This is a genomic window from Candidatus Pseudomonas phytovorans (genome assembly GCA_029202525.1).
Lineage (GTDB): Bacteria > Pseudomonadota > Gammaproteobacteria > Pseudomonadales > Pseudomonadaceae > Aquipseudomonas > Aquipseudomonas phytovorans.
In genome coordinates this window covers 3,115,783-3,173,453 of the sequence record CP119325.1, presented here as the reverse complement: position 1 = coordinate 3,173,453, position 57,671 = coordinate 3,115,783, and the positions used below count along the sequence as shown (strand labels likewise).

41 protein-coding genes and 3 pseudogenes (2 of these 44 only partly in view) are annotated in these 57,671 nt (G+C 62.8%); 18 read left to right on the top strand and 26 right to left on the bottom strand.

Annotated features, from left to right (window positions below):
- On the top strand, positions 1-731 hold the 3' portion of the coding sequence (locus P0Y58_14205; protein ID WEK33333.1) for an MFS transporter. 496 nt of this gene lie to the left of the window's left edge; 731 of the gene's 1,227 nt are visible here — the last part of the coding sequence; the start codon falls outside the window, past its left edge; its stop codon occupies positions 729-731.
- A gap of 32 nt (positions 732-763) precedes the next feature.
- Here P0Y58_14205 and mgtA read toward each other — a convergent pair whose 3' ends face one another.
- The 3 genes from mgtA to P0Y58_14190 all read right to left on the bottom strand — a co-directional run bounded on the left by mgtA (position 764) and on the right by P0Y58_14190 (position 6,905).
- Complete coding sequence (gene mgtA / locus P0Y58_14200) at positions 764-3,478, bottom strand: magnesium-translocating P-type ATPase (GenBank protein WEK28064.1); 2,715 nt, start codon at positions 3,476-3,478, stop codon at positions 764-766.
- Positions 3,479-4,232: 754 nt separating this feature from the next.
- Positions 4,233-5,858: a methyl-accepting chemotaxis protein gene (locus P0Y58_14195; protein WEK28063.1), complete on the bottom strand. Its 1,626-nt coding sequence runs from the start codon at positions 5,856-5,858 to the stop codon at positions 4,233-4,235.
- Between the two features lie 156 nt (positions 5,859-6,014).
- On the bottom strand, positions 6,015-6,905 hold the full coding sequence (locus P0Y58_14190) for an alpha/beta hydrolase (protein ID WEK28062.1): 891 nt from the start codon (positions 6,903-6,905) through the stop codon (positions 6,015-6,017).
- Between the two features lie 227 nt (positions 6,906-7,132).
- Here P0Y58_14190 and P0Y58_14185 point away from each other — a divergent pair, with 227 nt between their 5' ends.
- A complete protein-coding gene (locus tag P0Y58_14185; protein WEK28061.1) occupies positions 7,133-8,377 on the top strand; it encodes a DUF1835 domain-containing protein in 1,245 nt (414 codons plus the stop codon).
- A gap of 126 nt (positions 8,378-8,503) precedes the next feature.
- Here P0Y58_14185 and P0Y58_14180 read toward each other — a convergent pair whose 3' ends face one another.
- The gene (locus tag P0Y58_14180) at positions 8,504-10,000 is read right to left on the bottom strand and encodes a PLP-dependent aminotransferase family protein (protein ID WEK28060.1); all 1,497 of its coding nucleotides are present in this window, start codon (positions 9,998-10,000) and stop codon (positions 8,504-8,506) included.
- On the opposite strand from P0Y58_14180, the gene P0Y58_14175 reads away from it, so the two are divergent.
- The gene (locus P0Y58_14175; GenBank protein WEK28059.1) at positions 10,001-11,767 is read left to right on the top strand and encodes an NAD(P)H dependent flavin oxidoreductase family protein; all 1,767 of its coding nucleotides are present in this window, start codon (positions 10,001-10,003) and stop codon (positions 11,765-11,767) included.
- Between the two features lie 30 nt (positions 11,768-11,797).
- On the opposite strand, the gene P0Y58_14170 is transcribed toward P0Y58_14175, so the two are convergent.
- Positions 11,798-12,736, bottom strand: a complete 939-nt coding sequence (locus P0Y58_14170) for a LysR substrate-binding domain-containing protein (protein ID WEK28058.1) — start codon at positions 12,734-12,736, stop codon at positions 11,798-11,800.
- Positions 12,737-12,870: 134 nt separating this feature from the next.
- On the opposite strand from P0Y58_14170, the gene P0Y58_14165 reads away from it, so the two are divergent.
- Both P0Y58_14165 and P0Y58_14160 read left to right on the top strand, forming a co-directional pair.
- A complete protein-coding gene (locus P0Y58_14165) occupies positions 12,871-14,172 on the top strand; it encodes an FAD-binding oxidoreductase (GenBank protein ID WEK28057.1) in 1,302 nt (433 codons plus the stop codon).
- Positions 14,173-14,213: 41 nt separating this feature from the next.
- Positions 14,214-15,302: a polyamine ABC transporter substrate-binding protein gene (locus tag P0Y58_14160; protein WEK28056.1), complete on the top strand. Its 1,089-nt coding sequence runs from the start codon at positions 14,214-14,216 to the stop codon at positions 15,300-15,302.
- A 48-nt stretch (positions 15,303-15,350) separates the two neighbouring features.
- Here P0Y58_14160 and P0Y58_14155 read toward each other — a convergent pair whose 3' ends face one another.
- The gene (locus P0Y58_14155; protein ID WEK28055.1) at positions 15,351-16,289 is read right to left on the bottom strand and encodes a sensor domain-containing diguanylate cyclase; all 939 of its coding nucleotides are present in this window, start codon (positions 16,287-16,289) and stop codon (positions 15,351-15,353) included.
- Positions 16,290-16,408: 119 nt separating this feature from the next.
- On the opposite strand from P0Y58_14155, the gene P0Y58_14150 reads away from it, so the two are divergent.
- The 3 genes from P0Y58_14150 (at position 16,409) to P0Y58_14140 (ending at position 20,464) form a co-directional block, all read left to right on the top strand.
- Positions 16,409-16,921 (top strand): sigma-70 family RNA polymerase sigma factor, encoded by a 513-nt coding sequence (locus P0Y58_14150; protein ID WEK28054.1) that lies wholly within the window; start codon positions 16,409-16,411, stop codon positions 16,919-16,921.
- Entirely contained in the window at positions 16,897-17,865 is a 969-nt protein-coding gene (locus P0Y58_14145) for a FecR domain-containing protein (protein WEK28053.1), read from the top strand. The genes P0Y58_14150 and P0Y58_14145 overlap by 25 nt, the downstream gene beginning before the upstream one ends.
- Positions 17,866-17,977: 112 nt before the next feature.
- Positions 17,978-20,464, top strand: coding sequence for a TonB-dependent siderophore receptor (locus P0Y58_14140; protein WEK28052.1), 2,487 nt, complete (start codon positions 17,978-17,980; stop codon positions 20,462-20,464).
- A gap of 166 nt (positions 20,465-20,630) precedes the next feature.
- On the opposite strand, the gene bcsC is transcribed toward P0Y58_14140, so the two are convergent.
- The 9 genes from bcsC to P0Y58_14095 are packed head-to-tail and all read right to left on the bottom strand — an operon-like array spanning position 20,631 to position 34,334.
- On the bottom strand, positions 20,631-24,149 hold the full coding sequence (gene bcsC / locus P0Y58_14135; GenBank protein ID WEK28051.1) for a cellulose synthase complex outer membrane protein BcsC: 3,519 nt from the start codon (positions 24,147-24,149) through the stop codon (positions 20,631-20,633).
- Positions 24,137-25,252 carry a cellulose synthase complex periplasmic endoglucanase BcsZ gene (bcsZ, locus tag P0Y58_14130; GenBank protein ID WEK28050.1) on the bottom strand — a complete coding sequence of 372 codons (1,116 nt, stop codon included), beginning with the start codon at positions 25,250-25,252 and terminating at the stop codon, positions 24,137-24,139. Before bcsZ ends, bcsC begins: the two co-directional genes overlap by 13 nt.
- Positions 25,252-27,534, bottom strand: coding sequence for a cellulose biosynthesis cyclic di-GMP-binding regulatory protein BcsB (gene bcsB / locus P0Y58_14125; protein WEK28049.1), 2,283 nt, complete (start codon positions 27,532-27,534; stop codon positions 25,252-25,254). Before bcsB ends, bcsZ begins: the two co-directional genes overlap by 1 nt.
- The gene (bcsA, locus tag P0Y58_14120) at positions 27,531-30,140 is read right to left on the bottom strand and encodes a UDP-forming cellulose synthase catalytic subunit (GenBank protein WEK28048.1); all 2,610 of its coding nucleotides are present in this window, start codon (positions 30,138-30,140) and stop codon (positions 27,531-27,533) included. Before bcsA ends, bcsB begins: the two co-directional genes overlap by 4 nt.
- The gene (bcsQ, locus tag P0Y58_14115) at positions 30,137-30,844 is read right to left on the bottom strand and encodes a cellulose biosynthesis protein BcsQ (protein ID WEK28047.1); all 708 of its coding nucleotides are present in this window, start codon (positions 30,842-30,844) and stop codon (positions 30,137-30,139) included. Before bcsQ ends, bcsA begins: the two co-directional genes overlap by 4 nt.
- The gene (bcsR, locus tag P0Y58_14110; GenBank protein ID WEK28046.1) at positions 30,841-31,059 is read right to left on the bottom strand and encodes a cellulose biosynthesis protein BcsR; all 219 of its coding nucleotides are present in this window, start codon (positions 31,057-31,059) and stop codon (positions 30,841-30,843) included. The genes bcsQ and bcsR overlap by 4 nt, the downstream gene beginning before the upstream one ends.
- On the bottom strand, positions 31,056-32,675 hold the full coding sequence (bcsG, locus tag P0Y58_14105; GenBank protein ID WEK28045.1) for a cellulose biosynthesis protein BcsG: 1,620 nt from the start codon (positions 32,673-32,675) through the stop codon (positions 31,056-31,058). The genes bcsR and bcsG overlap by 4 nt, the downstream gene beginning before the upstream one ends.
- Positions 32,668-32,853, bottom strand: a complete 186-nt coding sequence (gene bcsF / locus P0Y58_14100) for a cellulose biosynthesis protein BcsF (protein ID WEK28044.1) — start codon at positions 32,851-32,853, stop codon at positions 32,668-32,670. The genes bcsG and bcsF overlap by 8 nt, the downstream gene beginning before the upstream one ends.
- On the bottom strand, positions 32,850-34,334 hold the full coding sequence (locus P0Y58_14095; GenBank protein WEK28043.1) for a BcsE family c-di-GMP-binding protein: 1,485 nt from the start codon (positions 34,332-34,334) through the stop codon (positions 32,850-32,852). The genes bcsF and P0Y58_14095 overlap by 4 nt, the downstream gene beginning before the upstream one ends.
- A 316-nt stretch (positions 34,335-34,650) precedes the next feature.
- Here P0Y58_14095 and P0Y58_14090 point away from each other — a divergent pair, with 316 nt between their 5' ends.
- Entirely contained in the window at positions 34,651-36,504 is a 1,854-nt protein-coding gene (locus P0Y58_14090; protein ID WEK28042.1) for an ABC transporter ATP-binding protein, read from the top strand.
- A 226-nt stretch (positions 36,505-36,730) separates the two neighbouring features.
- Here the strand turns inward: P0Y58_14090 and P0Y58_14085 are convergent, their stop codons facing one another.
- Entirely contained in the window at positions 36,731-37,501 is a 771-nt protein-coding gene (locus P0Y58_14085; protein ID WEK28041.1) for an IclR family transcriptional regulator C-terminal domain-containing protein, read from the bottom strand.
- A gap of 152 nt (positions 37,502-37,653) precedes the next feature.
- Between P0Y58_14085 and P0Y58_14080 the strand changes: the two genes are divergently transcribed.
- The 4 genes from P0Y58_14080 to P0Y58_14065 are packed head-to-tail and all read left to right on the top strand — an operon-like array spanning position 37,654 to position 42,222.
- Entirely contained in the window at positions 37,654-38,463 is an 810-nt protein-coding gene (locus P0Y58_14080) for a shikimate dehydrogenase (protein ID WEK28040.1), read from the top strand.
- Positions 38,464-38,467: 4 nt separating this feature from the next.
- Positions 38,468-40,201 carry an FAD-dependent oxidoreductase gene (locus P0Y58_14075; GenBank protein ID WEK28039.1) on the top strand — a complete coding sequence of 578 codons (1,734 nt, stop codon included), beginning with the start codon at positions 38,468-38,470 and terminating at the stop codon, positions 40,199-40,201.
- Positions 40,186-40,506 carry an NIPSNAP family protein gene (locus tag P0Y58_14070; GenBank protein WEK28038.1) on the top strand — a complete coding sequence of 107 codons (321 nt, stop codon included), beginning with the start codon at positions 40,186-40,188 and terminating at the stop codon, positions 40,504-40,506. Before P0Y58_14075 ends, P0Y58_14070 begins: the two co-directional genes overlap by 16 nt.
- Positions 40,507-40,548: 42 nt before the next feature.
- Entirely contained in the window at positions 40,549-42,222 is a 1,674-nt protein-coding gene (locus P0Y58_14065) for an FAD-dependent oxidoreductase (protein WEK28037.1), read from the top strand.
- Between the two features lie 22 nt (positions 42,223-42,244).
- Here P0Y58_14065 and P0Y58_14060 read toward each other — a convergent pair whose 3' ends face one another.
- The 10 genes and pseudogenes from P0Y58_14060 to vasI form a co-directional block, all read right to left on the bottom strand.
- On the bottom strand, positions 42,245-43,381 hold the full coding sequence (locus P0Y58_14060) for an OmpA family protein (protein ID WEK28036.1): 1,137 nt from the start codon (positions 43,379-43,381) through the stop codon (positions 42,245-42,247).
- A 21-nt stretch (positions 43,382-43,402) separates the two neighbouring features.
- Positions 43,403-43,843, bottom strand: a complete 441-nt coding sequence (gene tssE / locus P0Y58_14055; protein ID WEK28035.1) for a type VI secretion system baseplate subunit TssE — start codon at positions 43,841-43,843, stop codon at positions 43,403-43,405.
- Positions 43,844-43,847: 4 nt separating this feature from the next.
- Positions 43,848-44,384 carry a type VI secretion system lipoprotein TssJ gene (gene tssJ, locus P0Y58_14050; GenBank protein WEK28034.1) on the bottom strand — a complete coding sequence of 179 codons (537 nt, stop codon included), beginning with the start codon at positions 44,382-44,384 and terminating at the stop codon, positions 43,848-43,850.
- A complete protein-coding gene (gene tssG, locus P0Y58_14045; protein WEK28033.1) occupies positions 44,365-45,462 on the bottom strand; it encodes a type VI secretion system baseplate subunit TssG in 1,098 nt (365 codons plus the stop codon). Before tssG (P0Y58_14045) ends, tssJ begins: the two co-directional genes overlap by 20 nt.
- Entirely contained in the window at positions 45,426-47,195 is a 1,770-nt protein-coding gene (gene tssF, locus P0Y58_14040; protein ID WEK28032.1) for a type VI secretion system baseplate subunit TssF, read from the bottom strand. Before tssF ends, tssG (P0Y58_14045) begins: the two co-directional genes overlap by 37 nt.
- A gap of 23 nt (positions 47,196-47,218) precedes the next feature.
- Positions 47,219-48,805, bottom strand: coding sequence for a type VI secretion system protein TssA (gene tssA, locus P0Y58_14035; protein WEK28031.1), 1,587 nt, complete (start codon positions 48,803-48,805; stop codon positions 47,219-47,221).
- Positions 48,802-51,291, bottom strand: a pseudogene (locus P0Y58_14030) (ImcF-related family protein). Before P0Y58_14030 ends, tssA begins: the two are co-directional and overlap by 4 nt.
- Positions 51,287-51,748 carry a contractile injection system protein, VgrG/Pvc8 family gene (locus P0Y58_14025; protein WEK33332.1) on the bottom strand — a complete coding sequence of 154 codons (462 nt, stop codon included), beginning with the start codon at positions 51,746-51,748 and terminating at the stop codon, positions 51,287-51,289. The pseudogene P0Y58_14030 and the gene P0Y58_14025 overlap by 5 nt, the downstream one beginning before the upstream one ends.
- A 2-nt stretch (positions 51,749-51,750) precedes the next feature.
- Positions 51,751-53,166 (bottom strand): annotated as a pseudogene (locus tag P0Y58_14020) (AAA family ATPase).
- A 29-nt stretch (positions 53,167-53,195) separates the two neighbouring features.
- Positions 53,196-53,846 carry a type VI secretion system-associated protein VasI gene (vasI, locus tag P0Y58_14015; GenBank protein WEK28030.1) on the bottom strand — a complete coding sequence of 217 codons (651 nt, stop codon included), beginning with the start codon at positions 53,844-53,846 and terminating at the stop codon, positions 53,196-53,198.
- A 326-nt stretch (positions 53,847-54,172) separates the two neighbouring features.
- Here vasI and tssB point away from each other — a divergent pair, with 326 nt between their 5' ends.
- The 5 genes and pseudogenes from tssB to tssG (P0Y58_13990) form a co-directional block, all read left to right on the top strand.
- Positions 54,173-54,676: a type VI secretion system contractile sheath small subunit gene (tssB, locus tag P0Y58_14010; GenBank protein WEK28029.1), complete on the top strand. Its 504-nt coding sequence runs from the start codon at positions 54,173-54,175 to the stop codon at positions 54,674-54,676.
- Between the two features lie 17 nt (positions 54,677-54,693).
- A complete protein-coding gene (tssC, locus tag P0Y58_14005) occupies positions 54,694-56,184 on the top strand; it encodes a type VI secretion system contractile sheath large subunit (GenBank protein WEK28028.1) in 1,491 nt (496 codons plus the stop codon).
- A complete protein-coding gene (gene tssE, locus P0Y58_14000; GenBank protein WEK28027.1) occupies positions 56,181-56,591 on the top strand; it encodes a type VI secretion system baseplate subunit TssE in 411 nt (136 codons plus the stop codon). Before tssC ends, tssE (P0Y58_14000) begins: the two co-directional genes overlap by 4 nt.
- A 3-nt stretch (positions 56,592-56,594) precedes the next feature.
- Positions 56,595-57,555 (top strand): annotated as a pseudogene (locus P0Y58_13995) (type VI secretion system baseplate subunit TssF).
- On the top strand, positions 57,519-57,671 hold the beginning of the coding sequence (tssG, locus tag P0Y58_13990; GenBank protein WEK28026.1) for a type VI secretion system baseplate subunit TssG. Its footprint extends 864 nt past the window's final position; only the first 153 of its 1,017 coding nucleotides appear in the window; it begins with the start codon at positions 57,519-57,521; its stop codon lies beyond the right edge, outside the window. Before P0Y58_13995 ends, tssG (P0Y58_13990) begins: the two are co-directional and overlap by 37 nt.

The window sequence follows — 57,671 nt, the reverse complement described above, 5'->3', positions numbered from 1 at the left end:
TGCCCGTGGGCACCTGGCTGAGCGGCCTGATGGGCTGGCGCATGACCTTCCTGGTCACCGCACTGGTAGGCATACCGGTGCTGCTGGCGCAGGTGTTCCTGCTGCCGCGGCTGATGCCGGAAAAGGCCATTCGCATCAGCGACCTGCCGGCATTGTTCATTAATCCGCAAGCGCGGGTCGGCTTGATCGCCGTGCTGCTGATCGGCTTGGCGCACTTTGCCGCATACACCTATGTTGCCCCGTTCTTCAAACAGAATGCCGGCTTCGACGGGCCTACGATTGGCTCGCTGTTGCTGCTGTACGGCGTTGCCGGCTTCATGGGCAACATTTTCGCTGGCTACGCGGCCAACCGCAGCGTGCGGCATACGCTGATGCTGGTCGCACTCATGATTGCGGTCAGCACCGCCCTGTTCCCGCATTTCGCCACCGGCATGACCGGCGCTGCGATGCTGATCGCGCTGTGGGGCTTCGCCTTCGGCGCGTTCCCGGCCTGCGCCAACATCTGGATGTTTGTGGTCGCACCCAAGGATGTCGAACGTGGCATGCCGCTGTTCGTGGCCATGTTCCAGGTGATCATTGCCGTGGGCTCGTTTTTCGGCGGGCAGGTGGTCGACCATATGGGCACCGCAGTACTGCTGAGCCTGGCCACGGCGCTGGTGGGCTGCGGCTTTGTCACTGTGCTGGTGCTGGGGCGCAACGTCAGCAATAGCCTGGCGTCGCAGCCAGGCTGAACTCAAGCCGGTACCATGCCCCGGGCGGTGGCTCAGAACCACTGCCCGAAGCGGCGGATGTAAAGGGTCTTCATGGCCTGGGCGACCACGCAATAGCCCAGCAGGGTGGCGACCAGCCAAGGGAAGTATTCCCATGGCAGCGGCACCAGGCCCACCATCGCGCCCACCGGCGAGAACGGGATGTAGATTCCCAATGCCATCACCAGCCCCGTCGCCAGCACCACCGGCAGTGCAGCCGTGCTCTGGAAGAACGGCACCTTACGGGTGCGCAGCATGTGCACCACCAAGGTTTGTGACAGCAACCCTTCGATGAACCAGCCAGACTGGAACAGCGCCTGCATCCCGACGCTGTTGGCAGCGAACACGTACCACATCAGGGCAAAGGTGGTGATGTCGAAAATCGACGAAGTCGGGCCAATCCACAGCATGAAGCGACCGATGTTGCGGGCATCCCATTTGCGTGGCTCACTGAGAAATTCCTTGTCCATACGGTCCCACGGCAGCGACAGCTGGGAAAAGTCGTACATCAGGTTCTGCAGCAGCAGGTGGATCGCCAGCATCGGCAGAAAGGGAATGAACGCACTGGCCACCAGCACCGAGAACACGTTGCCGAAGTTGGAACTGGCAGTCATGCACAGGTACTTCATGATGTTGCCAAAGGTTTCGCGGCCTTTGAGCACGCCCTCCTCCAGCACCATCAGGCTCTTTTCCAGCAGAATGATATCGGCCGACTCCTTGGCAATGTCGGTGCCGCTGTCCACCGAGATACCGACATCAGCATCGCGCAACGCTGCAGCGTCGTTGATGCCGTCGCCGAGGAAGCCCACCGTGTGACCATTGGCCTGCAGGGCCTTGAGCACGCGTGATTTCTGCAGCGGGGTGAGCTTGGCGAAGACAGTGCGCTGCTCGACCTGAAGCTTAAGGGTGGCGTCGTCCAGGCACTCGATATCCTGGCCGAGCAGTGGCAGGCCGGGCTCCAGCCCAACCTCACGGCAGACCTTGCAAGTGACTATCGGGTTGTCGCCGGTCAGCACTTTGACCCGCACACCCATTTCGCTCAGTGCTGCAATGGCCGGGCCGGCAGTTTCCTTGGGTGGGTCGAGGAACGTCAGGAAGCCCTGAATCACCAGGTCACGCTCATCGTCGGTGTGATACTGCGCCTTGCCTTCAGCCGAAGGGATCTCGCGGGTGGCGACCACCAGCACGCGGAAGCCGTCCTGGTTATAGGCGTCGGCGCTGGCCAGCAGTTGCTGGCGGCGAACCGGATCCAGGGTAACGACACTGTCGCCTTCCCGCACATGGTTGGCGATGGCAAGCATTTCCTCGACCGCCCCCTTGCTGACCAGCAGGTGATCGCCCAGGGTGTTCTTCACCACCACAGACAGGCGACGGCGGATAAAGTCGAAGGGCAGTTCGTCGACTTTCGCGTAGGCGAAGGGCGCTTGGAACGCGCGGTCCTGGCCAGCGAAATGCAGCACGGCCTGGTCCATCAGGTTGCGGATGCCGCTTTGGTGGTGGCTGTTGAGCCAGGCCAGTTCAAGGACGTGCCTGTCGCGCTGGCCGTCGAAGCGCACGTGGTGTTCGAGGATGATCCGGTCCTGGGTAAGTGTGCCGGTCTTGTCGGTGCACAGGACATCCATGGAACCCAGGTTCTGGATGGCATTCAGGCGCTTGACGACCACCTTGCGCCGGGCCATGGCCACGGCGCCCTTGGCCAGGTTGGCACTGACAATCATCGGCAGCATTTCCGGGGTCAGGCCCACCGCCACGGCAAGCGCGAAGAGGAAAGCATCACCCCAGTCGCCCTTGACCACACCGTTGATCATGAACACCACCGGCACCATCACCAGCATGAAGCGGATCAGCAGGCTGCTGACGCTGTTCACGCCGCGGTCGAAGGCGGTCTGGCTGCGCGAACCGGCAATCGACTTGGCCAGCGAGCCGAAATAGGTGCGTCGGCCGGTGGCAACCACCACGGCGCGGGCGCGACCGCTGACTACGTTGGTGCCCATGAAGCAGATGTTAGGCAGTTCGAGCAGGTTGTCGTGGTTGGCGCCATGCCCGGTGGCGGACTTCTGCGCGACATTGCCCAGGGTGTCGTACTTTTCGACCGGCAGTGCTTCGCCGGTGAGCACCGCCTGGCTGATGAACAGGTCGCGCGATTCAAGCAGGCGAATATCGGCGGGGATCATGTCGCCTGCCGAAAGCTGCACGATGTCGCCGGCCACCAGTTCATCCATGGGCACTTCGCGCAGGCGCGGGGCTTGCCCGACCTGCTCACGGCGCAGCACGGTGGCGGTGGTACGCACCATTGCCTTGAGCGCGTCGGCGGCCTTGTTCGAGCGGTATTCCTGCCAGAAGCGAAGCAGGCTGCTGAGGCTGACCATAGTCATGATGATGATGACCTTGGTCAGGTCGGCGTCGCCTGTTTCGCCTGCTCTGACCGGCAGCCAGTAGTCGGTGATGAAGCTGATCCCGGCCAGGGTCAGCAGTACATAAATGAAGGGGTTGTGCAGGGCCTTGAGCAATTGCACCAGAGCGTTGGGTTGCGGGTTCTGGGCAACCTGGTTGGCGCCGTCGCGCGCCAGACGCTTGGCGGCTTCTTGCTCGGTCAGGCCTTGTTCGCTGGCATCGAGGTTGGCGAGGGTCACGGCCAGGCCATTGCGCGCTTCACGGGCGGCGCGAGTAGACAGGCGGGTTTCGCGCTCGGCCTTGGCCGATGAGGTGTTGCGGTTTTTGACAGTCATGTTGCTGTGCTCCTGCCGCTGCGGCGGCACGACACACAGACGTTTCACTCAGGTGGTGAACGAAGGCATGCCGGGTCGCAGAAAAATGCTGGTTCTTTCCGACAGTTGTCTGTCCGCTGCCGAGGGTCGGAAGTTGTTTCGGCAGCGAACTTCCTACTCGCGCAGTCCATGGTTTGATTCCTTTTCATAAACAGGGGGCAATAGTTTCCCGAGAACTTTTAAAATCAAAAGTTCGACAGTAGAGATACCGTTGAATCTCTTTTTCAGCGAGAAGTCCGGGGGCTCAAACGCGCATGAATACGCGCCAGCGGCCCGCATCTACTCGGCGGTTCCCGGCGGTCGTCAGGGTAGCCGTGCAGGCGGGGCGGCCAGCCGCGAGCCTGCTCTTGCGCAAGGCACGCGAGCAGGCGATGTGAAACGAATGAATTGAGGTTCATGAGCTTGCCTCCAACCGGCGGACACCGGTGGCGGCAAGTCACGGCGGAGCATCAGGCTCTGGCGCTGCTTGCCCGACCAGGGTGTCGGGACCAGTGATCCGGTTCAAGTGCCTGACCGGGCCATACGACGGTGGTCAGGCAGCGACGAGATGCTATGTCCATTGAATTCTTCAGTGACTGGAAAAAGGCCCTTTCTCGGGGCGATCGAACTTTATGCAAGCGTAGTATCGAAGTCAACCAACCGGGCAAACCTTAAATAAGTTTCACCCTTTCTTAATGCGACAACGATCAGGTACAAGTTTCACGCCCGTCGAACTTCAAACCCTGAACCGCCCCACCAGTGTCTTCATCTCCCCGACCAAACCCGACAGCGCCTTGCTCGCTTCGCTGGTCTGCTGCGCGCCGGTCGCCGAATTGTTCGACAGCTCTCGGATGTTCAGCAGGTTGCGATCCACTTCCCGGGCCACTTGGGCCTGTTCTTCGGCCGCACTGGCAATGACCAGGTTGCGCTCGTTGATTTCGCCGATGGCACTGTAGATACCCTCCAGCACCTGTCCGGACGCCAGGGTCACGTCCAGTGTCGACTGGGCGCGGTGGGTGCTGGCTTGCATCGACGCCACCGCAGCTTCGGTTCCCGCCTGCACGCGGCCAATCATCTGCTCGATTTCCAGGGTCGATTGTTGGGTGCGATAGGCCAGCGTGCGCACCTCATCCGCCACCACCGCAAAGCCGCGCCCGGCTTCACCTGCGCGGGCCGCTTCGATGGCGGCATTGAGCGCCAGCAGGTTGGTTTGCTCGGACACCGAGCGGATCACCTCCAGCACCTTGCCGATATCCCGCACCTGCCCGACCAGTTGCTCCAGGTGCGCACTGCTGGTCTGTATCTCGCGGGTCATGGCCTCGGTGCCGTCGATGTTGTCGCTGACTTGCCGGCGGCTTTGCGCGGCGAGCTGGTTGGACTCACTGGTGGTTTGCGAGGTGGTGATGGCGTTGCGCGCAACCTCTTCCACGGCCGTGGTCATTTCGGTCACAGCGGTAGCTGCCTGCTCCAGCTCCTGCCCTTGCTGGCGAAGGTTGTTGGCGCTTTGCTCGGTGACCGCGTTCAGCGCCGTGGCGGCTGCATCCAGCTGCCGGGCACAGTCGTTGATCTGCCCCAGGGTGTCACGCTGGCTCTGCTGCATGCGCTGCAGTTCATGGAACAACTGGCCGATCTCATTGGTGCCCTGCCCTTGCACCGGCACGCTCAGGTCGCCGCCGGCAATGCGCTGGAAATGCCCACCGGCTTGACGCAGCGGGTGCAGCACACGCTGGGCAATGAAGGCCCAGCACAGCGCCGCCAGCACCAAGGTCACCGCCAGCAACCCCAGGCTCAACAGTTGGGCGCGGGCCAGGCGCCGGTCAGACTCCAGCATGATCTGCTGGCCACGCTCGCTCAATGCGCCAACCAGCTGCTGGCGCTGCGCTTGCAGCCGGCCCATGGCGTTGCCAGCGTCGCTGTTGACCTTGAAGTACTGCTCCAGCGAGCGCTGGCGGGTGGCCTCACGCTGCCCCGCTACTGCCTTGGCGTATTCGGCAAAGGTAGCCTGCAGCTCTGTTGCCAACGTGCGAAGGGCTGGCTCGCGGGCATTTTCGACAAATTCGTCCACCAGCTTCTGGCTCTTGTCGTTCAGCTCGACCGACAGCGCCATACGCTTGCCAGCGCTCTCGTCATGGCCACCCAGCTGCTCGATGAAGCCCGATGACACATTGGCACTGGCACGAATGGCCATCAACAACGCATTGTTCAACCGGTCCGACTGGTGCGCGGTCTGATCCAGCTCGGTGATCTGCTGGTCACTGCCCACCGCTGCCCGCCAGGCACTGACGGTAGAAAACAGCAGGGTCAGGCTGAACAACGACAGCACCCAGAACATTCCGGTACGTATCTTCAGGTTGGCAAACATGCGGGCAGTACTCCTTTGTTGGCACCACTTCTGGTCGAGATTCGACGGTGGGTGTGCTGCTATCGGAGGTGCCTGCGCAGGCTTGAGGCGCCGAAAGGCGGTTATGGGCGGTAACCGAACAGATGTTGACGGGCGCGGGCTGCGCCCCGGCCTGCCTCAGCGGCCGAGGAAGTCGACGACCGCCTCAGTGAACGCCTGTGGTTGGTCCGCCATGACGAAGTGGAAGCTGCCATCTATGCGCTTGAAGCTGATATGCAGCGTGCCGGTATAGGCGTTGGCGAACATTGCATCAACGCCGGCAGCAGGTATGCCAAACAAGGGGTCATAGGCGTACACGACCTCGACCGGCGCCTGGATACGGGCGAGCTCCGGGCGCAGGTCGGTAGTCATCAATTCATAGGTGGCATCGGCTACAGTCTTGCGGTCCGAGCGCAGCGCGGCTTCGACCAGTGCAGGCCTGGCCTCAGCCTTCCTGGCCAACCGCTCGATGGCTGTGCGCTGCATCGCTTCGGCCTGCGCTGGCGGAGCCGCAAGCATCGCATCACGGAATGCCGCAGCCTGCGGTGCAGCCGCTTCGGCGGTCGCCATGGGATTGATCAATAACGTGTAGAACGGCAGCGCATCGACAACCATCAGCCGCCCTACCTGCCCGGGGTGGCGTGCGCCAAGCATCAGCGCCACCTCACCGCCCAGCGAATGGCCAATGATGGCCGGCGCCTCAAGGTGCTGGCTGCGGATATAGTCTGCGACCGCTTCGGCCACGGGAGCGGCCACGCGCCCGTCCACGGTGGGCACGGCAGGCGAACCGGCAAAGCCTGCCACCTGTACCAGGTGCAGACGATGCTGCTGGCGCAGTGTGCTGGCGAGCCCCGACCAAACCTCACGGGATGAGGCCAGCCCTGGGATCAGGATGACGTCCGGCCCGCTGCCCTCGACCTTCACCGAAATACGCTCGCCAGCCACAGGCACTGGCTGGCTGGGCGCGGCCAATGCCGAGCCCAGCGACAAACTGGTGCCGATTGCTGCAAGCAGGGTGCGTATGCGCATGGTCGCCATTCCTTTGACTTCAACCGAGAAAAGCCCGCCACTATAAGGGTTCACCGCAGCACATGGGCAAACTATCGTTTGCAACCCACTGCCCCGCACCGTTAAAGTCGGGGCCTGGGCGCCGGCTGCGCCTGCGGTCCGCGCGAAGGGGTTACCCGAGCCATGCGTCACTCCATTCTCATACCAGCTCCCGGCTTGTCGGCGGACCGAGCCCCAAAGGAGTTGGCATGCCCGCCATCAATGCTTCCCGCCACCACGGCTTGCTCGACCTGCGCGCTTTGCGCAAACGCGCCAAGCGCTTGCTGACCGAACTGAAAAACCACCAAGCCGACGACGCCCGCGAGCAACTGCGCACGCTTGGCCTGCCCGGCCACGACTACCGGCTTGCCGATACCCAATGGCTGGTGGCCCGCGAGGCCGGCTTTGCCAGCTGGCCCAGGCTCAAGGCCCATGCCGATGCCGTGGCTTTCGCCGCGCGCCACCCCGACTTTTCCGCCGATGACGAGGCCAGCGTGCAGCATTGGCGCTGCGGCAACGACATTGCCCACAGCTTGCGCACCGCCGGGTTTGCCGGGGCCTTCCAGATGTTCGACGACCCCATGGTCATGGGCCCCGTGCCGGCATTGCCCGAGGACCAGTACTGGCAAGTGCGCAGCGCCTATGTGCAACAGGCGTTCAAGCTGAGCACCCAGGATCTTGAACAGCGCCAGGCGGGGCAGCGTAGCGCATTGGCCGGGCTGAACCGCGATAGCGAGATTGTGCTGTGGTGCGAAGCCGATGCTTACGACCAGTTGTTTCTGGTTCGCGTACTCGCCAGCCTGCCAGGTATGCCGCGTCGGCTGGAGCTGATCGAAATTGACCAGGTGCCCGGTATCGAGCGTTTCATCGGCATCGGGCAACTGGCCCCCGACCTGCTGGCCTGGCTGTGGCCGCAACGCCGCGCTCTGGGTGAGGATGCACTGGCACTGGCCCGCGAAGCATGGGCGGCCTACACCGCACCGGCGCCACAGGCCTGGGCAAGCCTCGCTGGCCGCCAGCACTCGGTCTTGCCGTTGCTGGGCCGGGCACTGGCGCGCCAGCTACAGGAGTTGCCAGGGGAGCAGGACGGTTTGAGCCTTACTGAACGCCTGCTGCTGCGCGTGCTGGCTTCACGCGGCGAGCTAGCGGCCGGCCGCGTGTTTGGCCAGCTGATGATGCAGGATGAGCCCCTGCCGTACCTGGGTGACATGATGTTCCATGTGCTGCTGCAGCCGTTGATCCATGCTCTACAGCCGCTACTGCTGGAAGGCCCCGGCGAGGCCTGGGCACAGCGACCGCTGCGGCTGACGCCGCTTGCCGAGCAGATACTTGCAGGAAAGGCGCACTGGCTTGATCACCACCCTGCACAGCGCTGGGTTGGCGGGGTACTGGTGGATGCGGCAAACAGGCCTTGGGTAGTGACCGAACAAGGCGAGGTGTGGCAGCGCATCTAGAACCAACGCGGTCCCTGTAGGAGCGGCCTTGCGTCGCGATAGGGCCGCAACGCGGCCCCGGCAATTTTGTCGTGAGGCAAAGATCCCGGGGGCGCTCCGCACCCCTATCGCGACGCAAGGCCGCTCCTACAGGGACCGCGTTTTGCCTATCGCTTTCCACGCCTGCGCCAGGCGTTGCGTAGCCTGCCGGATCTCCTCCACATCCAGCGAAGCAAACCCCAGGCGCAAGGCATTCTCGGCATGGCCAAACGGCGAGAACTGGCGACCGCTGCGTACCACCAGGTCCAGTGCCAGCGCCCTTTCTACCAACTGATCCACGTTGATCGCGTCGGCAAACCGCACCCACAAAGCCAGCCCGCCTTCCGGCTCCTGCACGGTAATCTGCTCGCCAAACGCATCGTGCAGGCAAGCCAGCAGGGTCTCCCGGCGCCGACGGTACTCGCGGTTGACGCGGCGCAGGTGCTTCTTCAACTCGCCGTCGTTGATCAGGTCCGCCAGCATCCGCTGCATCACCGCATCGCCTTGCCCCAGGGTCAGCGTCGCCCTGCGCTCCAGCACGGCTGTTACCTCCACCGGCGCGACGATATAGCTGCAACGGAACGTGCTGCCCAAAGGCTTGGACAGTGTGCCGATGTAAATCACATGCCGCTGTTGGCGGTCGCTGGCCAAAGGCAAATAGGGCCGCCCGGAAAAATGGTACTCGTAGTCATAGTCTTCCTCGACCACGCAGAAGTCGTGCAGCCGCGCCAGCTCCAGCAACTGCTGCCGGCGCCCGGCCGGCAAGCTGACCGTGGTCGGAAACTGGTGATGGGGCGTGATGTACATCATCCGCACCTTGTGCTGCCGGCACAGGGCATCGATCTGATCGACCCGGCAGCCCTCGTGGTCCAGGTCCACGGTCACCAGCCGGGCACCCAGCTGACGGAAGATCTCCCACGCCGGTGGATAACTCAGGCGCTCGACCAGCACGGCATCCCCCGGTTTGAGCAACATGCTGGCCACCAGGTGCAGCGACATCTGCACCCCTTGGGTCAGGCAGATATGTTCTGCGCCAACGTTCAGGCTGCGATTATGCCTAAGCATGTCGGCCAGGGCGGCGCGCAGGTACAGGCCGCTGCAGTCGCTGCCGTGGCGCACGCTGTTGCTGGCAAAGCTGTTGCGCAAGGCGTTGCGGTAATAGCGATGCAGAACGGCCTGGGGTAGCAGGCGGTGGTCACAGGCGCCGTTGTCGAAGAACAAGGCCCCTGGCCTCCCCTGCTGCGCTGCTGCCCGCTCGTTCGCCTCGAAGTAGGCAACGGCGGGCTCTTCTGGCAGCGCCAGGGCAAAGGAGCGCGTGGCAGCGGGCTCGTTGATGGTGCCGGGCGCCAGCTGCTGGCTGACGAAGGTGCCGCGGCGCTGCACGCTCTGCAGCCAGCCTTTGGTTTCGGCTTCTTCATAGGCCAGGATCACCGTCTTGCGGTTGACGTTCAGCAGTTGCGCCATCTCCCGCGTGCCCGGCAACGGCGTGCCAGGGCGCAGGCGGCCCTCGCTGATTGCAGCCACCAGCCCCTCGACGATCTGCCGGTATGAACACTGCACCCCATCAAGCTTGAGCAGCGGCTGCCATTTGCGAAGCTGGACCATATGAATTATCCAAAACTGGAGGTTCTGCTGGTCCTGAACTATAGCAACAATCGTACCTCCCATTGCCCCGAGGTGTTCATGCAAAGCCGCCACGTCATCGAATTGTCGCCCTCGGGCAAAACCTTCGACGCCAGCCACGAGCTGCTGCTCGATGCCATGCTCGCCAGCGGCCTGCCGGTACCGTTCTCTTGCCGCCGTGGGGCCTGCGGGTCGTGCAAGGTCAAGGTGGTGTCGGGGCAGTATCAGGACAAGCAGCGAGAGGCGGACACCCCCGCACCCTCGTACCCCCTGGCCGCCGACGAGATGCTGCTGTGCCAGAGCCACGCCTGCAGCGACATGCGCCTGGAGATCCCTGGCTGGTCTCTGGACACCCCGACACTGGCGTTCCAGGCACAGGTTCACAGCAATCGCGAGCTGAGTTCAGATATCGTCGAACTGGTGCTGCAGCCTGCCCAGCCGCTGGAAGTGCGGGCTGGTCAATACGTAAGGTTCCAACTGGACAACGGTGACAGCCGCTGTTTCTCCATCGCCAACCTGCCCGCTCAGGATCAAGGGCAACTGGTGTTTCACATCCGCAAGGTCAGCGGCGGCGTGTTCACCGAAGGCCTGTTGCCGACCCTGCAAACGGGTGCCGCACTGAACCTTGAGGGGCCGGTGGGTGCCTGTACCTGGCAGCATGAAGACCAACGCCCACTGGTGCTGTTTGCCACCGGCACAGGTTACGCCGGCATCAAGCCCTTGTTGCTGACAGCCCTTGCTCGTACTACAGAGGTGACGCTGTACTGGGGCGGCTCATCGACTGCGGACTTCTATGACCGTGCGTTTCTCGACCAGGCCAGCCGTGATTATCCCCACTTCCGCTGGCACCCGGTGCTTTCGGCCCAGGCGCGCGTGCAGCAAGTGGCGCTGGGCCAGGCGCACCCGTGGGCCGACATCCAGGTCTATGCCTGCGGCAATGCGGCAATGATCAGCCAGGCCCGCGAACTGTGCCTTGCCGCAGGCGTGCAACCCCACCGTTTTGTCGCGGAGGCATTTGTCGCCAGCGGTGCATTGGCACCCCAGGCTTCAACAGCCAACACACTGCACCCAGAGCTGGAGAAGGTCGGCCCACGTTACTCGCTGGATGGCATGCTCGCTGCCCGCGAGCAGTCAGTACGGGCCGTGGCTGCCATCGCCAGCCAACTGCACGTCGGCATGACCACCGCCCAGGCACTGGAGATGGCTGCGCAAACCTTGCAGGCAATGGGCGCGTCCCACACCTGGCACCCCACCTACATCCGCTTCGGCGACGACACGGTGCGTACACCGCGCAAAGGCATCGACCTGCAGCGTGTATTACGGCCCACGGACATTGTCGTGGTCGACGTCGGCCCGGTCTGGGACGGCTACGAAGGCGACTATGGCGACACCTTTGTGTTTGGCGAGCGCGACCTGCACCACGCCTGCGTCAAGGCATTGCACGAGGTGTTCGACGAAACCCGCCAGGCCTGGGGCCGTGGGCTGACCGGGCGCGAGCTGTATGACTTCGCCGAGCGCAGTGCCCAGGCCAAAGGCTGGCAACTGGAACGTAACCTGGCCGGGCATCGCATCGCCGACTTCCCGCATGTGCTGTATGGGCAAGACAAGCTGGCCGAGGTGGAAATCGTCCCGAGCGAGGTGGTGTGGGTGCTGGAAATACAGCTGTGCCACCCCACCGAACCGGTAGGGGCATTTTTCGAAGACATCCTGATTGGTGAAGGCAAGCCGACCGTGGCAAGGGCCGCCTGACCGCACCTGCGATGATTACAGGCACGGTTTTCAGTTGCGCGGCGGATGCTGCGGGGGGCGCTTCACCGGCAGAACGGTCTGTTCCACTTGCTCCTCGAACCACTTCAACACGGCTTGGCACGCGGGGTGGGCAACGCCGCTGTCCCGCAGCCACAGGGCGTATACGCCGCCTGTTTTCAGCGCCTCGCCGAAGGGCACCACCAGGTCGCCGCGCACCAGAGCATCGTGGGCCAGCATTCGGTCGGTCATGGCGATGCCCATGCCTCGGGCAGCCGCGTCCAGTGCCAGGTCGTCAAGGTTGAACAACAGGTCCTGGTACTTGTGCTCGGCCGGGGCCTGTTGGGCCTTGAGCCACAGGGTCCATTCGTAGCGCGAGGTGGAGCCGTGGATCAGCGCATGCCCGGCGAGCTCCGCAGCACACTGCGGAGGGGCGCGGCCGTCGCCCAGCACGGGGGCGCAAACAGGGATCAGGTACTCGTCGAACAGCGGCGTCAGCGGGCGCTCGTCAAGGCCGCCCGGCAGGTACAGCACGTACGCGTCGCAGTCGCCGCCGGTGTCTACCAAATCGCCGCCGACCGTTTCGATAGAAAGGGTCAGGCCTGGGTTAAGTGCGTAGAACGAGGTCAGCCGGGGCAGCAGCCAGCGTACTGCCAGCGATACGAACATGCGCACGCGAAACGGGCGGTCCCGTGGCGTTGGCGCCAGCTTTTCCTCCAGCGTGCGCAGGGTTTGCAACATCCCCTTTGCCACCCCATACACCTCGTGCCCATGGGCGGTCAGCGCGACCTTGCGGCTGGTGCGGTCGAACAACGTGGTCTGGAAATGCTCCTCCAGTTGCTGGATCTGCCGGCTGATGGCGCTCTGGGTCAGGTGCAACTGGCGCGCAGCCTCGGTGAAGTTGCTGGTGTCAGCTACCCGGACCAGGGCCTGCAGCGCCTGCAATGACGGTACGCGAAGGTTCTTATCCATGCAAATTCCGAATGGATGAATGAATTATTAGCGTTAGAAATTGCGCTTTTACCCCTTTAAATTGGAGGCAAGACGCGGTTTCGCGGGCAGTAGCCAATAACGCCTGTGCATCGATACTGAAGGAGTAGCACGCAATGAACAACCACTGTGGCTGGATTGCGCTGGCCGGTGAATCACCGCAGCGGCCGCGCCTGCAAGGCACGCACAAGGCCGATTGGCTGATCATCGGCGGGGGCATTACCGGCCTGTCAGCAGCCCACGCCCTGGCGCGGCGTTTTCCGTCGCAGCGGATCGTGCTGCTGGAGCGCCAGCGGGTCGCCCAGGGCGCTTCGGCACGCAACTCAGGCTTTGTGGTCAGCCATGAGCTGCCCAGTGCTGGCGAACTGATCGGTACCCCAGGTTTTTCCGGTTATCAGGTCGCCTCGCGCATCGGTGTCGCAGCGGGTAATGAAGTGCGCCAGCGAATCGCGGAGCTGGCAATCGACTGCGAGCTCAGCGACAACGGCTACCACTTCGCGGTGCACGAGCCTGCACACTTGCAGCACGCCGAGCAGGCGCTGGAAACGCTGTGCGCCGTGGGCGCCCAGGCAAGCTACCACGAGGGGGGCGCGCTGCAACGGCGCCTCGGTACCGCGTTCTATTCACGCGCGATCCATTGTGCTGGCGGCAACGGCCTGATGCAGCCGGCGCGCTACGTCAAAGGGCTGGCCGACAGCCTGCCAGCGCAGGTGGACGTCTTCGAGCAAAGCGCTGTGACCGACCTGCGCCGTCGCCCGGGCAAGGGCTGGACTGCCCGCACCGAGGGTGGCGAGGTCGAGGCCCGGCAGGTACTGGCCTGTGTCGGTGCGTTCCTGCCCAGGGTCGGGCTCAAGCGCAGCGGCACTTTCCCACTGGAGTTGAGTGCAAGCATCACCCGCCCGCTGACCTATGCGCATTGGCAGCAACTGTTCGACGAACAGGGCTGGGGCGTGCTGTCTACCTTACCGGGCGGCTGCACCCTGCGCCTGCTGCCCGGGCGACGCCTGCTGATTCGCAACACCGTGGAGTATCGTCAGCACGACATCGACCGACATGGCCTGGCAGTGCGCCAAGGTGCACACCTGCTGGGTTTGCAGAAGCGCTTCCCCGGCATCACCGCGCAAGACCTCGAATACACCTGGACCGGCCACCTCAGCGGCACCCGTACAGGTGAGCCGTATTTCGCCCGGGTCGCGGACGGCCTGCATGCCGTGGCGGGCTGCAATGGATCCGGCGTTGCCCGCGGCACCTTGTGGGGCCGGCTGCTGGTCGAAATGGCTCTCGGTGTCGACTCGCCCTTGCTCGGCGATGTGCTGGCCCAGGCCAGCCCTGGCTACCTGCCTCCCAGACCGTTCTTCGACCTGGGCGCCAAGGTGCGCATGGCCTGGGAAGTACGCCGTGCACGGCTGGAACGCTGACACTTCAATTTCCTCGCAAACAACAACAAGAGCGCTATTCCATGATCAAGCACACTTGCGTGGCCCTGTTGTCCTCGGCGTTACTGGCTGCGGCAGTGCAGGCCGAAGAACGGGTCAACATTGCCAACTGGAGCGGCTACATTGCCGACGACACCCTGGCCGAGTTCACCCGGCGCACAGGCGTTCAGACTACCTACGACCTGATCGACAGCAATGAGACCACCGAAGCCAAGCTGATGACCGGCAACAGTGGCTACGACCTGGTGAGCCCGTCCAACCATTTCCTGCCGCGGCTGATCAAGGCGGGTGCCATCGAGGAGCTGGACCGCAGCAAGCTGCCTGGCTGGCACAACCTCGACCCCAAGCTGATGAAGATCCTGGAGGCGAGCGACCCGGGCAACCGCTATGCGATCCCGTATATGTGGGTCACCACCGGCATCGGCTACAACGCCGACAAGATCAAGGCCATTTTCGGCAGCACAGAGGTGACGCAGTCCTGGAGCCTGCTGTTCAAACCGGAAAACATCCAGAAGCTGAGCCAGTGCGGCGTGGCGTTCCTCGACAACCCGACGCAGATCATCTCGATCACCCTCAAAACCCTGGGCCTGGACCCGCACAGCGAGAACCCAGAGGACCTGAAAAAGGCCGAGGCAGCCTTGCTGGCGGTGCGGCCCTACATCAGCTATTTCCACCAGTCCAAATACGTCAGCGACCTGGCCAATGGCAACATCTGCGTCGCGATCGGTTTCAGCGGCGATGTGCTGCAGGCCATGGGCAGCGCGCAGCAGGCAGGCAACGGTGTGAACGTGGGCTACAGCATTCCGCGCGAGGGGTCGACAGTGGCGGTGGACATGGTGGTGATGCCCAAGGGAGCGCCGCACCGGGAAAATGGCTATGCGTACCTGAACTACCTGCTGGAGCCAAAGGTTATCGCCAACATCAGCAATACGGTGAAGTACCCCAACGGCAATGCGGCGTCGCTTGCGTACATCACGCCTGAGCTGCGCGACAATCCGGCGGTCTACCCACCCGAATCGGTGCTCGATACGCTGTTCCCGATCAAGACCTTGTCGCCGGCGGGGATGCGCGCGAGTACCCGGCTGTGGACCCGGGTGACCAGCGGGAAGTGACGCTTGTTTGTGTGCCCTTTCAACTGCAGACCAGCAAACTAACCCCGCCTACTGCACATATTCAGTGCGGTGCCGCCCATTTTTTTTGGCTGCGTATAGCTGCTGGTCGACGGCTTTGATGAACTCTGTAGGCTTCTCGCGATCACCGGGCAGAATCGAACCTGCTCCTATGCTGACAGTGACGCGGTGGCCATGTGGCGAAAGCGCATGCACGATGGACTGCTTTTGAATCAACCGCTGGCAGCGTTCAGCAACTTTACGCGCCGTCTCGGCATCGGCCCCTGGGAGCAGCACGACAAACTCTTCGCCTCCATAGCGAGCCACAAGATCACGGGGGCCGTCCAATGCCAGACTCAGCGTCTGGGCAATCGCAACCAAACATTTGTCGCCTTGGATATGGCCGTACAAATCGTTGTACTGCTTGAAAAAATCAACGTCAAACATCAGCAGTGACAGTGGCCTGCGCTCGCGGCGCGCACGTTCCCACTCCAGCTCGAAAGCGCTATCGAAGCGGCGGCGGTTGGCGATATTCGTCAACCCGTCCTTGAACGAAAGAGCCTCTAGCTCTTTCTGCAAGCTCAACAGTTGATCCTCGGTTTTCTTGCGTTCGCTGATGTCAAACATGAAGCCGACCAGCGCATCAACCTCGCCCCTGTTATTGCGCATCACGTGCACAACGTCGCGAATCCACACATAGCCATTGTCCTTGGTCAGCGCTCGGTAGTCTGCCTCATGGTCCGCACCAGCCTGGGATTGTGTCACGCAGAAATTCACTACATATTCGCGGTCTTCTGGATGCATGCGCATCGCCCAGTCCTCCACGCTCACCCAACTTTCAGGACTCCAGCCCAGCAACGCCTCGATCTGAGGGCCGATATAGGCAAATTTCATTGTGCCCCAGTCAATCTTCCAGGGAATGGCCTTGGTCGACTCCAGCAAGGTTCTGTACACCTCACTGTCATTAACAAACTCGCTTGCATCGGACATACGCACTAACTCCCGGATCCATACCAATAAGACACTGTAGCTGGAAGCAGATCACCGATTGTCATAACCCGCGACATCGTCAATAATGAGACATATTATCGTTTGCAGCGATTGATTGTATGGGCGCAGGGATCAGCACGTCATCACCAGTGAATATCGAACATCTTTACGGACAGCACCACGGCTGGCTGAAAAGCTGGTTACGTACCCGCACCGGCAACAGCGCCGATGCAGCGGATCTCGCTCAGGATACGTTCATGCGCATGCTCTCCTTGCGCCAACTGCCGGTGCTGCGCGAACCCCGCCATTTCCTGGCAACCATTGCCCGTGGCTTGCTGATCGACAAGGCCCGACGACAAACCCTCGAACGTGCCTATCTGGAAGCCTTGGCGGCCCGCCCGGAGCCGTTGCAGTTATCCCCGGAAACGCATCATCTGATCATCGAATCCCTGATGGCCATCGATACCCTGCTCGACGGCCTCGGCGCCCGCACCCGACAGATCTTCCTCCTGGTGCAACTCGAAGGCCTCAGCTACGTGCAGGTCGGCAAACAGCTGGGGCTGTCGGTGACAACGGTCAAAAATCACTTGGGTAAGGCGCTGATGCAATGCATCCTGTTGATGGACGATTGAACAGGCTGGCGGAGCGCCCGCCGCTCAAGGTCCATCTGCAAGCGGCGGTGGGGTGGTACCTGGCCCTCAACGACGCCGAAGTCAGCCCCGAGCAACAGCTGGCCTGGCGAAACTGGCTGGCGGCCGACCCCGAACATGCCAAAGCCTGGGGCCGGATTGAAAAGCTCCAGCAGCAACTGCGCGGCATGCCCAGCGACGTAGCATTGCCGGTGCTGACCGAAGCCGGCGTACAGCGCCGGCACGGCCTCAAGTTACTGATGCTGCTGGCCACGGGTGCGACGCTGTTCGGCGGCTATCGAATATCGCCCTACAGTGCCGACTTCGCAACCCGCACCGGGGAACGTCGCCAGGTCACCCTGCCAGACGGCAGCCGCCTGCAACTGAACACCAACACTCGCGTCGATATCGCCTACAGCGCCGAGCAGCGACTGATCCTGCTGCGTCAGGGCGAGGTGCTGATCACAACCGCCGCCGACCGCCCTCCCACTCGCCCGTTGTCGGTAGAAACGCCGCACGGTCGCGTGCTCGCCCTAGGCACCCAATTCGACGTGCGCCTGCATGCCGGCTTCAGCACCGTAGAGGTGCAGCGTCATGCCGTGGAGGTTCGCCCGCATGATGCGCCCCATCAGGTGCAACGGGTGGAGGAAGGCCAGGCCTTGACCTTCGGCTCGACGCAACTCGGCAACCTGCGCCTGCTTTCAGTCGAGGGCAGTGCCTGGGCTCAAGGGGTGCTGGTGGCCATCGACTGGCGCCTGGGCGACTTTGTTCATGAACTGGCCCGTTATCGGCCCGGCTACCTGGGCTGCGCCGACAGGGTAGCGGACCTGCGCATTTCCGGGGCGTTCAACCTGGAAGACAGCGACGGCATCCTCGCCAACCTGCAGGTGTCGCTGCCAGTGCGGGTGCGCCGTTTCTCACGGTATTGGGTGCGCGTAGAAGCGTAATCGGCAGCGCCGTGGCCAGATCGAAAATCATCTTGCCGATTCCTTTTTTCGTTCGGCTCATCAGTAGAGCGGTCTGTCAGCCGCCTTTACTGCCACGGCAATAGGAAGTCACATGAGCCACACACGCCCCCTTTACAGCGCCGCCCTGCGGTTGCAGCTCAACTCTACTTTACTGCGCATCAGCCTCGGCGGCGCCCTGGGGGCCTGCGCCATCGCCCAGCCAGCCTGGGCCGCGCAAACCAGCGAACTGGCCGAGTACAACATCGCGGCCGGGCCGCTGGATGTCGCGCTCAGCCAGTTTGCCGCCGCCAACGGCGTGACCTTGTCGTTTGGCTCGGCACAAACCCAGGGCTTGCACACTGCAGGTATCCAAGGCCGCTTTTCCTTTGAAGAAGGCATCGACCGGTTGCTCGGCAACAGCGGTTTACAGGCACGCAAGGAGGGCATTGGGCGCTACAGCCTGGTCAGGCTCCAGAGCGATGCGGCGCTCGAACTCGGGGCGACCAACATCTCCGGCATGGGCCTGGGCGCAACCACCGAAGATACCGGCTCCTACACCACCGGCCCGATGGACACGGCGACCAAGATCGCCTTGTCCAACCGCGAAACCCCGCAGTCGATCACCGTCATGACCCGCCAGCGCATGGACGACCAGAACATGCGCACTCTGGAAGATGTGCTGAAGAATACCCCCGGGATCGCCATCACCAAGGACGGTCCGCAACGCGTGAACTTCTACTCCCGCGGCTTCGCCGTGGAAAACCTGATGACCGACGGCCTGCCCAACGACCTGTCCCACTACCTCTCGCGGGACATGAACTCCAGCCCCGACATGGCAATCTTCGACCGGGTCGAAGTGGTACGCGGCGCCACCGGTTTGATGCAGGGTTCGGGCAACCCCGCCGCTGCGGTGAACATGATTCGCAAGCGCCCCACTGCCACCCCGCACGTGATCGTCACCGGCAGCGCAGGAAGCTGGGACAACTACCGTACCGAGTTCGATGCGTCCAACGCCCTCAACGAAAGTGGCACCTTGCGCGGTCGCTTCGTCACGGCCTACCAGGCCAAGGACAGCTTCCAGGATTTCGTCAGCTCCGAGCGCTCGGTGTTCTACGCCATCACCGAAGCCGACCTGAACGAGGACGCCACCTTCACCTTCGGCGCCTCCAACCAGAACGCCAATAACAATAGCGCCTGGGGCGGCTTGCCGGTGGCCCGTGACGGCAGCGACCTGCACCTCAAGCGATCGACTTACCTGGGCAGCGACTGGGAGTACTGGGACCAGGACAACACCACTGCCTTCAGCCGCCTGGAGTACCGTTTTGCCAATAGCTGGAAAATGCTGCTGTCGGCCAGCAAGAGCTGGTCGGACGTCGACATGCTGGGCTCGCTACCGATGCGCAGCTGGGAAACCGACTACGTCGAGATCGACCAGAACATCGGCCGCTACCAGTACGAGGACCAACAGAACAGCTACGACGCTTACATCACCGGGCCGTTCGCACTGTTTGGCCGCAGCCATGAGCTGGTGGTAGGCGCCAGCCGGCGCGACCTGACGTTCAAGGGCAAAGGCCTGCCGACCGATATCAAGACCAACACCAATCTGTACCGCCCCATCGGCATCCCGAAACCGGATGTCAGCGCCGTCCCCTGGACCCAGCACCGCACCAGCCAGCAGGAAGGCGCCTATCTCACCACACGGCTGAACCTCACCGACGAGCTGAAGCTGATCCTCGGCGGTCGCCTGGACTGGTACGAATATGATGTGGACACGCGCTGGGAAGGCAAGTCTTCCGCCAGCAGCCTGCCGAACAAGGTGACGCGCCACCTGACCCGCTATGCCGGCGCCGTTTACGACCTCGATCAGCATCACTCTGTGTATGTCAGCTACACCGATATTTTCCGTCCGCAGACCGAACTGGACACACAGAACAGCGCGCTCAAGCCCATCGAAGGCAAAAACTATGAGATCGGGATCAAGGGCGAGTATTTCGATGGTGGCCTGAATGCCAGCGCGGCAATATTCCGCATCGATCAGGAAAACCGCGCCAAGCTGCTGAACCCCAACCAGTGCCTGCCGGCCGGTGCGACCTGCTACGAAGCAGCCGGTAGCGTGCGCAGCGAAGGTATCGATCTGGAGCTTAACGGCGCCCTGGCGCCAGGCTGGGAGCTGGGGGCCGGCTACACCTATGCTGCGGCCAAATACACCAAAGACGCCGACCCGCGCAAAGTCGGCCGCCTGTTCAGCACCAATATCCCCCGGCACACATTCAAGTTGTTCACCAGCTATCAGCTGCCCGGGGGCTTTGAACGCTGGACCATCGGTGGCGGCATCTACGGGCAGAACACTGTCTTCAACAAGGGCAGCAACGACCTCGACGGCCCGCCGCCTTACGATTACTACATTGAACAGAAAGCCTATACGCTGGTGGACCTGATGGCCAGCTACAAAGCCTCGGAAAACGTCAATGTCCGGCTGAACCTGAACAACATCTTTGACAAGACCTACTATCAGGACATCAGCTCAAACACCGACTATGGCAACAGCCTGTATGGTGAACCGCGCAATGCCATGGTGACCGTACGCTGGTCGCTCTGAGGCATCAAAAAGGCATTGAGCGTTTACCGCCAGTGCCTTTTTCGTTAGCCAAGGTCGTGTACCACTTCAAGCCCTTCGTCCCAACGCAAAGTTGCTCTAGCCGGTAACGCGCAACGCCAAGATGGCCGACAACTTGCAGCATGCACACGAAGGACGGCGACTGCTATCACCGCCATTCGCTGTAGGGTTCCAGCGGCGTGACCGGCAAGGCCAGGTTGCCCCGCCACGGCTCGAACAGATAGCGCAGGTAGACCATGCCATGGCTAGGCGCGTAGTCATCGCTGTGCTGCCAGTCGAAGCCGCCGCCCAGTACCCACTGATCACTCAGGCGCCGTTCGAACAGGCCGCGCAGGCGGTAGCCCAACCCGCTGCTGTCGCTGGCTTCGTTCATGGCATCGATGTTGGAATCAACGTCATACTGCGCCAGCACTTTGCGATTGATGTGGGCGTCCGGGTACAACCGGCTGCTGTCACTGTGGGCCTGGGACCAACTGACCGAACCTTCCAGCAACAGCGACCAGTCGTAGTTGCGCCAGGCATAACTGACCGGCACGCCTACCGACGAGTAACGCTGTGGGCTGTAGTAACCGCCCTGCCCCAAGCTGTAGCCGCCCAGATCCTTGTCATGGCGCCAGTGCATCAACGTCAGGCCAACACGCACCCGCTCGTCGGCCCTTTCCACTACCCGGTGGTAATAGCCTGCCATGGCCCGTGTGCGCTGGTTGTCGGCAACGTTCTCGCCATACAGCCAATGATGCCCAAGGCTGGCCCAGACCCCGTTGTCGCCACCCTGGTCCCAGCTCAGGCCAAGCGTGGCGCCATTGGCTGTGACCCCGCCCCAACGCACGCCTGTCGGGCGGTCGCGTGCCCCCGCGAATGACAACAGTGAGTTGCTCAGGGGCCGCCGCGACGCCGTCAGCGACCAGCCAACCTGGCCAAGGTCGCCGTTGAGCGTTGCGCCACCCAGCCAGTTGTTGATCGCATAGCCCTGGGTGGTTCCCAGGTCGAACGCCCAGCGGCTGCCCTGCCAACCCAGCGCCAGCACGCTGCCGTCAGCGGTCTGCGAGCCACCGGTGCATGCGGGCAGCGATTTTCCGTCAGCGGTCTGACCAACAAACTGACAGCTGCCGAAGTCGGGGGTGTAGCGCCCCTGATCGTTCTGCTCGAACGACCCTGCATCCATGCCGATGCGCTCCACGCGAGCAAAGGCAGTACCGTCCTGCCAAGGGGTATCGACATGCAACAGGGTCGCCTGGGTACTGAGCTCGGAGGTGCCTGGCGTACCATCGTCCTGTCGCCAGCCGTAATCATGCATCAGCGTCACATGGGTATTGCGCTGGCGGTACAATGCATCGACGTCGCTGCGCAGGCTGCGCGCCAGCCAGTCGTCGGCGTCCTGCTCACGGCTGGCCAACGTCAGTGCACGGTCATCCCGTGGCGAGGCTGCAGCACGGTCTAGCAGCTGCGCATCGGCCATTGCTGCTGCGTACAGGTCCAGCGCCCGTTGCGGGTCGCCCTGCGCCACCAGGCGGGCGGCGTCACGGCGCAATAGAGGATCAGGCCGGGGCTGCTGCGCTGCAATCCGGTCGAACAGCCTGGCTGCTTGGTCATGTTCGCCCAAGGCCACCCAGACTGCCGCCAGGCGCCGCTGGGCAGTGCTGTCATCGGCGGCCAACTGTGGCACCTGCACGGTCATCATGTGCCGGGCCTTTGCCGGGTAGCCTTCAGCTACCGCGCTTTCGATAACGCCAAGGCGTGCTTCGGGTCGCCCGGGCTGTATGGCCAGCACACGCTCGTAATACCCACGCGCCTTGTCAGGCTCACCCCGCGCTGCTGCCCATTGCGCTAACAGCATCAGGTCGTCGGGCTCGCCTTTGCCACGCGCCAGGCTGGCTTCAAGCACCGCTGTCGCCTCTGCGCTCCGGCCTTGAGCCTGAAGTTGCTGCGCCGAGGCCAGGGTCATGCGCCGCTGGATGCGCTGCTGCAGCGCGCGCATGTCAGCGCTCCAGGTTGCCTGCGGCACTGCGCCCAGGCTGTCCAGGGCCAAGGCATCACGGTCACTGGACTCCAGGAACAGGCCGTGGGCATAGCGGGTTGCCGGGTCGTCTGGCTGGTGCTGCACTAGCCTGGCGAATGCCGCGTCAGCTTCGGCGGTGCGGCCCTGGTGGCGCAGGCTGCTGGCCAACTGATAGACCAGCCAAGGCTCATCGGGGGCCAAGGCAGTGGCCTGGGCCAGCAACTGGCTGGCAGCCGCCCAGTCTTCGCGTTGCAGCGCCTGGTCACCCTGCTGGCGCAGACGTGCAAGCTCCAGGCTGCGGCGCAGGCTGGCGAACTGCACCTGCTGGCGTGGCGGCAGGCTGTCCAGGTACGCCTGCGCCTTGGCGGGCGATTGCGCCTGGTACACACGCATCAGCCCACGCACGGCACTCTCATTATCTGGCGCCATGCGCCTTACTTGCAGGAACTGTCGCTCGGCAGCGACCGCATCGCCCTCTGCCAGCGAAACATCGGCCAGGCCGAGCAAGGCGTACTCATCTTTCGGGCGTTGCTGGCGGGCCTGAAGGTACAGTGCGCGGGCGCCTCGCAGGTCATTGGCCTGCAGGGCGCGCTCAGCTTTGTCGAGTTGCGCCCAATACTGGCTGGACGACTCCAGATCCTTCCATTGGCTGATCCAGTAGGTGTCCTGTTCTTTGTCACTTGCCGCCCGGAACGCTGCATTGGCGTTCTCGTAACGCCCCTGTCGCATCAGCGCGTAGCCCAGGGCTCCGTGCAGGCTGGCGTCCTCCGGGTACTGGCGTAGAGCCCGACGCAGTTGCGCTTCGGCGTCGCCATTACGGCCCTTGTCGAGCAACGCCTTGCCCCGCTGGCCCGCCTGCCAGGCCGGGTCAGCCAATAGCGTGCGCTGCTGCTGCAGGTTGGCGCTGGCCTGTGCCAGCAGCGGCGAAGCCGGGTAGCGCTGGACGAAAGCTTGCCAGGCTGCCGCGCTGGCGCTGCTCACTGCTTGCCCGGACAGGTAGTCGAACTCACGCTGGGCGGCAGCATCCCGTGCGCCGGGGTCACGCGACAGCTGGTCGAGCAGAGCCAGCGCTTCGCGGTCACGCTTTTCGGCGAACAGCCAGCCGGCCAGGGTCTGGCGCAGCCCCGCACTGCCGGGGTACTGCTGGTCCAGCCGCTGCAACTGCCTGATCGCTTCAGGCCGCTGGCCTGGCAGGTTGCCGCGCACACGCCAGTAATCCAGGGCCAGCTCAAGGCTGGGCGGCTCGCCGGCGAACAGCTGCTCATACACCGCCAGCGCCTCTTGATTGCGCCCGGTAACGGCCAGCAGGCGCGCCTGCTGCAAGCGCTGCACAGTCTGCGGCTGCTGCAACGCGAGCAGTTGCGCGGCCTGTCGCGCTTGCAAGCTACCGGGTGCCAAGGCATGGATCCTGGCACTCAGCTGTTCGGCCTCGGTGCTGTTCTTTTCGCGCAATGCCAGGCTCAAGGCCGCCAGCAACACATCCGGGTTGCGCGGTTCCAGCAGTTGCAGGCGGCCCAGAGCATCACGCACCAGGTCATCGCGGTGCAGCGCCTCGCCCCGGCGCACCTGGTCCAGCAGCCATTGGCGCTGCTCCCCGGCATCCTTGGGTTGTGCGACGGCCTGGCAAGCCACCGTCGCGAGCATCAGCACGCTGATCATTCGCTGCATGGCGTGCTCCAGGCCGGCAACAGGCGGCCATGCGGATCAAAACGGTAACGGGCTTCGTCCCAACCCTGGCCAAACAGCGCCAGCACCTGGCTGTAGTACGCTTTGGCCTCGACCGGCTGCTCAAGCAAGCGCTGACGCTGCGCCGCCAGGCCAGCCACGTGCTCGGGCGAAGCCGCCAGCAAAGGCAGCAAGGCCGCCGAAAAGCCTGCCGGGCCATGGCCACTGGCCGCACCACTGCGCGCATCCATGTGCTCTGGAGGCAGCCCGTCACGTGTGGTCAATGCCGCCATCGGGGCATAGCGGGCCACCAGCTCGGCACGCTGAGGCGCGTCCTTGGCCAGCATGCCAACCCACAGGTAAACCCGGATGGCATCGTAATCACCGGCACTGCCGTGCTGTGGGTCCGCTGCCAGCTCACCGGCCGGGGTCCACAGCAACCAGTCCGGGGCGAAGCCCTTGGGGGACGATGCCAGCCACAAGCGCCGCGTATTGGCCGCCAGTTCGCCCCACAATGGGTCTACCAGACTGAAGCGGTCGAACAGTTGCACCGGCAGATAGCTGGGGTTCAAGCGTGTGCCGCCGGCATCCTCGAAACCGTAGTCGCCCGGCAGCAGCATCACCCCCAGGCCTGGCAGCTTGCGTACGGTTTGCGCCGCGATGCGCCAAAGCAGGCGCTGGCCCAGTTGCGTGTAGGCCGATTCGTCCCACAACCGCCCCGCTTCCAGCAGGCTGTAGGCAATCCACAGGTCGGCGTCGCTGGCGTTGTTGGCATCCAGCACCTGCCACTGCTGCTGGCTGTTACGGCCCCACAGCCAAGCGGGAAGATGCCGGGCCAGGTCACCCTCGGCCAGGTTGTTGGTGGTCCAGCGCAGCAATTGCGCGAAGGCCTGCCGGTCATTGCCTACCAGAGCGAAGAACAGCGCATAGCTCTGCCCCTCGGAGGTAGTGATCAAGCGCTGGTCGCTCGGATCGATGACCCGGCCGTCTACACTGACCAGCTCGGCCTTGAAGCGGTCCCAGGCGGGCCATGGGCAGGCCGGCGCGGCACTGGCGAAGAAAGGCAGGCCGAAGGTGATCAGCCCCACCAGCAATCGGCGCGTCATCACCCCGCCTCACCCAGGCGACGCTTGCCTGCCCAGCGCAGTGCCCGCCACAGCAGGAAGGCAAACAGCACCACGCAAACAGCCGCTATTGCCGCAAGCAGCACGGGGTGCTCGGACAAGTGGAACCACAACAGCAGCCACCACGGCAATGCGCCGACGAAGTAATGCTCGCCGACGAACTGGCTGGTAACGCCGCTAGTGCGCACCAGTGATACCGAACCGGCCACCGCATCGAGCTTGCCCACATCACCGAGCGTATCGCGCAGCAAGCTGTAGTCGCTGTCGCTGCTGGCCAACAGGGCGACGACGCTGCGCTGCTCGTGGAACGGCGATTTCAACCCGGTGATCGCCGCGATGGGCGCCTTCGCGCTCACCGCCACGCGGCTGCTTGCAGCCACCGCCCCGGTGTCGAAGCGCTGGCTGCCCGGCAACCCTGCGCTCCGGCCTTGCAGCAGCCAGTCACGCTGGGCACTGAGCAGCAGGCCAAGGTTGGGTGCATCGCTCAGGGCCTCAGGCAGGCTGCCGATCAGCAGCAAATCGGCATCGGCCGCTGCGGCGCGCTTCCAGTCATCCACCAGTTGCAGGCCCAGCGCCGGGTAACCGACCTGCCCTGCTACACCGCCAACGGTGTCGAGCAAAGTGCCGACCTGCATCGCCGTGGGTCTGGCCGGCATGATGACCAGGGTTTCGGAAAGGTCGGCCATGCGGCTGAACGGGAAACCGCTGCGGGCAAATGCACGCAGGTCAGGCATGGCAATGTAGTGGTGATAACCGGACAGGTCGATGGTGGAGTTTTCATCGATCGCTGCGCGCACATCCACCGGCAGGGAGGTCTGGCAACGGTCGCGCTGGGCGCTGCCCAGGGTGCTGGCAAAGCTGAAATCGAAACGCAGGCGATTACGGTCGCCAATCTTCAGCGCCGGCACCAGTGACTTTTCGGTCAATGCCGTGCTGTCGCCAGACAACACCGCCAGGCGCATTTCTTCGAGGGTGCCGCTGCGCCGGTCTTTACCCACCAGCGGCATGCTGGTGATGTACTGATCGTTGACGCTGATACTCAGGCGTGATTCGTCGGTTACTGCAGGCGCCGTGTAGCGATACTGGGTACGCAGCGGGATGCCCTGGTTACGCCAGACAAACAGGTCGGGCGGCAGGTTCAGCTCCAGCGTCACTGGCCGCGGTTGAAGGCCACTGACTTGCAGTTGCTCGGGGTAGTCCAGCAGCTCGGCGAAGCGTACCGGCCGATCGGTGCGCGTCCAGTTGGGCGCATCGTAGGGCTGACGCGGTTGCAACGCCGTCATCTGCTCCACCTTCACCCGGGCGCCGCGGAACAGGTTGTTGCCGACCGCCAGCGCCGATGCAGCCTTGACCAGGTCGTCGTCATTGCGGCCCAGCACCAGCAGCACTTTGCTCCAGCGGTCGTCCGGGTGGTCGATCATCTGCAGCACCGGGCCATCGACCGGCGGGAACTGCTGCAGGTCGGCGAGGAAGGCCGGGCGGCGGTCGTTGGTGGCTAACACGATGCTTGGCTTTGGCGTTTCAGCGCGGACCGGCAGGCGGTTATACAGTACCGGGAAGGTTGCTTTGCGCCAGCCGGCCTGGCTGCCGAAGTACGACGCCAGAATCGCTGCCGCACGCTGCTCGCCCAGGCTCGGCACGCCGCTGAACACCACCGGCAATTCCACCTTGCCGGTATCACGCGCATCGAAGAACGGTAGTGGGAAGTACGCCAGGTCGTTATCCAGCGCCAGGGCCTGCTCGTGCAGTTGCACCTGGCTCTTGCGATTGAGGTTCAGCCACAGGCCGCTGTGCGCCGGGTCTTCGCAGATGTCGGTGTAGTGCCCGACAAACTCCAGGCGAACCCGGTTGAAGTCGCTGAGCAGCTTCGGGTCCAGCGGCAGCTGGCGGCGCACGCGCTGGCCAAGCTGGTCCTTCTCCACGGGCACCACGCCCATCAGTTCGTCATTGAGGTAGACGCGCAGGTGCGACAGGTTCGGCAGCAGCGCTGGCGAAGGCGTGTAGTCCAGTTGCAGGCTGGCGTCGGTGGCCAGGCGGTCGCGCCGCACGCCGAACTCGATGTGTTCACTGTTGCGCACTCCCAGCAACAGGCTGTCGGACGCATGCCCGAGCTGTTCGAAGGTTTTCATCACCGGCCAGTTCGGTACCGTGGGTACGGCTGGCTCGGCGAGCGGCGCTACAGAGGCGGCGGCAGCAGGCTGCGACAAGGCGGCAAACAGCGCCACCGCCAGGCCCCAGATACGCGCGGGATAAGCGGTCATCATGCGTCTCGATCAACAAGGTTCAAAGAAGGGGCAGCCCGCGGTGTGCGGGGCCAGTAGCTGGCCAGCCAATGGGCCAGCGCGCGCAGTGGGCGCAGCCACGCCCGCAGCCACGGCGGTAGATGCTCTAGCAGGCGCAGGTAACCGACACCGCCCAGCTTCAGCACCTCGACCAGGCTGCGCAGCGGGCGCTCGATCTCTTGCTGCTCCCCCCACCCCAGCCAGGCATCGGCGCGGGCAAAGGTGCAGTGCACCAGGTCGATGCGCTGCTGTTGGCTGAGCGCGTGGAACACCAGGCCCACGTGCTGCCCGACCGTGCGGGTTACACAGGCCTGGAAGGCGAATTCACGCTGGCCACGGCTGAGCAGCAGGCGCACCTGCGCCCCCGGTTTCAGCGCAAGGCCGTCGTGCAGCTGCAGGCCAACACCGCCGTCGGAGTAATCGACCAGGGTGCACGGGTAGGCATGACCGCTGGCCAGCACCAACCCCGCGGGCAGGCGCATCTGCACCCGGTGGGCGCGGCGCACCTGGCGCACTTCGGCGGCCACGGCAACCGCGGCGCCGATGATCAGCAGGTTGTAAATCACCCACAGCGAACTGACGATCACCGTGCCGATTTCTGCCGCTGGGCCCGTGAACAGGCGCCACACGGCAAAACCCAGGCCGGCTACGTTGAGTGCCGCGAGCCACAGGTACGGCTGGGCGATATGCCAGTCGAACTGCTCCTGCTCCATCAAGCCGCCCTTGGCGGTGACGTTGAACCTGCCTTTCTTCGGCGCGAACAGTGCGACCGTGGTCGGGCGGGCGATGTACCAGGCCAGCACAGTCTCGTACACCTCTCCCCAGAAGGTTTGCCGGTACTTGCCCTGCATGCGCGAGTTGGTGAGGCTGGCGTGGATCATGTGCGGCAACACGTACAACAGGATCATCAACGCCGGTGCATAGATGATGTAGGCATGCAGCAGCAGGAACGCCAGCGGTGCGGTCAGGAACACCAGCCGCGGCAGGCCGGCCAGAAAGTGCAGCATCGCATTGGCATAACACACCCGCTGGAACAGGCTTAGCCCTCGCCCAAACAGGGGGTTGTCGGTGCGGAAAATCTGCACCATGCCGCGCGCCCAGCGAATGCGCTGGCCAATGTGCGCCGACAGGCTCTCGGTCGCCAGGCCGGCCGCCTGCGGGATGCTCAGGTAGGCCGATGACCAACCTTGGCGGTGCATGCGCAAGGCGGTGTGAGCATCTTCGGTGACGGTTTCCACGGCAAAACCACCGATGCTTTCAAGCGCGCTGCGGCGCAGCACTGCGCACGAGCCGCAGAAGAACGCCGCGTTCCACATGTCATTACCGTCCTGGATCAGGCCGTAGAACAGCTCACCTTCATTGGGGCGGCGACGGAACGAACCCAGGTTGCGCTCGAAGGGGTCGGGAGAGAAAAAATGGTGCGGCGTCTGCACCAGTGCCAGCTTGGGGTCCTTGAGGAACCAGCCCACCGTCATTTGCAGGAAAGAGCGCACCGGCACGTGGTCGCAGTCGAAAATGGCGATCAGCTCACTGTCGGTCACGCCCAGCGCATGGTTGAGGTTGCCGGCTTTGGCGTGCTTGCTGTCCGGCCGCACGATGTAACCCACCCCAACCTCGTCGGCGAATGCGCGGAACGCGTCGCGGCGGCCGTCGTCGAGGATATGGATGCGCAGGCATTCGCGTGGCCAGTCCAGGCCCAGGGCAGCCAGTACGGTGGTGCGCACCACCGACAAGTCTTCGTTGTAGGTGGGGATCATCAGGTCGACGGTCGGCCAGTGCTGCGGGTTGGCAGGCAGGTTCGCCGGCTTGCGCTGCAACGGCCAGCTGGTCTGGATGTAACCGAGGATCAGCACGAACCACGAATAGGTTTCCGCCGCCAGCAGGATCACCCCGCACACCAGGTCGGTGGTGTCGTTCCAGTTCAGGGTTGCAGTGTAACGCCACCACAGGTAACGGCAGGAAATGATGGTCGACAGCACGATCAGCATCAGTGTCGGAAAGCGCCCTGGCATGTGCCGCACCAGCATGGCAATGCCCAGCAGCAGGCCGATGAACGTCAGCTGTGCCAGGTAGCCGAACGGCTCGGTCACACACAGCAGGGCAAGGCCGGTCGCGCACAGCGTCAGCACGCTGTAGAACGCGCGCCGGGCGAACACGCTCAAGCCGCGCAAGCGCGCCGAGGCTCCCTGCCTGAAAGCACTGCCACGGTAGCGGGCAGGTACCTGCTGCAACCTGCAGATCAACAGGCTGCGGTACTGGCCGGCAATCTGTCGTGCGTATCGCAACGGCTCGCACAGGGAGCCCCAGATGCGCCGTGCGCACCCCGGTCGGCGTTGGGCCGGTTGCTGCCTCAGCAACAGCCACAAGCTCTGGATCAACAGGCGTAGCGGATCGCCCAGGCTCGGGCGCTTGCCCGCCAGTTGCGGGTACAGCCGCTGGCGCTCGGCCAACAGTGCCTGCCAGGCGGGAGCCTCCAGGCGCAGGAGCAGGAAAGCCAGCCATACGCCGAGGGTAAACAGGCAGGCTACCGGCAGCCGCGCACCGCGCGCGCTGAACCAGGTGTAGGCCGACAGGGGGCTCAAGGTCACGGCTGGCGCCTCGTCAGGCAGCGCACCGCCAGGCTCTGCACATCTCGGCAGGCCAGGCTCTGGGGCGCGTAATGGCCGAGCGGTGCCTTGCACGCCAGCGCTTCGAGAAACGCCTCGTCGCGGTGTACCACCTGGATCGGCAAACGATCGCGGAACAGGTCGCGCCACACCATCAACAAGTCGCTTTGCAAACGGCTGGCCGGGTCGTAACGGTTGACCAGCAGCATGTCGTAACGCTCGACTGGCTCGCGCCCGAGCAACAGGTGGCTGGCCATTTCCGCCTCGGCCACCAGGACTCGCACATCGGTCTCGATGCTGTCGCCAGCGGAATCGGGAGGCAGTTGCGGCAGGTCGAACAACACCCAGTCGAAATGCTCGGCCAGCTCGGCCTGACGCACCCGCCATAGCTGTGCGTCGGGCCCTGGGTGCTGCACGCCATCTGGCAGATTGCCGAACGGCAGCAGGCACAGGCCAGGCAGTACTTCATATACGGCATCGTCAAATGGCCGACCTTGCCGCTCGGCCGCTGCCCAACCTTCTCGCGTGTCCAGCGGCAGGTTGAAGTGCAGCCCAAGCAAGTTGCTTGGGCACAGGTCGATCAGCAGCACCCGTTCGCCCACGCCCTGCAGCGCATAGCCCAGCGCAGCCAGCAAGGCACTGCGCCCCAGGCCACCGCGCACGCCGTGCAAAGCCAGGCTGGTCATGGCAACACGCCCTCGCGCTGCGGTGCAGCGGCGTACAACGTGCCCGGGGTGCTGGCACGGCAGCTTTCACCCAGCAATGGCCAACGCTGCAAGGCTTGCTGAACCCCCACCAGCATGGAAATGTCCTGATAATCCAGGTCTGGCATGGCCAGGTGCTGGCGCAACTGCGCGATATCGTCGCTGCGGTCAGACGGGTCTGCTTTACCAGTGTTCATGGGCGCTCCTCGGGGATGGGCTGCCAGTCGGGCTGGCCTTGCAGGCGCATGTAGGCGCGCCCCTGATAGTTCACAACCTCTGCCCCGGAGGTTTGCGCAACCTGTTCGGTGGTCGGCAGGTCGGTCAGCAGGCCGGGTACATCCAGCGACTGCTGCTGGCCCAGGCCTGCGTACACGCGCGACACGAGCTCGGACAGTGCCAGGTAGCTGGTAGGTGCCGAGACCCGCAGCGGCTCGCTGCGGGCAGGCTGCCCCATGCCAATGAACTTGAGGCCGACCGGTACATGGGTGATCGACGGCGTAGGGATTTCGCGCATGCCTGAAAGCTGCATGCGGTCGCCGTGTAGCGCAGCACCATGTTCCGGGACAATCGCCACGACCACGCGGCGGCCGCTGCGCTCAAGCTCGTCAAGGAAGGTGCCCAGCTCACCGAACAGCCGGGTAGCGCGGGTGGCGTAATCGGCCACGCGGGTGCCGCCGTCAGCAGTCACAATGCGGTTGCCGTCGTGCAGGCTGATGCTGTTGTAGAACAGCGACACATGCTCGGCCCCGCTACCTGTGCGCTGCCCCCACCAGCGGCGCAACACGTCCAGATCGCTGGCAATCGGCGAGCCGTCGAAGCCGACCAGCGCGCGTGGGAAGTCGGTATTGCGCAAGCCGGGCTGCGGCATGTGTTGCTGGGTGATGTCGCCGATGAAGTTGTCGAACTGGCCGCTGTGGTTGAGCAAGGTATTGCTCTGGAAGCCGAGCTTGGCCAGGTTCTGGAACAACAGGCACTGCTCCGGGGCGCTCTGGTAAAGGCCGGTGTGGGACGACTGCCCGCAGCTGGCACGCAGCACGCGGATAGCCGCCGGCCCGCTGTAGGAGGTGGCCGAGTTGAACTGATCGAAGATCACATCCAGGCGCGACAACAACGGGTTGTCTCGCAGCCCTGCGGCAGACAGGTCATCCCAGGCCAGCGAGCAAATGTTGATGACCAGCAGATCGAACGGTTGCTCATCAGCGTTGATGGCAGGAAATGCCGTCACCCGCTGCCGCTCACTGGCGAAGAACCGTTCCATCCAGCTGTCGAGCGTGGCATTGTCGGCCAGCGCTGCCGCCTGCACGGGCTTACCGGGGCTGGCAGCCACATTGGTGGACGGCTGGCCGGCGTTGACTGCCAGTGAAGGCAGGCCGCCGACGGCCAGCCACGCCAGCCCCACCAGGCTCAAGGTGCTCAGGCGCAGCCAATGGCGCATGTACAGATAGCTCACCAGTAACAGCGCCAGCGCACCGAGCAGGTTCCAGTTGATGAAGCGGCCCAGCAGCTCCAGCAGGTAGTCCAACGAGAAGTCGAGCACGCCCGGCTGTGCCAGCAGGCGGCTGAAGGGCGGGAACCAGGTGTCCTGGTAGAACAACGCGACACCAATCGGCACCGCCACCAGCTGCCGCGCTACACGCAGCCACCTACCCGGCATCGGCACCAGCAGAAAAGCGGCGAACAACAGGTTCGGCAGCGCCTGGAAGTCGAGCAAGCCAAGGGCGACCAGCAGGAATTTTGCCAGGAAATAGAGGTTCCATCCTCCCAGTCCAGGCCAGCGGGCCAGTACCGGGAGGGCGGCGGTGTTCTTAGTCATTACGGGGTTCCTGGCGTGCAGCGCGGTGGCGTACGCCCAGCGGTTTCAGGTAACGGGGTGCAAGGCGGCGGCGCAGCCAGCCGCGCAATGCAACACGCAGGCGCAGTACCAGCAGAGCCAGGGCAAACGTAACCAGCGCAGTGATGGCGATTACTTGCAGGAGTTGCACGAAGTTCATGCTGTACCCCGCTTGGCCAGGGCAATCCGGCGTGGTGCCAGCGCCGACCTGGGTTGCGCAGGCTGTTGCGCCGATGCATCCAGCCGGGGTGGCCGGGGTGCGCTGTCGTCGAGAAAGGCCGGGGTGGCCAGGCTGTCGACCCCGGCGAGTACCTCCTGGCTGATGAACAGCTCTTTCCACGACAACTGGAAGATGTGATCAAGCGCTTGCTCGACGCCTTCGGAGCGGCAGGCGAACAGGAACAGGAACAGGACTTCGCCGACGACACAGGCGATGTCGCCATCGCGGCGGAACACCGTACGCGAACAGGCTTGCAGCGGGGTCAGGCCAGGGGCCGGGCGCAATACCAGCAACTGGTGGACGATTTCGCCGTTGCGCACACCGTGCCACATGCTCTGCACGGCTTCAGCAAATGCACGAGGCGCCACCAGTCCGCAAATGGGCAGCGGCCGCAACCGGGCGAGCAAGGCATCGAAATTGCCTGGCAGATGCCGGCGCCATACGTATCCCTGAATGCTCTCCACCATGGTCAGGAAGCGCGACAGGCTGGCACCGAACGGCACGATCTGGGTGGCACCACAGGCCAGCAGCAGTTGCTCGTCCTGGTAACGCAGGGTGGGCGCCATTTCGCGCACCACCAGCTTCAAGGCATTGCCACGCAACTGGCGCAGGCGGTGCAGCTGGCGTGCCAGGTTGTCCAGGCGCTGCCCGCCATCCATGGCAAAGATTACCGTAGCAGACACCGCACGGCTGGCTTTGGCGCTCAGTTCGTCAAGGCTCTCGCAGACCTGCCAGTGCGCGGAGAAGGCAGGCGCACCTTCCAGTACCGGGCGTTGGGCCAGGCACAGCAGTTCATCACCTCCGGTGTCGGATGGCACCTGCGGCGCACCGGTAACAGCAAAACCTGCGTCAAGGCGCGCCAGTTCCAGGTCTCGGGTACCGGCCTTGCCGAGCGGGTTGCTCCAGAAATGCTGCAGGTAACGTACCCCGCCTTTGCCGCGGTACACCTGAGCCAGCCCGTCGACGCCCTGATTAACCCCGCGCAACTGCTCCATCTGTCCGGCTCCCTGCCCGCTGCTGATGACCAGCAGCAGCGCAGCGTCGGCCAGCAACGCCGGGCGCAAGGCATTGCACCAACGGACAACGTCATCGCCCGCCCAGGCATCGAGTGGCGCCAGCAGCAACAGCACACGCCCGGGCACATCGATGCGTGGCAAGTCTTCAATCAGGTGCAGGGTGGCTTGCGGGCTGGTTTCGTAGAGTGCCAGTTCGGCCGGGCCCTGCGCCGCATCGAGCGCACCCAGCACATCACCTATGGCTTGCGCATCGGTGATCAAGGTTGCCCGGACATCGTCGGGCATGCCTTCGAGCACTTGGCGGCATAGCAAGGTGGCGTCCTCCGTGGCGTCACAGGCTACCCAGTACAGTCCTTGTTCATGAAGGCAGCTGCTCTCGGCGCCTAAGCCGGAAATAGCCAACATCGGTATTACATTCGTCAAAACAGTGGCTCTAAGTCAAAAATTCAAACGGGCGTCAGGGGTAGATATGCATATGCGTAGTCAAAACCTTCTGCCATCAGTCAAAAAAACGACAAAACCACAAATGCACCATTTCGGTGCGTCAATTCTACAGCAGTGGGGCAAAATAATGTCAGCAACAAATGTAATGAATTGCAAAGTTATGTGTTTTCACTCCCCCCTCAGGCCTTTCACATACACGAAAAAAAGCCCCCGCAGGCAGGCCTGGATGTGCTGTATGGTTACCGGCTAAGCAAAAATTGATTTTCCGGAGACAAGCATGCTTCGTATATTTGAACGACGGCTCGACCCCTTCCCCCCCGATGAGGCCCCCCCGCCCCCGGTAGGCCTGATGCGGTTCATGTGGGCCTGCACCCGGGGGGCGCGCGGCTACATCCTGGCACTGGCCTTGTTCAGTGCCGGCGTGTCGATTTACGAAGCCTGGCTGTTTGCTTTTCTCGGCCAGGTCGTCGACCTGCTCACGGCCTGGCAGGCGGGCGGCACTGTAGGCCCCCAGGAAAGCCACATGCTGTGGGGCATCGGTATCGTGCTGGTAACCAGCATCGGGCTGGTGGCGTTGCGCACCATGGTTCAGCACCAGGTACTGGCGATCAACCTGCCACTGCGGCTGCGTTGGGATTTTCACCGCCTGATGCTGCGCCAGAGCCTGTCGTTCTTTTCCGACGAGTTCTCTGGCCGAGTCACCACCAAGGTGATGCAGACGGCGCTGGCGGTGCGCGAAGTGCTGTTCACCCTGATCGAGGTGCTGCCCGGGATTGGTGTGTATTTCATTGCGATCATTGCCCTGGCCGGTGGCTTTGCCCTGAAACTGATGCTGCCGTTCATTGCCTGGCTGCTGCTGTTCGGATTGGCCATGCTGTATTTCGTGCCACGCCTGGGCAAGGTCGGCCAGGAGCAGGCCAATGCCAGGTCGTCGATGACCGGGCGGGTTTCCGACGCTTACACCAACATCACCACGGTAAAGTTGTTCTCGCACTCCAAGCGCGAAGCGCACTTTGCGCGGGCGGCGATGGAAGACTTCAAGCAGACCGGTTTTCGCCAGATGCGCCTGGTCAGCCAGTTTGAAATCGTCAACCAGGCGCTGGTAGTGGGCTTGATATTTGCTGCCGGCGGCTACGCGCTGTGGTTATGGCACCAAGGCCAGGTCGGCACCGGGGCAGTGGCCGCGATTACCGCCATGGCCTTGCGTATCAACGGTATGTCGCACTGGATCATGTGGCAGATGACCTCGCTGTTCGAAAACATCGGCACCGTGCAAGACGGCATGGCCACCCTCACCCGCGGCCCGAAAGTTCAGGATGCGCCGGGTGCCGGCGAACTGGTGACCACCGGTGGCGCGGTCAGTTTCGACAAGGTCAGCTTCAACTACGGCGGCGAGCGCCAGGTGCTCAACGACCTGAGCCTGCACATCCGCCCAGGCGAAAAAGTCGGCCTGGTCGGCCGCTCTGGCGCCGGCAAGTCCACCTTGATCAACCTGCTGCTGCGCTTCTACGACGTGGACAGTGGTGAAATCCGCATCGATGGGCAGAACGTGGCCAAGGTCACGCAAGACAGCCTGCGCAGCGCCATTGGCATGGTCACCCAGGACACCTCGCTGCTGCACCGCTCGATTCGCGACAACATCGCCTATGGCCGCCCCGATGCGACCGATGCGCAAATCCGCGCGGCTGCTGCCAATGCCCAGGCCGATGGGTTCATCAGCCAGCTAAGCGATCGCCAGGGCCACAGCGGTTACGACACCCTGGTGGGCGAGCGCGGCATCAAGCTGTCTGGCGGCCAGCGCCAGCGCATCGCCATTGCCCGAGTGATGTTGAAGAACGCGCCGATCCTGCTGCTGGACGAGGCGACCAGCGCGCTGGATTCGGAAGTGGAAGTGGCCATTCAGGAGAGCCTGGATGAAATGATGCAGGGCAAGACTGTAATCGCCATTGCCCACCGGCTGTCGACGATTGCGGCCATGGATCGGCTAATCGTGATGGATGAAGGGCGCATCATCGAACAAGGCACCCACGCCGAACTGCTGGCGAAGCAAGGGACCTATGCGCGGTTGTGGCAACACCAGAGCGGCGGCTTCCTGGGTGAAGACCAAGGCGTGGCCGAGGCAGTTGAATAGGCCTTTGGTGCATCGGGCTCAAGCACCGCGTCGCCTGCTTCGCGGGCATGCCCGCTCCCACAGAGATTGCGGCGAGACTCAAACCTCGCACGCCTGCGCGGTCAATGTGGGAGCGGGCGAGCCCGCGAACACCGGCGCAGCCGGTGCCAGCCATCGTCTAGCTGCGCTTGCCATTGAGCCAAATACATATGAAGACCGGCGACGCGGTGCCTGCTTTGTGAACGCGTCAATCCAGCACCGGCCGCAACAGCGCTTGCGCCTCGTAAAGTGGCGGTAAATAGCGCATGCGGATTTCATCAACACTCAACCGCGAAGCATGGGTAGTGATGGTCAACGTCGCTTTCAACTGCCCAGCCCGGTCCAGCAACGGTACACCCAACACCCGCATGCCCACTTCATACTCCTGATCAACGATACTGAAGCCCTGTTCCTTCACCCGTTGCAATTCAACCTCCAGTTGCACGCGGTCTGTCTGCGTATAAGGCGTCAACGCCCGCAGCGAGTTGCGTGCAAAGTAATCATCCCGCTCCCGCTCACCCAGCCAGGCCAGCCAGATCCGCCCGCCGGCCGTGCAATGCATCGGCACCCGCGAGCCAGGCCTGATCGACAACGAAGCCACATGGCTATAGCGGCTGCGCACCAAGTGGATGATCTCGTCACCATCGCGGGTACCCACCGACACATGTTCCTGGGTCTGGCGTGCCACTTGCTCAACGATCGGCCGCAGCATGCGCGGTAGCTGCGCTGAGTCCACGTATGCCTGGCCGAGGCGTAAAGCCTTGGGCGTCAGCCAGTATTCGCGGCTGTCGGTTTCTGCAAAACCCTCGTGCACCAAGGTCAGCAAAAAACGCCGTGCGGCGCTTGGTGTAAGGCCCGACAACCTGGCCGCCTGCGGCACGCTCAGGCGCGGTTGCTCGGCGCTGAACAATTGCATCAGGGCCAGGCCTTTCTGCAAGCCGGCGATCAGATCGCGGGGGTGAATGGCGGGCGTGTTCATCTTTTCGACTCGCAACGGGGAGAAAAACAACCGATTACTGCGATAACCGGATCATGATTGCGATTATCGCACTATTGGCCTGATCAGCGCATTGTTGCTCTCTCGCTTCTGTATCACGCTTGCCTCCACAACAACACAATAAGGAGGTCAGCATGATTCGTGGTTCCACTGAACTGGTCGCCATCGTCGGTTCGCCCATTGCCCAGGTGAAGTCCCCCGAAAACTTCAACACCTGGTTCGCCAACAACAACTGCAATGTCGCCATGCTGCCCATCGACCTGAACGAAGCAGCGCTGGCCAGCTTTGCCGACACCCTGCGCGGTTGGCAAAACCTGCGCGGTTGCGTGGTCACTGTGCCGTACAAGCAGGCCCTGGCCAACCGCCTGGACGGCCTGAGCGAACGCGCAGCCGCCCTGGGCTCGGTCAATGTGATTCGGCGCGAGCCTGGCGGGCGCCTGCTGGGCGACAACGTGGACGGCGCGGGTTTTCTGGGCGCTGCGGGTAAACATGGTTTCAAGCCGGCAGGCAAACGGGCATTGGTGATCGGTTGCGGCGGTGTCGGCAGTGCCATCAGCTATGCGCTGGGCGAGGCCGGCATTGCCAGCATCACCCTCCACGACCCCAGTGCTGCCCGCCTGGGCGCTGTATGTGAACTGCTTGGCAATGCCTTCCCCGGGCTCGACATCCGCACGCAGTTCGATGGGCTGGAAGACTTCGACCTGGTGGCCAATGCCTCGCCCGTGGGGATGGGAGCAAGCGCGGAGCTGCCCCTGTCTGCGGCGCTGCTGGCGACCTTGCAGCCCGACACCCTGGTCGCGGATGTGGTCACCTCGCCCGAGATCACCCCGCTGTTGAACCGGGCTCGCCAGGTGGGCTGCACGGTCCAGACGGGCCCGGAGATGGCCTTCGCCCAACTGGGCCACCTCGGCGCCTTCATGGGCGTGACGCCCCTGGAGATCTGAAGCCATGGCGACTATCGAACACACACAACAGCACTTTGACCTGGTGGTACTGGGCAGCGGCGCCGGTGGCTTTGCCACGGCAGCCACGGCTGCGCGTCGCGGGCTGAAGGTACTGGTGGTGGAGAAGGCCGAGCGCTTCGGCGGCACTTCGGCGATTTCCGGCGGGGCGGTGTGGCTGTATGGCACCGACCAGGCCCGCGCCGCGGGCGCCAAAGACTCGCCCGAGGCCATGCGCACCTACCTCAGGCATGTCATCGGCGACGGCTACGACCCCGCCTTGGCAGATGCGTTCATCGAGCACGGCCACCAGGCACTGCGCTGGCTTGAACAGCACACCGAACTGCGCTACGCACTGCGCCCGCACTCGCCGGATTATTACCCCGATGCACCCGGCGCCACCCAGTCTGGTCGGGCACTGGAAATGGTCGAGTACGACGGCAAGCACCTCGGCCCGCGTTTCAAGGATCTGCAAATGCCACCGCCGGGCATGCTGCTGTTCGGCGGCATGATGGTCAACCGCGTGGATATCCAGCATTTCCTCAGCATTCGCCGCTCGCCCAGGTCGCTGTGGCATTGCCTGAAGCTGATGGCACGTTACGCACGGGACCGCCTGCAGCACCCGCGTGGCACCCGGCTGACCACCGGCAACGCACTGATCGCCCGCCTGGCCACCAGTGCCTTCGCCCATGGCGCACAACTGTGGTTACACAGCGAGGCCGTGGAGCTGATCGTTGACCAGGGCGTGGTCACGGGCGTGGTGGTACAACGCGAGGGACGCCGCGAGCGGGTAATGGCCCGCGGCGGTGTGGTGTGCGCCATGGGCGGGTTTGCTGCGGGCGCGCTCGCCGCTGGCTACCGGCCAGCCCAACAGGCGTCACACCTGACCATGTCACCGGCTGCCAACGACGGCGCTGCACTGCGCCTCGGCCAGACCGTGTCGGCAGCCCAGGGCGAGGGCCTGGCGGCCAACTTCTTCTGGGCGCCGGTTTCCGAACTGCGCCACGCCAATGGCGAGCGTGAGCGCTTCCCGCACCTGGTCACCGACCGCGCCAAACCGGGCGTGATCGCGTTGAATCCGGCCGGGCGGCGCTTCGTCAACGAGTCCGACTCGTACCACCACTTCGTGCAGACCATGTTCGCCAACGGCATTGCCAGTTGCTGGCTAGTCTGCGATGCCGAGGCCATGAACCGCTATGGCTTGGGCCTGGCGCGGCCAAAACCGGTGAACAACCAGGCGCTGATCGACGCCGGCTACCTCTACCAGGCCACAACACCGCAGGCCCTGGCCCAGGCCATCGGGGTCGACCCACACGTATTCGTGCATACCCTGGAGCAATTCAACGCCGATGCGCGCAACGGCATCGACCGCGCGTTTGGCAAAGGCGGCAACAGCTACAACCGCTACATGGGCGACCCCGAACACACGCCCAACCCCTGCCTGGCGCCGCTGGCCAGCGGGCCGTACTACGCCATCCGTATCCACACTGGCGACCTCGGTTCGGCCTGCGGCTTGGTGACCGACGCCCAGGCCAACGTGCTGAACCGCAATGGCCAGCCGATTGCCGGGCTGTACGCGGTCGGCAACGACATGAACTCACTGATGAATGGCACCTACCCCGGCCCCGGCATCACCCTGGGCCCTGCCCTCACCTTCGGCTGGCTCGCTGCCAACCACATCACCGCGCGCCTGCAGGCGCCGGCCACCCAAACGGAGACCCCGACATGTACTACGAACTGAGAACCTACACCCTCGACCCACTGAAAATGGCCGACTGGCTGGCGCTGTACCAAAGCCATGCGCTGGAGGTGCAAAGCGAACACCTGGGTAACCTGGTGGGCTTTTTCACCAGTGAGTTCGGCGACGTCAACCAGGTGGTGCACATCTGGGGCTATGCCAGCCTCGATGACCGCATCGCCCGCCGCGCCGCAATGGCCGCCGACCCACGCTGGGCGGAATTCTCACGGCGCAACCGCGAACTGGCAGCGGTAGTAAGCCTGCAATCACGGCTGATGCGGCCCACCGGTTTTTCGCCGCTGCAGTAAACCGAACTTCATCCTCTATCAACGCCTGAGCGGAACCCTTGCATGCAACCCCTCGAATGCGACGTACTCGTCATCGGCTCCGGTGCCTCTGGCCTGGCGGCCGCCGTTACCGCCGCGCATCACGGCCTGCACGTGATCGTTGCGGAAAAAGCCAGCCAGCTGGGCGGCACCAGTGCCTGGTCGGGGGGCTGGCTGTGGGTACCGCGCAACCCGCTGGCCATCGCCGAAGGCATCGTCGAAACCGACGATGCCCCGGAACGCTACCTGCGTGCGCAAACCCACAGCCCCGAGCTGGACCCACGCCAACGTGCATTCCTGCGTTACGGCCCGGAGATGGTGGCGTTTTTCCAGCAGCACACCGCGGTGCAATTTCAGTCCGGCAGCCGCATGCCCGACATGCGCGAAGGCGACGGCAGCGCACACGGCGGCCGTTCGTTGTGCGCACAGCCCTACAACGGCCGGCTGCTCGGGCCCTGGCAGCACAAGCTGCGCCCACCGCTGGACATTGTCAGCCTGGCCGGCATGGGCATTGCCGGCGGCACCGACATGGCCGCCTTTTTCAATGCCACACGCTCGCCCAAGGCTGCACTGCATGTGGGCAAACGCCTGCTGCGTCACGGGCGCGACCTGCTGCTACACAGGCGTGGCCAGCAACTGGTCAATGGCAACGCACTGGTCGCACGCCTGCTGCGCAGCGCCCTGGACCTGGGGGTGACGCTGCTGACCGACAAGCCTGCCAGCCACCTGCTGGGTGAGGGCCAAGTCAGCGGCGCGCGGTTTGCCGATGGCCAGGCGATTCGCGCACGCCGTGGGGTGGTGCTGGCCTGTGGCGGCTTCCCGCACGATCGCCAGCGCATCGCACAGTTGATGGCGCATGCGCCGGACGGTACCCAGCATCACTCGGCCGCGCCCAAGGAAAACAGCGGTGACGGCCTGCGCCTGGGTGAACAGGCCGGTGGCCACGTGAGTATCGCGCTGGCCCAGTCCGGCGCCTGGGCACCGGTATCGCGGGTACCACGCAGTGATGGCAGCTTCGGGCACTTCCCGCACCTGATTGACCGGGCCAAACCCGGCTTCATTGCCGTGCGCCGCGATGGCCGACGCTTCGTCAACGAAGCCGATTGCTACCATGACTTCATGAACGCACTGTTCGCCGCCACACCGCAAGGCGCCCCCGCAGAGGCCTGGCTGATCTGCGACCACGCCGCGCAACGCCGCTACGGCATCGGCTGGGCCAAGCCGTTTCCCTTCCCCACCCACCTGTACCAACGCTGCGGCTACCTGCACAGCGGCGCAACGCTGACAGCACTGGCGCAGCGCTGCGGCATCGATGCCGAGCAGTTGCAACGCACAGTGGCAGGCTTCAACCAGCATGCGGCCCAGGGTGAAGACCCGGCTTTCCAGCGTGGCGCGTCAGCGTACAACCGCGCCCAGGGCGAACTGCAGCAAGGACCCAATCCATCACTTCGGCCGTTGGTGAAGGGGCCGTTTTACGCAGTGAAACTGCTGCCAGGCAGCCTTGGCACCTTCGCCGGCCTGGGCACCGATGCCTCGGCCCGCGTGCTGGACCACGCGGGGCAGCCAATACCCGGGCTGTTTGCGGTGGGGAATGACATGGATAGCGTGATGGGCGGGTACTACCCGAGCGGTGGGATTACACTTGGGCCGGGGATGACCTTTGGCTATGTCGCTGGAAAGGCACTGAGTAGTTCATAGTCAGAAGCTGATCAAACTAATCTCACCGCTCTACCAATTCCCCGCACGCATTGGTTTGCGGCACTATCCGGATATCCACACGCCGATTGTCTGCTCGACCATTGAGGGTGTCATTGCTGCTAACCGGCTGGCTGGCTGCCACCCCTTGAACAGCAAAACAACTGTCCGGGATATCCCCCATGCGCTGTATCCAGTCGCGCACGGCAGTGGCCCGGGCTCGGGACAGTTCAAGATTTTTGCCAGCATCACCCTGCGCATCCGCATGCCCGGAGATAACGATCAGCCAACCCGGTTGTGCCTTGATATCAACCAGTGCATTGACCAGCAGCCTGGTTGAACCGGACTTCAGCTCTGCACTGCCAGGATCGAACAGGTTCAAACTGTCCAGCTGGATCGGCTCAGGCGTGCGGGACTCATCGGCTTTCCTGGATGCCCACTCATGCCAGCCCAGCCAACCCACAAAAACACTGCTGACCGTCAACGTCAGCAACCACGGCAACACCGCGCGCTTGTGCACCGCAGGCTCGACCACAAAGGTGTAGGTCGGTGGTGCTGAGACAACCGTGGCTATCTGAGGGCTGACCGTGGGCTCGGCTGGTGATGCCCATGATTGCAACGCAGGCGGCATCAGCACATCCCGGCTGCCCGACATCCGTTGCATCAGGCTGCTGATCTGTTGTCGAAACACCTTCAGCGAAGCCACGGGGGCATGGCCAAGCCGCTCCAAACGGTGCTCCAGCCGCCCCAGTTCAACAATCAGTTCCCTCAGCATCGCCAGACTCGACCCACCCCATTGCACCATTCGAACCAGAGGATGCAGCTGAGCAAACAACCAGGCGATGAGGTCGATCCGAGCTGAAGCCTGCACCGGCCACAACCGTGGCCACTCGTCCGTGAGGGTAGAGAGTAATGCCACTCCCTCAGTCAAACCAGCGAGTCCCATAAGGTGGCTACGCGCCAATATAAAGGACACCGCCGTCTGCAGCTCCACCCCATTCCGTTCGAAGAGCCTCAAGCACAGCGCTTCAACTTTTGCCCAGTCAACGTCAGGACACGCTGGGTGATCGAGCCTGGCCAATTCACCGCGCAACACGTTGAACTCATCAAAACTGCCTGGGTCCCCACCCAGGCAGATACGCATTTCAAAAAGCGCCGTCATCTGGCCCCCTTGTTCGTAGGTCTATGGCTTGGAGAAATAGCCTTCCTGCTTCAGGTGCCGCACAACCACCCTCCCGTCAGGTGCAAGCGTGGTTCCAAAGGTGGTCCGGCCACCGCCCTGGGTGCGAACGTCGAGTGCGTATTCCAGATGACCCGGCCGTATTTGGGGCAGCAATGTAACGCGAACCTCTGCCAGACGCGGTTCATACCTGCGCAACGTAGTCACGATGTCATTCATCAATCCGTGGGCCGAGGCTGGCAGCCCTTGTAAAACCGTGCCCATATCCGGCAAACCATAGTCCGGCAGATGGGCGATTGTTCCGGCACGGCTGTTGAGAATGCGCTGAAGATTGTCCAGAACCGAAAGCGTCAGCTGATCATCCTCACCGACCCGTTCCAGTTCCAACTCACCGCTGAAATTCTGCAGCAGCGTTTCGTAAAGCGAAGGGCCTGGCTCGATCATGTGTTCAGTCCTCGCTACTCGGGCGCAACTTCAAACGGTTGTCACCCAGCTCGACGACGCTGGGCTGGTCCGGGTCGAGATCCTCACGCAGCAAGGTCAGACGCCACGCGTTTTGCACAGCGTCCGGGTTTCTGAACAATGCAATCACGGCAATGTATTGGGCGGCCCTGTGCAAAGGCGTACTGAGCTGAGCTGCCTCACCTGGCTTGACCACTACGGCCCTTTCGTTCAACAGGTCACCACCCAGCACACGCTCGCCGTGGCTTACCAGGTCGTCGTAGGTTGCCCTGTCCAGTGCCTTGTGATCTCGCAACTGGTAGACACGCACCAGCACCGGAACGGACAACCCACCCATCTCGATGCTGTCAGTATTCATCGCTGTCCGGCCGGTGAAATCCAGATGCAGCGTGTTGACTTGCTTATAGAAAATCGCGTGGGCCTTGGAAGCGGTGCCATCCACGACCTTCTGGGTAAGCCCACAGCCGCCCAGCAATGTCGCCAGCGCCACGGCCGTGAAGCGTTTAGAAGCAGTACGCAACATGCTGTACCTCCCTGTTGCAAGGATTCAGTTGCAGGCCTTGATATCGGCCCAGGTTCACAGTAATGGTGTCGGCGTGGGCAATTGCTTCTTCGCCGGTCGGCAAACCCAGTACTGCAGTCATCCCCAACCTGACTTGCGCGCGGCCCAGCACCGGAACGGGTAACAAACGCAGCGGAATCGACAGCTGTAGCTTTGCCGTACAGCGCCACCCCAGGTACACCTCCAACAACACCCGCAAGTCGAGCAGCAGCTGACCACCAGGAAGCCACTCACGCGCCTCTTGCGGGTCATCGGTATGCAGCAGCAGGCGCAACTGGCTGTTCGCATCAACCGCGATAGCGCCTAGCGGCATACCTTGGGAAAGCTTGACCGGGCTCTCGATTGCCAGGCTGCCCGGCCGCTCAAGCACCACACGTCTCGGCCAATGCCCTGTTACGTATGCCTGTGTGCCCGGAGCCAGCAGCTTGACCAGCGCCGAAACACCCTCGGCGTTGCGGGTGGGCAAGCGCATCACACTGAGCAACGCCAGGAAACGTGACATGGGCGTGGCAATACGCTCGGCCGTACCCGGCACCCCAAGCCCGATCAAACCCAGCAAGCATTGTGAGGTCGCATCTCGCCCGCCCGGCTCGAAGGTTGCGGGGTACGAGTACTTACGCCAGATCCGATAGAACTGGGTGAACACCCGATGGTTGAAGATATCGAGAAACGCCTCGACCGCTTCGTGGCCCTCCCGGCGCTGGGCGATGTCGTCCAGATAGGCCGTAGGCAGCGGCGAATCGACGCCGTACAAACCCAGCAGCCGCGTACGTACCGTGAGGGGGCGTTCGGGGTGGGCGTCGTCGAACTCGATGGCCTTCAGCTCACTCGCGGGGAACCCCATACCTGGGTCGGGCCGAAAGCGGACCCCATCATCACCCGGGTGTGCAGTGCTGCCCAGCGGAGGCTGATCAGCCAACACCTGCTCCAGCAACTGGCAGAAGCGATACACGTTGGCCGAGGCCACCCGCTCTCCCAGCAGAGTTAGTAGCCCATCAGCCTTCAGCCGGGAATACGCTGACTGTGATGTTCGTTCCATCGCAGGCACCTCCCCGTGGGCTGCAGGATCAACGTCAGTTGTGTGCATAAGTGAATGTCGGCATACAGGGCAAAAAACCGGCTGAGCATTTCACCGAACAGGCAGATATCGCCCTCACCCGAAAAGCCATTGCCGTCGATCGTTACTTCGATATCCACGCCCCGCAGCAAGAAGCCCTTCTCGAACCGCTGGATCAGGTGGTGCTTGACGTCAACGATGGCTTCCAGGCGACGGCGGTTGCTTTCACTACCCGTCCACTCGTACAACGCCAACGTGCCGCGCAGCACTTCAGCACTGTTGAGCATGGGCAAGAAGTTCGAGCCCAAGTGGCTGAGCACACGCCAATGGAAACGATCACGGTTCGGGGGGTAGCACGGCAACGAAGGCGAAGTCAGGTTGCGCACTTGCAAGCCGGCCTGGGTGGACTGCGCGGCAGCGTCGAGCAACGTACTGCGCAGTGCCTTGCGCGGCAGTTGACCATTGGTTCCGGTCAGGCGCAGTGACAGGCTTTTGCCCTTGAGCAGCACATCCTTGTCAAAGCCTTCGCCGCCCAGGATCAGCCAGGTGTCATGGAGACCATTGGCGCCCTGCCTGAGGCGGGTATGAAAATACCGCTCCGGGGCCTGATCGCGGAGCATGCCCCCCTTGTGGCGAAAGCTGCTGAAAGGCACGTAGTCCTGACGGACACTGTTCTTCGAGCCGGACACCCTGTCTACGGAATAAATTTCAGTGTGCCCGTCCTGCAGCCGCATCGGGCGAAGCAGATACTCGTTCTGCAGCGGGTCCAGGTTGAGCGGATCCGCGTCCAGTGGGAACAGATTGATCACAGGGACCGCATGTAAACGGATGTGCTCCTCGTTGGGCGTAAAGGCCTGCTGCCATGCTTCACAGAGCACGACCTCAAGCTCAAACCAGCCAGCGCCCATTGGCAAGGCCATGGACTCCAAGCCGCACAGCGTCACGAACATGAACTTCTCGCGGAAGGTGAAGTACTCAAGCAGCAGCTGATAGCCACTGAACGCACTATCACCTTTGGGCCAGAGGCGGTCATCGTCGGCGAAGCCTTTGGGCTTGAAGTGGCCGTCAAGCGCCTGGCGTTCTGCCTCGCCGGGCACTCGCACATACAGCGCCTGTACCTTCAAGGTCAGTGCCTGATGCAGTGCACTGGCCAGTGCGGCATCGGCGTTCAGGTACAGCGGTATCTGAGCAAGATTCAGCTGGCCCCAATCTGCCATCTCCCCGCACAAGAAACGCAAACGCAGCATCGCTCGCCCATCAGGCTCGTGATCAAGACGCACGGTGTCGAGCGTGATCGGCTGAAGTGGTAAATCCTGTGTGGTGGTATAGCGGCAGCGGGTACGTTGCGGTCCCACTGGCTGTGACAGAACCTGAAACCCCTTGGCAATGGTTGCGCTGCCTTTCATCTGGCTGACGTCAGGCGTCAGCTCAACGATGGCCAGCGAGGGGATGGTGCGCAGGTAATGGGGCCACAGCAGGCTGACCAGCCCCTCGGTCAGCTCGGGGAGGTCATCGTCCAGTTTTTCACGCAGGCGCCCCATCAAGAACGCGAAGCCCTCGAACAGGCGCTCCACATAGGGGTCCTGCGCGCCAGGCTTATCCAGATTCAGCTGCGCCGCGCGGTCCGGAAACGCCTGGGCAAATTCTTTGCCCGCTTCGCGCAGGTAGCGCATTTCGGCATCGAAGTACCGTAGGGTTAGGTTGTCCTTATTCAAGGCAGTGTCCTGATCAATGTGAGTTAGCTGCACAGCACCGCAGCACGTACCGGGTCAATGGCTACCAGCGCCGCCAACTGTTGCTCCATCTGCCGTGCCAATGCAGGCCGGTCGGCGTCGTTGCGCTGAGCTTTCAAACGCAGCAGCTTGAGCAAGCGCGCCTTGACCTCGAAGATCAGCTCGGGCTCCCAGTCGGGCAGTGCGTGGCGGTGCGCGGCGGTATCCAGTTCCGTGAACAAATGAATGGCCAGTTCGGCCTTGCCGTACTGCTCGGCCACCCGGGCCATCAACAGGCGCAGCAACCAGCGTTGCCGCCCGGCACGGGCATCAGGCCGGTTTGCCAGCCAGGCCAGCGCCGGCTCGACACCCTCAGCATCGGCTTGTGCCAGCGCCTCGGGTTCCAGTGCGAGGATTTCGCAGGTTGCCGCCGTGGTTGCCGAAGTTGCAGCAGGCAGCCACTGCGCACCGCGGCTATCGCTGACGTGCTGATTGATCCACTCACGCGTGGCTTCATCGGCAAAGGCCGAGCCATCGCTCCAGTACAGCGTCTCCAGCCCAGGCAAACGCTGCAGCAGCATGTTGAGGTCGTGTTTGACGATTTCGGCCCAGTTGCTGTGCGGGTGGGGTGATTTGCTCAAGGCTTGATGCAGATACCGTTGCAGGTCCAGCCAGAAGTGGTTGACGCCCTCGGCATACATCCGCTCGGCCTGCTCGATCAACTCGCTCCAGCGTTGCTGCAAGTGCAAGCGTTTGAGCTGGGCACGGTATTCACCGCGCGGGGGCGCCAGGCGGGTAATGCCCTGTGCATCTTGCGGTGGCACTTGGTGGACGGTGTCCCAGCGCAGGGTCTTCATCAACCGATGGGCCGCCAGCCACCCCTCTGGTTGGTCGCGCAGGTAGCCTGCCAGCTGACGCCCACTGTCCAGCAGGTCTCGCCCGGACTTGATCGCCGACGACTTCGCGCTGGTGCCAGTGTCCTCCGGCACTGACTCATTGCTGGTTTGCGGAACAATCGCATCCACGCCACCCGCCACCGCCAGGCGAGCGGACAGTGCGGTGTACAAGCCATCCAGGTGTGGCCGGTGGTCTTGTGGCCATGCGCTAAAGCCCTGCTCCAGCCACACCAGTGCCGCCACGGTGCGCCGGGTCTCGGCCTTGACCACCTGCGGGTACAACGACAAGCTAGCCAGCACACGCTCACCCGCCAGCCACTCCAAGGCCATTTTTCGGCTGTTGGGGCGCGCCGGCAGGATGCCTTCGGCATAGCGTTCCAGCAGAGCGGCCAGCAGGGTCAAGCCGTCTGCCAGGCCCGGTTCCCCATCCTTGTGCAGGCGGGCCCAGAGGTAATACGTTGCTACGCGCAAGTCTTTGCAGGCATGTTTCAGCAATTGCTGCGCCAGCTCTGCGACCAACTCCACGTCAGCACCGGAGAGCCGGTTGACTTCTTCGCGCATGCGCTGGAAATCGTCGTCATAGCCGGGGTCTTCACCGGCAGGTGCGTCAGCGCTGATCGGGGATAACCAGGCTTCCCAGCCTTGGCCGTGCTCTCGGGCCAGGGCGATGGCATCGCTCCCGGGCAGGCAACTGGCGACCAGGCTTTTCAGGCTCATAGCGGGCCTCCGTTCTGCGCGTAACGCGCATCGTCCACAAGGAAGATGTCCCTGGGCAGGCGGAAGCTGCGCAGCTTGAGCAACGCCAACGGGCCTTCACCCAGCTCCGTACGCAGATGCCAGGTCAGGCCCAGGCCATCCGGCGCGCTCAACACCATACGAAAACGGCTATCGCCGTCGTCCAGCGGTGTAACGCTGGCTTCCTCCAGCAGGCGTATCAAACCCCAGGTGCCCTGGTAGTCCGCATACAGCCGTTCGCCGCCATGGATGCCGGTCCAGGTCAGGCTGATACCGGGGTGGTCTCCCTGCCCTGGCCAGCGAAAGCGCTGCCAGCGCTCGCGCTGGTTGAAGTAATGATGCTTCTCGCCGTTGAGCACGAAGCTGGTCTGCACCACATCCCGCACGGGTTTGCCGCGCAGTTCGAAGCTCATGCCCATGCCGCCGTCGGTGTAGAGCACATCTGCCAGCTGGCTGAGCTGGTTGATGGCCTCCAGAAAGGCGGGGTTGAAACGCAAGCCCTGACTTTGCCGGGGGTCGATTACCCAACGACTGCCCTCTTTGCGCACCAGTCCACTGAGCTGTTGGTGCAGGAACTGCTCGATCCGCCCGGAGTCGGCGCGAATCATCTGCCCGAGCATGGGCAGGGACGCATCACTGCTGGACGCGGCAAAGGGGTATCGGTTGTCGAATGCGCCATGCCACTCATCGACGATGGCGCGCTGCCAGTCCCGGTTGAGGCCTGCGGATGACGGTTGCAGGATCTGTTGCCAGGCCTGCGTCAAGGGTTGCACGAACAACGCATGAGCCACCGGACCCCACTCTGCGCCCAGGCTTGCGGCAATCAGGTTGCCATAGGACTGCGCGTCGCTCAGGTCGACGCCCTTGCCTTGAAACACGGTCTGCGCCATCACTTGCGTCATGGCTTGCGGGTCTGGGGCATTGGTTATCTGTTGCAGCTTCAGCCGCACACTGGTGACCCGCGTAAGGAAGGTTTGCAGGCTCAACTGGTCGCTGCCGGGTCGGCCTTCGGGGGCATTGCCCAACAAGGTCATGAGGGGGCCGAACGTACTGTCGAGTGGGCCGCTGGAAGCTTGAGCCAGCGGATCAACCCGCGGTGGCGCTTTCTGCCCCACCAGCTTCTGTGCCGACTCAATCAGCGAGTCGGCCAGGGCCTGGCCACGGGCACCCGCCTGCCCTTGGTAGCTCAGTGTGTTCATCAGGGCGATCAGAGACGACTGGCGCAGATCGCTCATCACCGTCAACTGGGCAATTACGTCATGCAGGTTAGTGCTTTGCTTCCAGCGCAGGCTATTGAGAAAGGCCAGCCAGGCACTGCTGTAATCTCTGAAATAGCGCGCCGTCAGCCGCGCTTTCAGTTGCTCAGGGCTCAGCTCGCCCGCGACATCGCCCACGTTATCGCTCAGTACCCAGTCGATTTCCTCACGACGCGCCGTCGCGGCGTCATCGATGGCCGCGCGGACCTGGCCCTCCCAGGCTTCACGGGTGAACACGCCGGGGACGTGACCGGTGCTGGTGAACAGCGCGGTCGCGTCTGTGTCGCCAACCATTTGCTGCAAGGCCATCGGCGGATAGTGGTTGGCGGCGGTGTCGAGGAGTTGCTGGTACAGCGTCGCTTCCGCGTTGCGTTGGCCCAGCTCAGCGAGCAGTACCTGGCGAACCTGGCCAATCAACTTGGGGTTGGCCTTGACCGCCCACTCCGGGTGGTCGGGCAAATGCTCGGCGTAGAACCGCCACATGGCAGGCTGCTTTACGCCCACACTCTCGACCAGGAAGTCAGTATCGGCTTTTTCCGGGCGGGCCAGCATCAGGTAGGCCTTGAGCGGTTCATAGGCCTGCTGCGCTCGCTCGGCACGTGCCGGGCTGCCAGGTGCGAGCTTGACCAGAGCGGTAAGCTGGCCTTCCAGGTCGGACGCGGTCGGGTCAAGGAGCAGTCGAGCATTGGCCTCAACATACAGCGGCCACACCGCCTCACGCAGGTCATCAGAGCGGTTCAGGCCAAAGCGTTGATACCAGGGCGCGCCGTGCTCGCTGCGGTAGGCCAGTCGGGACAGTTCGCGAACCAGCTCGCCCAAGGCGTGCATTGGATCACTGCCGGCCTCGGGCTGTTCCAGCGCCCGGTATGCGGCATCCACTCGACCGAGTTCGACACGGTTGCTGGCAAAGGACACCAACAAGCCGATGGCCCAGACGGTCGCTAGCCCGAGCGCCGAGGCGTAAATGATTCTTCCCGGGCTCCAACCCAATCTGCGGGGTCGAGCAGGCCGATCACCGGCAATGCCAGACCACGCGGGGCTATCAAACCAGTGGTGATTCAACCCCGAGTGATTATTTGAGCGCAGTGGCAAACTGAACCACACGCCGCGTAATGCAATCTCACGCTCGCTGTGTAGCGCACGCAGCGCGGGGAGCCAGCGCGCAACGGTTCCGGTCTCGATGCCACGCGATAAGCGAAGCAAGAAGTCATGACGGGTATTCGCGGAGCAGGTCGAACAGGAAGTAATGCGCTTCGAATTGATGGCGATTGCGCAAGATGCTTTCGACGATTTCCGGTACCGACTGATGCTGATAGATCCGGTACTGTTGGCCACGGCTGAGCAGTGCCAACCGCGCCTGCAGGGTCACCTCATAACGGGCTTCATCCCTGGAACTGGAGACGCGTTTGAAACCGGTGATCACACCGTGCAGCGTGCGTGATGCGGCCTCCTGGGTCACATATTGCTGCGGCCCGCCTGACGACCCCATCTGAAAACTGGCGTCTTTGCCAAGGACCTTGGCAGCATTGATGTCCTGCGTCGCAGAGGTAAAGGCCACCGTGTACTTGAAAGGCTGGCTCAGCCATTCCTCGCCTTTGAACGACAGTACATCGAGCTCGACGGCATCCAGTTCATCGACTTCAAGCGTGTAGTGGTTATGGGTCACCATCATCAAGCCCTCTCGGTAGCCAGCAACGCTGCGTCGTGTTCATCGGAAAAGCTCAAGCTGATACCGGTGTCTTCGCAGTACCCAAGCGCCACCATTTGGGTAGGCTGCCCCAGGGCCTGGCGCTGCAGTAGCTGTTGGCTGAGTACTGGTAGAATCTGCTGGTTCAGCAAAATGTCGATATTGCGGGCGCCGGTATCAGGCAGCAGGCAGGCGGCGACCAAGGCCTCGTAGAGCGCGTCATCCACCGCGCACTGCAAGCCGTAATGACGCTGCAAACGCCTGGCAACCTGGTCGAGTTTGATCGCGACAATGCGCTTGAGCGCGCCGGCTTCCAGCGGGCGGAAGATCAATGTCTGGAATCGCGCCAGCAGTGCTGGCTGGAAGTGCTCGCGTAGCACCGGGCGCAACAGCTCGTGGAGTGCAGCGTCTTCCGTGGCTGGCTGCTGTTCGATGTAACTTTGCAGCAGGTCGCTGCCGAGGTTGGAGGTCATCAGAATGACCGTATTGCGAAAATCAATCTCCCGTCCTTCGCCATCGCGCATGACGCCGCGATCGAACACCTGATAGAACAGGTTGAGCACATCACGATGGGCCTTCTCGACTTCGTCCAGCAGCACGACGCTATAGGGGCGCTGTCGAACGGCCTCGGTGAGTACGCCACCCTGGCCGTAGCCAACATAGCCAGGTGGCGACCCTTTCAGTTGGCTGACGGTATGCGCCTCCTGGTACTCGGACATGTTGAGGGTGATGAGCGACTTCTCTCCACCGAACAGGCTGCTGGCCAGGGCATGCGCCGTTTGCGTCTTGCCGATGCCGCTGGTGCCGACCAGCAGGAAGACGCCCATCGGCGCGTTGTCGTTCGTTAACCCTGTACGGGCGGCACGCAGCCGCTGAGCCAGTGCGAGCAGGGCCGGGTCTTGGCCGACAACGCGTTCGGCCAGTTGATCTTCCAGGGTCAACAAGCTGGCGTGTTCGTCCTTGAGCAAGCTCCCGAGGGGAACGCCTGTCCAGTCAGCGATCACCTCGGCCACGCTGCGGGCACACACGTCGAGCGACAGTAGCGGCCGACTCCCCTGTACATAGCTCAGTTCTTGTTGCAGCTGCGCGCAGGCCGCTGTATCGACCTGCTCGGCCTGACGGACATTGAGCAGTTGGTGGGTAAGATCGAGTTCTTGTTGGTACTGCAACTCCAGCGCGGCCTGCTGGCGCTCCAGTTGAAACAGCTGAGCGTTGATCTTCGTCAATCGAGGCTCAATCACCTTGCCGGTAAGCTGTGCATCCTCTTCCAGCGCAGTTTGCTCTGCAGTCAGGGCCGTCTTCTGAGACTTCAGGTGCACCAGCGCCTGGGGTTCGCAATCCAGGCTCATGCGAACGCGTGCGCAGGCGGTATCTATCAGGTCAACCGCTTTGTCCGGCAACCGACTGACCTCGTCCCCGGATACCTGCGCTACCACCGGCATGTGCTTCGCGCCTGGCTGATCAAGGGGTCCAGGCCTTGTGCATCGAAGGTCAACCCGTCGATCTCGGCGTGATCACTCACAACCTGGATACGCTGAGCACCGATCAGCTCCCTGATCTGCTCGATGGCTGGCAGACCCCGCCCGGCATCGAGCACCTGCCCGTTCTCCATCACCTGCCAGGGCGTCTCACGGGTAGACCAGCCCTGCCCGGTCAGCCGTACCTTGACCCAGCTTGCTTCGATCGGGCGCCTGGCGATCAGCTGTAGCCGGGAGATCGCCTGGATGCAACTGATTGCCATGTAAGCAGGTTCGTCACTCGATGCAATGGCAGGCGCCGAAATCACAAGCGCTGGTGCGCCCGCACCTTCCTGAATCTGGCCCCGAAGCCGAAACGTGAGGTCGTCCGCTGCCCGGGCAGCTTCATTGGCCAACACGCGCAACACACTGGGTGCCTGCTGCTCCGGTGCAGACCACTGCCGTTCTGTCATGTATGCCGGGGTGCCCGCAGCCTGATCGAAACAGGCCAGCCGCTCGACGCTGGACACTATCCGGGGGCAGTCCCGAGTGGGACCCGCCAGCACTGGCTGCAAACAAAACAGCAACGAGAGGCCGGCGCCATATACACAGCGGTTAATCATCCTGAGCTTACTCTCTGAAATAGTACAAACGCCCTACATGAGCACACGAACTTTCCTACAAATAAACACCACCACACATAAATGCATGCGGCCAACTCGAACAAAATCAGCAGAAGCCTAATACATGCCTCCAGGTGCACACAAACAAATATTAACTTACATCTTCACGCTCGACCACGCAGCACTTTTCCATGCATGGTTTTTATAGGGACAGACAACCACCCCAACCAATTAAACATATGCAGGAAACTTCCTACAAGAATTACAGCAATATCAAACACGCCTACGCCCAAACATCCTACAAGCCAACAAGGAGTTACCTGCTGATGTCTAAAAGCACGGGATCCGTCGCACCTAAAGAACGCGTCAATATCAAGTATGTCCCAGCGACGAGTGATGAGCAGGCTGAGGTAGAGCTGCCCCACAAGATGCTGGTTCTGGGCGACTTCGGGCTGGATGACAGCCGGGCGCTAGAGGACCGTCAGGTCATGCGCATCGATAAACACACCTTCAACAGCGTGTTGAGCGACGCCAACGTGAGCCTGAACGTTTCTGTGCCATCCAGGCTCAGCACCGCCCCGGATGCCGAGCTGGCAGTCCAACTGCAGTTCCGTTCCATCAACGATTTCGGGCCGGACCGGATCGCGCGCCAGGTGCCCGAGCTGAACAAACTGCTGGAGCTTCGCGAAGCGCTGGTCGCCCTGAAAGGCCCACTGGGTAACGTCCCGGCCTTCCGCAAGCAGCTGCAGCACCTGCTTAACAACGAGCAGGCCCGTAAACAGCTCGCCCAAGAACTGGACCTGGTGCTTGAGGCACCCGAAAAAGACTGAGACAACGGAGCGCACCCATGCCTAAGCCAAGCAACCCCACCATCACCACAGATAAACCGACCGACACCTCGGGCAACGTTACCTTGCTCGATCAGATCATGGCAGAGACCAAACTGGTACCTGCTCAGGAGGGCTACCAGGTTGCCAGGCAGGGTGTATCTGCCTTCATCGCCGAAATCCTTAAGAACAACGACCCGGATCAACTGATCAACAAGCATCGGGCCGACCAGATGATTGCCGAAATCGACAGGGTACTCGGCAAACAGATGGATGCCATTTTGCATCAGTCTGAGTTCCAGCAGCTTGAATCATCATGGCGCAGCCTGAAACTTCTGGTCGAACGCACAGACTTCAGAGAAAACATAAAGCTCGAAGTCTTGCACACCAGTAAAGAAGACCTGCTCGACGACTTTGAAAATGCTGCAGACATCACCTGCAGCGGTATCTACAAACATGTTTACACCGCAGGTTATGGCCAGTTCGGCGGAGAGCCGATTGCGGCCATGGTCGGCAACTACAATTTCGGCCCTTCTTCCCCCGACATCAAACTGCTGAGTTACATGGCCTCCATAGGTGCCATGTCCCATGCGCCTTTTCTCGCCGCACCCGCCCCCGAGTTTTTCAATCTGAGCAGCTTCGAGGAGTTGCCCAACCTCAAGGAAATAAAAGACCTCTTCGCCGGCCCACGGCATGCCAAGTGGCGCGCGTTTCGTGAAAGCGAAGACGCCCGTCACGTCGCCCTGACAGGGCCGCGCTTCATGCTCCGCAGCGCTTACCACCCGCAGGAGCAGCCGATCGAAAGCTTCAATTACGACGAAAACATCGACGGGCAGCACGACAACTACCTGTGGGGCAATTCTGCCTTTCTGTTAGCCAGTTGCATCAACGACAGTTTCGCCCGCTACCGCTGGTGCCCGAACATCATCGGCCCCCAATCGGGCGGTGCCGTCGAAGACTTGCCGGTCCACCTGTACGAGTCCCTGGGCCAGTTGCAGGCCAAGATTCCTACCGAGGTGCTGATTTCCGACCGCAAGGAATTCGAGCTGGCCGAAGAGGGTTTCATTGCACTGACCATGCGCAAAGACAGCGACAACGCCGCGTTCTTCTCGGCCAACTCGGTGCAAAAGCCCAAGCACTTCCCCAAAACCCCCGAAGGCCTACAGGCACAAACCAACTACAAGCTCGGTACCCAGTTGCCCTACCTGTTCATCGTCAACCGGCTGGCCCATTACATCAAGGTGCTGCAGCGCGAGCAAATCGGCAGTTGGAAAGAGCGCCGCGACCTTGAGTCCGAGCTGAACAAATGGATCAAACAGTACGTCGCCGACCAGGAGAATCCGTCTGCCGACGTTCGCAGCCGTCGGCCACTGCGTGCCGCCAGTATTGAGGTCTCGGATGTTGCCGGCGACCCGGGCTGGTACCAGGTGTCGCTCGCCGTTCGCCCGCACTTCAAGTATATGGGCGCGAATTTCGAAATCTCCCTGGTCGGGCGGCTTGATACGCAATGAGTGGTCTTTTTGATCGCTTGATGCTGGATCAGTGCAGCAACCGGGAGGCCTCCCGGCGAGAGAGCGCTTCCCACAAGTTCGCCGCCATCAAGCGTCACCTCGAAACGCTGCTGAATGCCCGCCATGGGTGCTCCCAAAGCAGCCCTGAGCTGGGCCTGCGCGACTTCAACGGGCATGACGTGAACAGCGGCGACTTGCTTGTGCAAGTAAGCGCTGATATCCGCCGCACCCTCCAGCGCTTCGAGCCACGCATACAGGTTCGCACGCTCAACGCAGTGCCTGATACCCATGCCCCGCTGGAACTGCATTTCAAGCTGGATTGCCTGGTACAGGTCAACAACCACGCAGAGCAACTGCAACTCGAGCTGCTGGTCAACGGGCACAACCGCTACACCCGAGTGAGGTGACCGATGTCACTGAAAGACAGTTTCAGCGAAGAACTGCGTTACCTGCACGAACTGGGGAACGACTTTGCCAAGGACAACCCGCAACTCGCCCGTTTGCTTGGCAAAGGTGCCAGCGACCCCGATGTCGAACGCCTGATGGAAGCCTTCGCGTTTCTGACCGCCAAGCTACGGCTCAAGCTGGAGGATGATCTGCCAGAGCTGACCCATCCCATGCTGCAGTTACTGTGGCCGAATTACCTGCGGCCTCTGCCCAGCGCGACGATCATCCAGTTCAGCCCGGTCAGGCAATCCCTCAGCCAGTCACAATACATCCCGAAGGGGTCGAGGCTGTTCTCTAAACCGGTCGACGGCGTAGCCTGCGAGTTTCGCACCTGCACAGCGGTCAACGTTCATCCGTTCGAGATCGAGACGGTGGCCGCCACCCAGACACTCGACAGTTCCGTGGTCTGCATCGGCCTGCACACAGTGGTCGAGCGGCCGTTGAACAGCCTGGGCTGTACCAGCCTCGACTTTTACCTCAGCGGCGATACCGGCACCGCACGAACGCTTTACTTGTGGGTTTCTCAATACCTCATTGATATCCAACATGTCGCTCAACTACCTGTCCCTGCTCTCGGTAGAGCCGCTCAAAGCAGTGATCCGCGCCTACGATTTCATGGCCCTGCACGACATCCAGCAGGCCCGCACTACCCGTAAGCGCCTGGACGGTATACGCGATATCAACACACAGCCCATGGATTGGCTGTTCAAGGGGCAACCCATTCGCGGCCTGCACACCCGGCTGAAACTGGACCAGACCGCCTTCCTCTGCGAAGGCGACTTGTACCTGTTCAGCTGCGTGCTCGCCCACTTCTTCGCCTTGTACGCCAGCATCAATTCCTTCCATCAGCTGGAAGTGATCAATACGACCAATAACGAGCACTACATATGGCCAATACAGACCGGCAAGCAACCGCTGATCTAGCCGACAAACTGCTCGCCGAAGCGCACCAGTACAACTTCTTCCAGTTGCTGGAGCGACTGCACGGGCTGCATGGCGATGACCTGGAACCCCGCTGGCCAAACGAGGCCACCCGGCAG

Coding starts and splice junctions, on each gene's coding strand:
- bcsR (WEK28046.1), bottom strand. CDS start 31,059: ATGAACACTGGTAAAGCAGACCCGTCTGACCGCAGCGACGATATCGCG.
- P0Y58_14180 (WEK28060.1), bottom strand. CDS start 10,000: ATGGTCCAGCTTCGCAAATGGCAGCCGCTGCTCAAGCTTGATGGGGTG.
- P0Y58_14165 (WEK28057.1), top strand. CDS start 12,871: ATGAACAACCACTGTGGCTGGATTGCGCTGGCCGGTGAATCACCGCAG.
- bcsG (WEK28045.1), bottom strand. CDS start 32,675: ATGACTAAGAACACCGCCGCCCTCCCGGTACTGGCCCGCTGGCCTGGA.
- P0Y58_14025 (WEK33332.1), bottom strand. CDS start 51,748: ATGGTGACCCATAACCACTACACGCTTGAAGTCGATGAACTGGATGCC.
- P0Y58_14090 (WEK28042.1), top strand. CDS start 34,651: ATGCTTCGTATATTTGAACGACGGCTCGACCCCTTCCCCCCCGATGAG.
- tssB (WEK28029.1), top strand. CDS start 54,173: ATGTCTAAAAGCACGGGATCCGTCGCACCTAAAGAACGCGTCAATATC.
- vasI (WEK28030.1), bottom strand. CDS start 53,846: ATGATTAACCGCTGTGTATATGGCGCCGGCCTCTCGTTGCTGTTTTGT.
- P0Y58_14080 (WEK28040.1), top strand. CDS start 37,654: ATGATTCGTGGTTCCACTGAACTGGTCGCCATCGTCGGTTCGCCCATT.
- P0Y58_14075 (WEK28039.1), top strand. CDS start 38,468: ATGGCGACTATCGAACACACACAACAGCACTTTGACCTGGTGGTACTG.
- P0Y58_14140 (WEK28052.1), top strand. CDS start 17,978: ATGAGCCACACACGCCCCCTTTACAGCGCCGCCCTGCGGTTGCAGCTC.
- bcsC (WEK28051.1), bottom strand. CDS start 24,149: ATGCAGCGAATGATCAGCGTGCTGATGCTCGCGACGGTGGCTTGCCAG.
- P0Y58_14170 (WEK28058.1), bottom strand. CDS start 12,736: ATGGATAAGAACCTTCGCGTACCGTCATTGCAGGCGCTGCAGGCCCTG.
- P0Y58_14190 (WEK28062.1), bottom strand. CDS start 6,905: ATGCGCATACGCACCCTGCTTGCAGCAATCGGCACCAGTTTGTCGCTG.
- P0Y58_14175 (WEK28059.1), top strand. CDS start 10,001: ATGAATTATCCAAAACTGGAGGTTCTGCTGGTCCTGAACTATAGCAAC.
- P0Y58_14070 (WEK28038.1), top strand. CDS start 40,186: ATGTACTACGAACTGAGAACCTACACCCTCGACCCACTGAAAATGGCC.
- P0Y58_14095 (WEK28043.1), bottom strand. CDS start 34,334: ATGTTGGCTATTTCCGGCTTAGGCGCCGAGAGCAGCTGCCTTCATGAA.
- tssC (WEK28028.1), top strand. CDS start 54,694: ATGCCTAAGCCAAGCAACCCCACCATCACCACAGATAAACCGACCGAC.
- bcsQ (WEK28047.1), bottom strand. CDS start 30,844: ATGACCAGCCTGGCTTTGCACGGCGTGCGCGGTGGCCTGGGGCGCAGT.
- bcsB (WEK28049.1), bottom strand. CDS start 27,534: ATGATGACCGCTTATCCCGCGCGTATCTGGGGCCTGGCGGTGGCGCTG.
- P0Y58_14060 (WEK28036.1), bottom strand. CDS start 43,381: ATGACGGCGCTTTTTGAAATGCGTATCTGCCTGGGTGGGGACCCAGGC.
- bcsF (WEK28044.1), bottom strand. CDS start 32,853: ATGAACTTCGTGCAACTCCTGCAAGTAATCGCCATCACTGCGCTGGTT.
- mgtA (WEK28064.1), bottom strand. CDS start 3,478: ATGACTGTCAAAAACCGCAACACCTCATCGGCCAAGGCCGAGCGCGAA.
- P0Y58_14155 (WEK28055.1), bottom strand. CDS start 16,289: ATGTCCGATGCAAGCGAGTTTGTTAATGACAGTGAGGTGTACAGAACC.
- P0Y58_14085 (WEK28041.1), bottom strand. CDS start 37,501: ATGAACACGCCCGCCATTCACCCCCGCGATCTGATCGCCGGCTTGCAG.
- P0Y58_14195 (WEK28063.1), bottom strand. CDS start 5,858: ATGTTTGCCAACCTGAAGATACGTACCGGAATGTTCTGGGTGCTGTCG.
- tssE (WEK28035.1), bottom strand. CDS start 43,843: ATGATCGAGCCAGGCCCTTCGCTTTACGAAACGCTGCTGCAGAATTTC.
- tssG (WEK28033.1), bottom strand. CDS start 45,462: ATGGAACGAACATCACAGTCAGCGTATTCCCGGCTGAAGGCTGATGGG.
- tssJ (WEK28034.1), bottom strand. CDS start 44,384: ATGTTGCGTACTGCTTCTAAACGCTTCACGGCCGTGGCGCTGGCGACA.
- bcsZ (WEK28050.1), bottom strand. CDS start 25,252: ATGACGCGCCGATTGCTGGTGGGGCTGATCACCTTCGGCCTGCCTTTC.
- tssA (WEK28031.1), bottom strand. CDS start 48,805: ATGAGCCTGAAAAGCCTGGTCGCCAGTTGCCTGCCCGGGAGCGATGCC.
- tssE (WEK28027.1), top strand. CDS start 56,181: ATGAGTGGTCTTTTTGATCGCTTGATGCTGGATCAGTGCAGCAACCGG.
- P0Y58_14185 (WEK28061.1), top strand. CDS start 7,133: ATGCCCGCCATCAATGCTTCCCGCCACCACGGCTTGCTCGACCTGCGC.
- P0Y58_14145 (WEK28053.1), top strand. CDS start 16,897: ATGCATCCTGTTGATGGACGATTGAACAGGCTGGCGGAGCGCCCGCCG.
- P0Y58_14160 (WEK28056.1), top strand. CDS start 14,214: ATGATCAAGCACACTTGCGTGGCCCTGTTGTCCTCGGCGTTACTGGCT.
- P0Y58_14150 (WEK28054.1), top strand. CDS start 16,409: ATGGGCGCAGGGATCAGCACGTCATCACCAGTGAATATCGAACATCTT.
- P0Y58_14065 (WEK28037.1), top strand. CDS start 40,549: ATGCAACCCCTCGAATGCGACGTACTCGTCATCGGCTCCGGTGCCTCT.